A 56,491-nucleotide genomic window follows, 5' to 3' on the forward strand; every position below is an offset into this window, starting at 1 on the left:
CATGGCGCGGGTGGAAAAGGCCAGCAGCCGCACAAAGGGCTTTGCAGCCGACGCCACCCAGGTCATGGGCCGGGAAACCACCGTGGCCACGGTTTCGGGATAAAGCTGGCCTATGCGCTTTGGCACCAGCTCGCCGAAGACGATGGTGACGAAGGTGATCACGGTCACGACGAGCGCCGTGGCAGAAATGCTGGCCGCGCGTTCCGGAATTCCCAGGCCCAGCAGCCATGCGGCCAGCCCGTCACTGAAGGCCGCCTCGCCCAAAATGCCGTTGAGCAGGCCGATGGAGGTGATGCCCACCTGCACCGAAGAAAGAAATTGCGTGGGGTTTTCGAGCAAGGCCAGTGCTGCCACCGCACCCTTGTCGCCTGTTTCAGCCAGTGCCACCAACCGAGCCTTGCGGCTGGAGGCCAGTGCCAATTCGGACATTGCAAACACCCCATTGAGCAGCGTAAGCAACGCGATCAGCAGAAAATCCATGGTTCGTATATCAGAAAGAAGACCATGGCACTTTACTGTATCGGCGATATCCAGGGATGCCACGACGCCTTTGAGCGCCTGCTGCACCGCGTGGACTTCTCCGCCAGCCGCGATACCTTGTACATCCTGGGTGACCTTGTGAACCGCGGTCCGGAATCGGACAAGGTGCTGCGCACCTGCATGGCCGCCGGCGATTCCATGCGCGCCCTGCTGGGCAACCATGACCTGCACCTGCTGGCCGCCGCCCAGGGCGTGCGCCGCAGCAGCCGGCGCGACACGCTGGCCCGGGTGCTGGATGCGCCCGATCGCAATCAGTTGCTGGACTGGCTGCGCCACCAGCCGCTGGCGCGCAGCCACCGCATGGCGCATGGCGAGGAACTGCTGATGGTCCATGCCGGCGTGCTGCCGCAGTGGAGCAGCCAGGACGTGATGGCGCTGGCGGGCGAGGTGCATGCGGTACTGCGCAGCAAGCAGTTGCCCGATTTTCTGCAGGCCATGTACGGCAACCAGCCCGATCGCTGGTCACCCGACCTGCAGGGTTGGGAGCGCCTGCGGGTCATCGTCAACGCCTTGACCCGGCTGCGCTTTTGCACCGCACAGGGTGTCATGGATTTCGACAGCACCGAGTCGGCCGAGCAGGCGGCACCCGGCCTCATGCCCTGGTTCGATGTGCCGGGCCGCGCCACGGCGAGCGCAACGATTGCGTTTGGCCACTGGTCCACGCTGGGCCACATCAACCGGCCCGACCTGGTGGCGCTGGACACCGGCTGCGTCTGGGGCGGCTGCCTGAGCATGATGCGTTTCGGCGATCACCTGGCGGACCGGGAACTGATCCAGGTGGACTGCCCGCAGGCTCAGGCCCCGGGCTGACCTGGACGACTCCGATGGGCGAGCGCCCATGAAAAAACGCCTGCAAGGCAGGCGTTTTTCGTGAGGCAGGCGGCTTGCGCGGCGCTCAGACCTCGGAAGTGGCGACGGGTGCCACAGGCGGGACCGGCGCGACAGGTGCAACAGGCGCCTTGAACAGCGCGGCCAGCTTGCGCTTGGGCTTGATGCCGCTGCCCGCCTTGGGCGCGGCAGCACCCTGGCTGTCCCAGCTCGCATCGACGCTGGCGGATGCCTCGTAGGGCTTGTCGAAGAACGGGTCCGAGTGCGCCGGGCGCTGGGCCATGCGCGAGCCGCGATGGCCAAAACCGGAACTGCCCCGCGACGCATCACCGCCGCGATCGCCACGCTCGGCGCCGCGATCCCGTTCACGGCCGTAGCCGCCGCTGCTTTGGCGCGGCAGCTCGTCAAAACGGTGACCACGCGGTGCGCTGCCACGGAAATCTTCCATGGGGCAGGCCTCGACGTTGATCTTCTTCTTGATGAGCTTCTCGATCTCGCCCACCAGGCGCGCATCGTGGTTGGTCACCAGGGTCACGGCAATGCCGGAGGCGCCTGCGCGGCCCGTGCGGCCGATGCGGTGCACATAGTCTTCGGCGTTGAAGGGCACGTCGTAGTTGAAGACGGCCGGCACGTCCTTGATGTCCAGGCCACGGGCCGCGACATCGGTACACACCAGCAGATCCACCTCGCCGCGCTTGAAGGCTTCAAGCGCCTTCAGGCGCTCGTCCTGGCTCTTGTCGCCGTGCAGCGCCGTTGCGCGCAGGCCATCACGCTCCAGGGCACGCGTCAGGCGCGCACAGCCCAGCTTGCTGTTGGAGAAGACGAAGGCCTGGCGGATGTCGCGCTGCTTGAGCAGGGAGCGCAGCGCATAGCGCTTGTCGTCGTCGCTGACGCTGTAGAAGCGCTGCTCCACGGTGGACGCCGTCTCGTTGGGGCGGGCCACTTCGATGGTGACGGGGTCCTGCAGGTAGCTGCTGGCCAGGCGCTTGATCTCGGGCGAGAAGGTGGCGCTGAACAGCAAGGTCGTGCGTGTCTTGGGCAGGTGGGACAGGATGCGCTGCAGATCGGGCAAAAAGCCGATGTCCAGCATGCGGTCTGCCTCGTCAAGCACCACGTACTCGACCTGGTTGAGCACGGCGTTCTTGGCTTCGATGTGGTCAAGCAGACGGCCCGGCGTGGCCACCAGCACCTCGACGCCCTTCTTGAGCTCCAGCGTCTGCGGCTTCATGTCCATGCCGCCGAACACCACGGTGCTGCGCAGCTTGGTGTACTTCGCATACTGGGCGATCTGCTGGGCCACCTGGTCCGCCAGTTCGCGTGTGGGCAAAAGCACCAACGCCCGCACGGGGTGGCGTGCAGGCGAAGCGGAGGTATTTTCGTGGCGCATCAGCCGCTGCAGCAACGGCAGCGAGAACGCCGCCGTCTTGCCTGTGCCGGTCTGGGCGGCGCCCATGACATCCTTGCCGGTCAGAACGACCGGAATGGCCTGTGCCTGGATGGGCGTCATGGACTCGTAGCCCATGTCGGCCACGGCGCGCGCCAGGGACTCAGCCAGCTGGAGATTGGAGAAAGAGCTTGTCATTGAGAGCGCTATTGTCGCACCTAGCGCGATTTGTGCGTTGCAATAACGCCAATTGGCACCTGGACAAGCATGGCGTTGTGTGAGCGCAACCCGCAAAAACCCGGTATGAGGGCCCGCAATGCGGGCATTTTTTCATCGCCGGGCAGCCTCCAGATGAAAAAGCGGCCCCTCGCAGGGGCCGGCGAAGCTTGCGCAGCAACACGAGCGTGGGGGTACTTCTCAGAGGGAAGCAGCCGAAAAAGTGTCGCAGGACTTGACGCTGCCGGTACGCAGGCCGGTGCTGAACCAGCGCTGGCGCTGGGCGCTGGTGCCATGCGTGAAGCTGTCCGGCACCACGGCGCCGCCGCCTGCGCGCTGCAGGGCGTCGTCGCCGATCTTGGATGCCGCATTCATGGCCGACTCCACATCGCCCTGCTCCAGGATCTGGCGGGCGCTTTGCGCGCGGTTCGCCCAGACGCCGGCCAGGCAATCGGCCTGCAGCTCCAGCTTGACCGACAGATGGTTGTATTCGACCTTGCTGACGCGGCCACGGGCGCGGTCCACCTGGGCGCTGATGCCCAGCAGGTTCTGCACGTGATGGCCCACCTCGTGGGCAATCACATAGGCCTGGGCGAAATCGCCGGGCGCGCCCAGCTGGTTCTTGAGCGTTTCGTAGAAGCCCAGGTCGATATACACCTTCTGGTCGGCAGGGCAGTAGAAGGGCCCCATGGCCGACTGCCCCGTGCCGCAGGCCGTAGGCGTTGCGCCACGGAACAGCACGAGCTTGGGATCGGTATATTGGGCGCCGCCCTGGCGGAACACATCGCGCCAGACATCTTCGGTATCGGCCAGCACGGTGGAGACAAAGCGGGCGAGCTTGTCATCGGCCGGCGGCTTGTGGGCCGGGCCCTGAGGCTGCTGCACCTGCACCGGCGAGCCGCCGCTGAGCGCACCCAGGATGGTCAGCGGGTTGATGCCCAGCACCCAGCCGCCGACCAGGGCGATGACGATGGTGCCAATGCCTATGCTGCGTCCGCCGAAGACGGGGCCGCCGCCACCGCCACCCTCGTCACGGCGGTCTTCCACATTGTCCGACTCGCGGTTGCCATCCCATCTCATGGTGTTCACTCCTGGATCTGTGCTGCAGCCTGCAGCATCGGGCGGCGATATTACGTCGGAACCTGCGGGACTGCAGCGACCGCAGCTGTGGCAATGATACGGCGTGTATCAGCGCACGGGCTGCACCGCCATGGGGGCGGCGGCCGGTGGCGCCTGGCTGCGCAGGACCTGCTCGCGGGCCACCAGCACCATGGCGGCCAGCAGCGCGGCGACGATGCCCAGGCCGATGACGACCGCCAGGCCCAGCCCCCATCCGCCGCGCCTGCGCCGCTCGCGTGCAGGCTCGCCGGGCCGGCGGGGCGCGGGAGCCTGCTCGCTGGGCGGCTGCTCGCGCTGCCACGGCTCGGGCGCGGGTCCGCGCCGCTGCTGCTCATAGCGCGGGGCCGATTCCTTGCGCGGAGCTTCGGGCCGCGCCGAACCGTCCCAGCGGGGCTCTTCGCGCGGATAAGAAGGCTTTTGTGACATAAGCGACATCGTAGTGCCTGCGCAGGCCCTCACGGGCCTGTGCGCAGCACTGGACACATCGTGAATTGGTCGATCCAAGCCTACTGTGTACAGTCGCGGCCATGAGCCATTCCAGCATGCCCTCCTCCACCGCCCTTGACGCCCAGGCCACGGCCGGGCTGTTGCCCTGGAACGAACTGGCCGAAGAGATCGCCGCCCTGCTGCTGCAGCCCCAGGCAGCGCAGGTGCCGGCGCGCATCGTGATGCCCCTGCCGGCCGGTGGCAGCCTGTTTTGCATGCCCGCCACCGACGGCCAGGTGGCCATGACCAAGCTGATCAGCTTCACGCCCGGCAACGCCGGCACGCCGCGCGCCACCATCCAGGGGGATGTGGTGGTCTTCGACGTGGCCACGGGCGAGCGCCGCCTGATCCTGGACGGCCCGACGGTCACGGCGCGGCGCACGGCCGCCGTATCGCTGCTGGCCGCGCAAAGGCTGGCGCCGAATCCGCAGGGTCCGTTGCTGATCGTGGGCGCCGGCGTGCAGGGCCTGGCCCATTTGCAGGCCTTTGCCGCAGGCCTGGGCGTGCGCGAGGTTCAGGTGGCATCGCGCAGCGCGCAGAGCGCCCAGGCGCTGGTCGACCAGGCCCGGGCCATGGGACTGCAGGCCACCGCCGTGCAGGATGTGGAGGCGGCGGCGCGCCACTGCCCGCTGATCGTGACCTGCACGCCCGCCCGGGGCGTGGTGCTGCGCGAGGCGCCGCGCAGCGATGCCTTCATCTCGGCCGTGGGCGCCTTCACGCCGCAGATGGTGGAGCTGGCACCCGGCCTGTGCCAGGGCTTGCTGCAGTCGGGCCGCGTGGTGGTCGATACCGGGGATGCGCTGCATGAGGCCGGTGACCTGCTGCAGGCCGGCATCGATGTCGCCGCCCTGCCCACGCTGGAGCAGGTGGTGCGCGAGCAATGGCCGCGCTCGGATTCGCCCGTGCTGTTCAAATGCTGCGGCTGGGGTGGCTGGGATCTTGCAGCCACCCGCCTGGCAATGCGCCGGGCCGCACTCCAGAACAGTTGAAAGCGGATTTCTGCGTTGAACGAGCTTTTCCCCCCGGATTCCCCCGCCCCGGCTTCCAGCACCGCGCCCAGTCGCTGGCAGCGCCTGGGCCTGCGCACGCAACTGGCCCTGGTCTTCGGCTCGCTGCTGGTGGGCGTGACGGTGCTGATGTCGCTGGCATTCGGCGAGCTGCTGCGCTGGCGCATGGAGCGCGAGGTCAGCGCCTCGCTGCATGCCATGGCCTCCAACGCCGCCCGGCAGCTGTCCGATGGCCTGTTCAGCCGCGCCCATACCGTGGAAGTGCTGGCCGCCTCGCCGGAGCTCTGGATCCAGGGGCTGGAGGCCCCGGGCGTGGGCGCACTGCTCAACCGCGCCCGTTCGCTGACGCCCACCAGCCTCTGGATCGGCGTGGCCGACGCCGAGGGCACGGTGCGCAGCGCGACCGACCAGGTGCTGGTGGGCCTCGATGTCAGCGACCGGCCCTGGTTCGAGCCGGGCCTGCAGCGCGTCCATGTGGGCGATGTGCGCGCCTCCTCGCCTGTGATGTCCGCCTTGCTGCCGCCTGCGGCCGACGGCGCGCCGCGCCGGTTCATGGACTTCGCGGCGCCCATTCGCGTGGGCGATCTCACCCAGGGCGTGCTGTGCATGCACAGCAGCTGGGAATGGGTGCGCGAAACCATGCAGACCCTGCAGCAGGCCGACAGCGCCGACCGGCAGATCGGCCTGTTCATCTTCGACCGGCGTGGACGGCTCATCCACGCGCCGGGCGACAGCCTGGAGCCGCTGCTGGCCCTGGACCAGCGCCTGCCGGTGGCCCATACCGTGTCTGCCGATACGGCCGATGCCACGCTGCAGCCCGTACAGGTGGCGCGCTGGCAGGACAGCCCGCAGAGCTTTCTGACGGCCACCGTGCCGCTGCAGGCCCACAACCGGGCAACGGCCATGGGCTGGCACATCGTGGCCCGGCAGCCGCATGACAGCGCCTACGCGCCCGCGCGCCAGGCCATGCACCAGGTGCTGGCCGGCGGCCTGGCAGCCGCGCTGGTGGCCGCCGTCATCGCCTGGCTGGTGGCGCGCAGGCTGAGCCAGGATCTCAAGCGCCTGGCCCGTGCCGCCAATGGCATCGACGGAAGCGGTGCGGCCTCCGACATCCCGCAGTTGCACAGCAGCCGCGAAGTGCATCGCCTTTCGCAGGCGCTGCGCGGCAGCATTGCCCAGTTGCGCTCGGCCAACGAGGCCATGGAGCGCCAGGTGCGCGAGCGCACGCTGCAGCTGCAGCAGGCCAATGCCGAACTGGAGCACCAGGCGCGCAGCGACCCGCTCACGGGCCTGCTCAACCGCCGGGGCTTCGACTTCCAGCTGGACTTCGCCATGGCGCTGGCGCGCCGCAGCGGCCGCCCCTTGAGCGTGCTCGTCATCGACGTGGACTACTTCAAGCGCATCAACGACCAGCACGGCCACGACATGGGCGACGCCGTGCTGCGCACCCTGGCGCGCGCCTTCCGCATGCGGCTGCGCGAGTCCGACGTGCTGGCCCGCATGGGGGGCGAGGAATTCCTGGCGCTGCTGCCCGACACCACGGCCGATGCCGCCGTGGTCATTGCCGAGCAACTGCGCGAACTGCTGGCCGCCACGCCCATGGCGCATGGCGAGCCCGTCACCGCCAGCGTGGGCGTGGCCACGCTGCGCGGCACCACGGACACGGCCACCGCCATGCTGCGCCGTGGCGACGAAGCGCTGTACGAGGCCAAGGGCGCGGGCCGCAACAACGTGCAGCTGCAGCGCTGAGGCGGCCCCGCGCCGCTTTTCCCGCCCTCGATTTCCTGACTGCCGCAAAACACCTGTGCGGCAAAAAACACCACACTAATACTCAAATTGAGCATATTATTCGCAGCCATCACCAGCCCTTTCCACAGTCCCGGACGGCCACCATGCAGCTCAAATCCGTGCAGTACGACAAGCCCCATTTCTCCCTCGCCGGCCAGTGCGGCGTCGGCGAGGCCTGGGCCCGCATTCCTCCCGAACTTGACCGCGCCCAGCGCCTTCGGACCGCCGAGCGCATACGCGCCCTGCTGCACGAGCGCGATGCCGTGCTCGTGGCCCATTACTACGTGGACGGCGAACTGCAGGACCTGGCGCGCGAGACCGGCGGCTGCGTGGGCGATTCGCTGGAGATGGCGCGCTTCGGCGCCCAGCACCAGGCCAGCACCCTGGTCGTGGCCGGCGTGCGCTTCATGGGAGAGACCGCCAAGATCCTCAGCCCGGAAAAGCGGGTGCTCATGCCCGACGACGACGCCAGCTGCTCGCTGGACCTGGGCTGCCCGGCAGACGAGTTCAGCGCCTTTTGCGACGCCCACCCGGACCGCACGGTCGTGGTCTACGCCAACACCAGCGCGGCGGTGAAGGCGCGCGCCGAATGGGTGGTCACATCGTCGGTGGGACAGGACATCGTGGCCCACCTGCACGCCTGCGGCGAGAAAATCCTCTGGGCTCCCGACCGCCACCTGGGCGCCCACATCCAGCGCCAGACCGGCGCGGACATGCTGCTGTGGCATGGCTCCTGCCTGGTCCATGACGAGTTCAAGGCCGACGAACTGGCCGCCATGGCGCTGGAGCACCCGCAGGCCGCCATCCTCGTACACCCCGAGTCGCCGGCCGCCGTGGCCGCCCAGGCCGATGTGGTGGGCTCCACCACCCAGCTCATCAACGCGGCTGGCCGGCTGCCCACCGACACCTTCATCGTCGCCACCGACCAGGGCATCCTGCACGACATGCGCATGCGCTACCCGGGCAAGACCTTCCTGCCCGCGCCCACGGCCGGCCAGGGCGCCACCTGCAAGAGCTGCGCCATGTGCCCCTGGATGGCGATGAACAGCCTGCACGGCGTGGAACTGGCCCTGGAGCAGGGCCTGTGCGCCATCGAGGTGGACCCCGCCATCGCCCAGGCCGCGCGCCGCCCCATCGAACGCATGCTGGCCTTTGCCGCCGGCCACCGCCAGCCCGTGCGCGCCAGCGGCGACCTTGCGCGCGATGCAGCGCTCTTCCAGCATTTCGGTCCCGCCTGAGGACAGCGCCATGACACAGCCTTGCACAGACGTACTCATCATCGGCGCCGGCCTGGCCGGCATGGCCGCCGCCCTGTCGCTGCCGCCGCATCTGCGCGTGGCACTGCTCAGCAAGGGCGCGGCCGAGGAATGCGCCAGCGCCTGGGCCCAGGGCGGCATTGCCGCCGTGCTGGATGCACAAGACAGCATCGACGAACACCTGGCAGACACCCTGGTCGCGGGCGCAGGCCAGTGCGATGCACAGGCCGTGCGCGCCATCCTTGAGCAGGCGCCTGCCGCCATCGATTGGCTGGTGGCCCACGGCGTGCCTTTCACGCGCGACGACAGCGGTGGCCTGCACCTCACGCGCGAGGGCGGCCACGGCCGCCGCCGCATCGTGCATGCCGCCGACTGCACCGGCCAGGCCGTGCACGCCGCCCTGCTGCGTGCCTGCCGGGAGCGCGCGAACATCGATCTGCATGAGCACACCAGCGCGCTGGACCTGCTGACGGAAGGACAGCCTGCGCACTGCACAGGCGCGCTGGTGCGCCTGCCCGATGGCCGCCAGCAGCGCTGGCATGCCGCGCATACCGTGCTGGCCACCGGCGGGCTGGGGCAGGTCTATCCCGCCACCACCAACCCGGCCACCGCCACGGGCGACGGCGTGGCCATGGCCTGGCGCGCAGGCTGCCGCGTGGGTGATCTGGAGTTCATGCAGTTCCATCCCACGGCCCTGCAGGTGGGCGGCCGTGCGGCCGGCCTGGTCTCCGAGGCATTGCGCGGAGAAGGCGCCCTGCTGCGCCTGCCGGACGGCACGCGCTTCATGCCTGCCCATGATCCGCGCGCCGAACTGGCGCCGCGCGACATCGTGGCCCGGGCCATCCGGCACGAGATGGACCGCCATGGCCTGGCCTTCGTCCACCTGGACATCACCCACCGGCCACGTGCCTGGCTGCAGTCGCATTTCCCGGGCGTGATGGCCCTGTGCGCCAGCCATGGCATCGACATTGCCACGCAGCCGATTCCCGTGGCCCCCTGCGCCCACTACGCCTGCGGCGGCGTGCTGGCCGATATCGACGGGCGCACGGATGTCGATGGCCTGCGCGCCATCGGCGAGGTGGCGCGCACCGGCCTGCACGGCGCCAACCGGCTGGCCAGCAATTCGCTGCTCGAATGCGTGGTGATGGGGCGCGCGGCCGCCCAGGCCATCGCGCAGCAGCCGGCTGCCGCCCCTGCGCCGGCCCGGCCGACCGAAACCCTGCAGGCCGGCGCACAGGAGCAGGACACGGCAGCCGTCGCGCAGGAGTTGCGCCAGCTCATGCAGGACTGCGTGGGCATACAGCGCAGCGACCAGGGCCTGGCGCAGGCCGTGCAGCGCATTGCGGCATGGCGTGAAAGGCTGGCACCTGCCGCAGGCCATGCGCTGCGCAACCAGCTCGATGTCTGCTGGCTCATGGCCACGGCCGCCGCCGCACGGCGCGAGAGCTGCGGTGCGCATTCGCGCATCGACGCCGCCCTGGCGCTGGTGGAATGAAAAATGGCCCCCACGCTCCCCTTGCTGCGCAAGGTCCGCTGCCCCCCGAGGGGGCCGCTTTTCATCTTGGGGCGGCCCGGCGATGAAAAATGACCCCCACGCTCCCCCTGCTGCGCAAGGTCCGCTGCCCCCCGAGGGGGCTGCTTTTCATCTTGGGGCGGCCCGGCGATGAAAAATGGCCCCCACGCTCCCCTTGCTGCGCAAGGTCCGCTGCCCCCCGAGGGGGCTGCTTTTCATCTTGGGGCGGCCCGGCGATGAAAAAGGCCCGCAGCTTTCGCTGCGGGCCTTGTCTGCCGGGCCAAAGCCGTCAGGCCTTGGGAAGCGTCACGCCCACCTGCCCCTGGTACTTGCCGCCACGGTCGCGGTAGCTGACCTCGCAGACATCGTCGGGATCGCTCTCGAAGAACAGCACCTGGGCGCAGCCTTCGCCGGCGTAGATGCGGGCGGGCAGCGGCGTGGTGTTGGAGAACTCCAGCGTCACATAGCCTTCCCATTCGGGCTCGAAGGGCGTGACGTTGACGATGATGCCGCAGCGCGCGTAGGTGCTCTTGCCCAGGCAGATGGTCAGCACATTGCGCGGGATGCGGAAGTACTCGACCGTGCGCGCCAGCGCGAAGCTGTTGGGCGGGATGATGCAGCTGTCGCCCTCGAAATCGACGAAGCTTTTCTCATCGAAGTTCTTGGGGTCCACCACGGTGCTGTGGATGTTGGTGAACACCTTGAATTCGGGTGCGCAGCGGATGTCGTAGCCATAGCTGCTGGTGCCGTAGCTGATGATCTTGCGGCCATCGACGTTGCGAACCTGGGCCGGCTCGAAAGGCTCGATCATGCCGTGATCCTCGGCCATGCGACGGATCCACTTGTCGCTCTTGATGCTCATGGCAATTCCTCGTTCCCTAGCTGCACTTGTCAGGCGCCAGCACCCGGCCGGGCACTGGCGCAAAGGCGCTATTTTGCTTGAGAAACGACGGTGCGCTCGATCAGGCGGTCATCGCCCAGGATGATCATGGCGAACAGCAGCTCGTCCAGGCTCTCGGCCTGGCGGGTCTTGCGCTCGAGCAGCGGCGTGCAGGCCGGGTTGATGACCACGAAGTCGGCCTCGCAGCCTGGCTGCAGATTGCCCACCTGCCCCGCCAGGCCCAGAGCGCGCGCCGCGCCCGCCGTGTGCTGCCACCACAGGTTGCCGGGCGACAGGCTCAGGCCCTGCTTGGTCTGGCCCTCGCGGCCCGCCACATAGGCGGCCTGCATGGTGCGGAAAGGGCTGAAGCTCATGCCGCCGCCCACGTCGCTGGCCAGGCCGTAGAGGAACTGCGCGGCATCGGCCCGCGCAAAGTCGAAGAAGCCGCTGCCCAGGAACAGGTTGCTGGTGGGGCTGACGGCAGCGGCGGTGCTGCGTTCACGCATCAGGGCGCGGTCCTCGTCGTCCAGGTGGATGCAGTGCGCGTAGACGGCGCGCTCGCGCATCAGGCCGAAGTCGTCGTAGACCGACAGGTAGCTGCGGGCCTTCGGAAAGAGTTCGGCCACCCAGCGCACTTCGTCCAGGTTCTCGGCCACGTGGGACTGGATCCAGACATCGGCGTAGCGTGCGGCCAGCTCGCCCGCGCCGCGCAGCTGCTCGTGCGTGCTGGTGGGCGCAAAGCGCGGCGTGATGGCGTAGCCCAGGCGGTCCACGCCATGCCAGCGCTGGATCAGGGTCTCGGTGTCGATCAGGCTTTGCTCGGTCTGGTCGCGCACGCCGTCGGGGCTGTGGCGGTCCTGCAGCACCTTGCCCGTGATCATCCGCATGCCGCGGGCCTGCGACGCGCCCATGAGCGCATCGACCGAACCCGGGTGCGAGGTGGCAAAGGCCAGCGCCGTGGTCACGCCGTTGCGCTGCAGCTCGTCCAGGAAGAACTCGGCCACGCTGTCGGCATGGGCGCGTTCGCAAAAGGCCGACTCGTGCGGAAAGGTGTATTTCTCCAACCAGGGCAGCAGGCCGGCGGCGGGCGCGCCGATCACATCGGTCTGCGGATAGTGGATGTGCAGGTCGATGAAGCCTGGCGCCAGGATGCGGCCCGGCAGATGGGTGACTTCGGCGCCCGGCTGTCCGGTGAACTGCGCCTGCAGCGCCTGCCAGCTGCCGGCGGCGACGACGCGCTGCTGCCCCCTGTCATCCGGGGCGACGGCCAGCAGGCCGTCTTCGTCGTAGAACGCCTGGCCATCGTCGGCAAAACGCAGCAATGAGGAACGGTAGATTTGCATGCCGCCAAGCTTAGCGGGCGGACAGGCAGATGCCATATCCGCAGCGCTATAGGCGCCATCGGCAGGCGCCATCCTAGGGTTTACGCCAGGATCGGAGGCCCCGCAGGCCGCATCACTTGGGCAGGGTGGCCTGCACGCCTTCCACCAGCCAGTTCATCTGCAGGATCTGCGCATCATCCAGCTGCTTGCCGGCAGGAATGCGCACCTGGCCCTGGTTGTCGCGCACCGGCTGGTCGCCGGCCTTGAAAGGCTGCAGGCGGCCCTGGGCCATGTCCTTTTGGCGCTTCAGCACTTCCTCGCGCACGGCGGGCGGCAGCTTGGGGCCGAAGCCCTCCACGCGGATCATGCCCTCGCGCACGCCGCCCCAGGTGTCCTGGCTCTTCCAGCTGCCGTCCAGCACGGCGCGGGCGCGCGCCGTGTAGTAGTCGCCCCACTGGTGGGTGACGGCCAGCAACTGGGCGTCGGGCCCGTCCTTGCGCATGTCGGAGTGGTAGGCAATCGCCATGCGGCCGCGCTCCTGGGCGGCCTGCATCACGGCGGTGGATGCGACCTGGAAGGACACCACGTCCACGCCGCCGTTGAACAGCGCCATGGCCGCATCGCGCTCGCGCGGCGGGTCGAACCAGGTATCCAGCCAGACCACCTTGACCGTGGCCTTGGGATTGACCGAACGCATGCCCAGCGTGAAGGCGTTGATGCCCTGCAGCACCTCGGGAATCGGAAAGCCGACCACGAAGCCGGCCACGCCCGTCTTGCTGGCACGGCCTGCGGCAATGCCCGACAGATAGCGGCCCTCGTAGTAGCGCGCATTCGAGGTGGCCACGTTGTCGGCGCGCTTGAAGCCCGTGACCGACTCGAACTTCACCTGCGGGAAGTCGCGCGCCACGCGCATCACGGACTCGGTGTAGCCGAAGCTGGTGGTGAAGATCAGCTGGTTGCCCGAGGCGGCCAGGTCGCGCAGCACGCGCTCGGCGTCGGGGCCCTCGGGCACGCTGTCCACCGCACGGGTCTGCACGCGCGGGCCCAGGGCCGCCTGCAAGGCGCGCCGGCCCTCGTCGTGCTGGCGCGTCCAGCCGGCGTCGAGCACGGGCGTCAGATAGACGAAGGCGGCCTTGAGGGGCGCGGAACCTGCGGGGGATGAAGGGGCGGGATGGCCTTGGGACAAGGCCGTGGATACAAGACTTGCGGCCGCGACTGCGGCTGCGAGGTTTTTGTACATGGTGTTCCTCTACATGGCCCGGAAATGAAAACGCACCTGCCGTGGGCAGCGGCCGGTGCGGGGCGCGATTATAGGCAGCGGCCCTGAGGGCTGCCCGGGCCTGCGCTTATGGCCTCCATAAGGGACGGCAGATACCGTCCACCAGCGCGCAGAACCAGCGCGGGTACTTAAAAGTGCATAACACGCTCTAAGATCGTCGGCAAATTCCAACCCCAAGCAACCACCAAGGAGTACAGGACCATGCCGATGTTCGTCGATACCTCGCCCCCGGGGCAGTGCCTTTTTTGCCGCCTCGTGGCGGGCGAGATCCCGTCCGCCAAGGTGTTCGAGGACGAGCAGACCATCGCCTTCATGGACATCGGCCAGGTCAATCCCGGCCATGTGCTGGTGGCCAGCAAGCGCCATGCCGTGACCCTGCTGGACCTCACGCCCGACGAGGCCGGCGCCGTGATGCGCACGGCCCAGCGCGTGGCGCAGGCCGTGCAGGCGGCGTTCGACCCAGATGGCATCAGCCTGTTCCAGGCCAACGGCGCGGCGGGCGGGCAGACCGTCTTCCACTTCCACCTGCATGTGCTGCCGCGCCACGAGGGCGACGGCGTGGGCCTGGGCTGGCCGCGCAAGGAGCCCGGCATGCAGGCGCTGCAGGACTACGCCGAGCGCCTCAGGCAGGCGCTGGCCTGAACGGACTCAGGCCAGGGCGGCGTAGCGGGCGAACACGGCCTCCAGCTGGCGCATCCAGTGGGCGCGCTGCTGGGGCGTGACGAAGCTGGCGTCAAAGCTGTTGACCGCCAGCTGCCAGGCCTGCTGCGAGTTCATGCCGGTGGCGGCGAACAGCTGCAGGTAGTTCTCGTTCACATAGCCGCCGAAGTAGGCCGGATCATCGGAGTTGACCGTGACCTTGAGCCCTGCCTCCAAGAGCTGGGGCAGGTTGTGCTGGGCCAGGTCGGACACTACGCACAGCTTGAGGTTGGACAGCGGGCACACGGTCAGCGGCACGCCGTCGCGGACCAGGCGCTGCATCAGGGCCTCATCGCGCGCGGCCTGCACGCCGTGGTCTATGCGCTCGGAATGCAGCACGTCCAGCGCGCCCCAGATATAGGCGGGAGGCCCCTCCTCGCCCGCATGCGCGACCAGGTGCAGGCCCAGCTCGCGGCAGCGCGCGAACACGCGGGCGAACTTCTCGGGCGGGTTGCCGACCTCGCTGCTGTCCAGCCCCACGCCGATGAAGCGGTCGCGCAGCGGCAGCGCGGCCTCCAGCGTGGCGAAGGCGTCCTCTTCGCTGAGGTGGCGCAGAAAGCTCAGGATCAGCGCCGACGAGATGCCCTGCTCTATCTCCGCATCGCGGCAGGCGCGGTACAGGCCGTTGATCACGGTCTCCATGCCCACGCCGCGCTGGGTGTGGGTCTGGGGGTCGAAGAAGATCTCGGCATGGACCACGTTGTCCTGCGCGGCGCGCGTCAGGTAGGCGCGGCCCATGTCGTAGAAATCCTGCTCGTACAGCAGCACGCTGGCGCCGGCGTAGTAGATGTCCAGAAAGCTTTGCAGGTCGGTGAAGGCATAGGCGCGGCGCAGGTCTTCCACGCTGGCGTAGGGCAGCTTCACGCCGTTGCGCTGGGCCAGGGCGAAGATCAGCTCGGGCTCCAGCGAGCCTTCGATGTGCATGTGCAGCTCGGCCTTGGGCATGGCCTTGAGCAATTGGGGCAGATGCGCGGCATCCACGGCGGGTACGGTGTGCATCAGCAGACTCCGAAGGTGATGCCGCTGGCCCGGAGGTAGCGGCGGTAGGCGGACGACATGCGGTCGGCCGCAGAGTGCATTTCGGCGCGCGGGTCCAGCGGCAGGCACTTGGGCTGCTGCGACTCCAGCACGGGCTGGTCCTGGCAGAAGATGGTGTGCTGGAATTCCTGCAGCTGTGCGTCGGGCGAATCGAAGTCTGCCACGGCAAGGCGGAACCAGACGCGGCTGGTCTCGGGCGTGACGGGGCAGATGAACAGGGCGATGGACTCGCGCCAGCCTGTCTTGGTGGTGCCGGACTCGGGCAGCTTGGTCAGCACGGCGGCATAGGGCGCCGTGACTTCGTAGGTGTACTCGACTTCGGCCGCGCTGGTGGAGTGCAGGTTGGACTGCGGCTGCACGGCCTTGCAGCCCGTGGCCAGCACGCCCGTGGCCGTGGTCTCCACGGCATAGGCTTCGATGGCCGTGGCATCGCGGCTGCCCAGCCAGCCTTCGTGGACAAAGCCGAAGTGCGACATATCCAGGAAGTTCTCGATGATGCGCGGCGCGCTGGCGGCCACGTCGTAGGGGCCGCAGTTGAGCTTGCGCAGGTGCGCGTCCGCCTCGGCTTCAAAGGCTGGAAGGGCCGCCAGGGCCGCCAGGGCCGGAACAGCCGAGAGCTCCTCGCCCGTGGCCAGCCGCACCCAGACCAGGCCGTAGGCTTCCTGTGCCTCGAAGGCCTTCACGCACTGCGAGGGCGGCGGCGTGAAGCTGGGCAGGGCCGGCACCTTGACGCACTGGCCGCTGTCGGCGAACTGCCAGCCGTGGTAGGGGCATTCAAGGTGGCCGTTCTCGACACGGCCCATGGACAGGCGTGCGCCACGGTGCGGGCAGCGGTCCACGAAGACGCGGACCAGGCCTTGCGGATCGCGCCACAGCACCAGGGGCTGGTCCAGCAGTTGCACGCCCAGCGGCGCATCGACAACTTCGTGGGCCTGGGCCACGGGATGCCAGAGGGAGTTTTCGATCATGGGGGGAATCTCTTGCTGTCTGTCTGTGCCGCGGCGGCGGGCAGGCCGCGGCTGGGAGCGAGCATAAACCCACTCGATGCGCAGCACAGGTACGGCACCTGTGCTGCGCATGAACGCCAAGGCCGCCCGAAGGCGGCCCTGGCGGCAGCGGGCAGCCCGACCTGCGCCGGGCGGCCTGGCGTCTGTCTTACTTGCTGTCCTGGCCCGGCACCTTGCCTTCCACGCCCTTGACGTAGAAGTTGATGCCCGTGAGGAACTTGTCCTCGGCCACGGCGTCGGCGGCCAGCAGTTCCTTGCCGTCCTGGCCTGCGATCGGGCCCTTCCAGATGTGGAAGGTGCCGTCCTTCAGGCCCTTCTTGACCTCTTCGATCTTCGCCTTGGCTTCGGCGGGCACGTCATCGGCCAGCGAGACGATGTCGATCGCGCCTTCCTTCACGCCCCACCAGGTCTGCTGGCTGCTCCACTTGCCGTCCAGCATCTCGCGCACGGTCTTGGTGTAGTAGGGCGTCCAGTTGATGATGGCCGAGCCCAGGTGGGCCTTGGGGCCGTAGGCCGTCATGTCGGAGTCCCAGCCGAAGGCGCGCTTGCCCTTTTCCTCGGCCGTCTTGAGCACGGCGGCGGAGTCGGTGTTCTGGAACAGGATGTCGGCGCCGCCGTTGATCAGCGAAGTCGCAGCCTCGGTTTCCTTCGGGGGTGCGAACCACTCGTTGACCCAGACCACCTTGGTCTTGATCTTGGGGTTCATGGACTGCGCGCCCAGCGTGAAACTGTTGATGTTGCGCAGCACTTCGGGAATCGGCACGGAGCCGACCACGCCCAGCACATTGGACTTGGTCATGGAGCCCGCGATGATGCCGGCCAGGTAGGCACCTTCGTAGGTGCGGCTGTCGTAGGTGCTGACGTTGGCGGCGGTCTTGTAGCCGGTGGCGTGCTCGAACTTCACATCGGGGAAGTCGGGAGCGATCTTCTGGATGGGCTCCATGTAGCCGAAGGTGGTGCCGAAGACCAGCTTGTTGCCGTTGGCGGCCATGTCGCGCAGCACGCGCTCGGCGTCGGCGCCCTCGGGCACGCTCTCCACATAGGAGGTCTTGATCTTGTCGCCGAATTCCTTCTCCAGCGCGAGGCGGCCCTGGTCGTGGGCAAAGGTGTAGCCGCCGTCACCGACGGGGCCCACGTAGGCGAAGGCGATCTTCAAAGGCTCGGTTGCAGCGGCAGCAGGGGCCTCGGCAACGGGAGCGGGCGCAGGCGCGGCCTCCTCCTTCTTGCCACAGCCGGCCAGCGCGGCGGCGGCCACGGCCGACAGCGCTGCCACCTTGATCAGGGAGCGTTTGTGAAGATCAGTCATCGAAGTTTCCTCAAGTGGTCCTGCGGCAGGCAGGAAGAAGGCAGGTCTGCAGGGCGCAGGCCCGCCGCGATGGGTCCAGAGAATAAAGCAAGAATGACGCCAGCCGGCCTGTTCATGGGCTGCGTGCTCCTGGAAAACGACATTTTCCGGGGTGCGCACGGAATCGGTGCATGAACAGGCCGGCGCCGGCCCTCAGGAACTGCCCAGCATCGCCACCAGGCGCTCCACCGCACGGCGGTGCCCGGTCTCCAGCGCGGCAGGATCGGCGGGATCGAACACCGCGAGGCCGATTCGCGGGGGAATGCCGGTGACCTCGAAGGCCACGCCGGCACCATCGCGGTAGATCTCGTTGGACAGGGACACGAAGAAGTTGCCCGGCAAGGGCTTGACCAGGGAGTTGGACAGTGATCCTGCCGTTGGCTGGCCCACCTGGGTCACCTGGGGCAGCGCCCGCATCATCAGCGTGAAGGTCTCGGCAGCGCTGACGGTCAGATCGCTGGTCAGCACATGCACAGGCCTGGTATAGGTCTGGCTGCCCCTGGGCTCGACATACCAGCTTTGTTCGCTGCGGCCCTGCGGGCGATGCGCCTGCTTGGTGAAGCCCAGCACGCGCTGCCGCGTGAAACTGCCCGCCATCTCGGCGCTGACCTGGTCGAGTCCGCCCAGGGTGTTGAGCGACACATCGACGATCAACGCGCGCGTGTCCGCCAGCGCGGCCAGCGCGCGGTCCATCTCTGCCCGCGCCGCGGCCATGTCCTTGTGCGCATCGAAGGGGCTGGAAAACTCGCCCATGCTGCCGATCTCGATGTAGCCCACATTGCCCGGCAACCGGCCCCAGACCATGGTTCCTCCCAGCACGGGGCCGCTGCCACCCTGCAGGCGGGATGCCAGGTCCTCACGGACCCGCGCCTTCCACAGCTCCTGGAAAACCAGGAAGTCCTTGACCTCGGTCTGCGCCTCGAAGGCCTGGCGCAGGCGCTTGGTGGTGGGCTTGTTGCCCCCCAGGAAGGCATAGCTCAGCGCGCCGTCGCGCGAGCGGATCAGGGCGGTATGCACGTCGTTGAAGTCCTTCAGCGCCTCGCTCATCACGGCCTGCAGGGCATCGTCGTTGGCAGCGGCCGCCGCCCGGGGCGCCAGGCGGCTGGTGATCTGCGGCCAGTCGATGTTGCGTTCCTTGAGAAAGGCGTAGTCCAGGGCAATCACGTCGCTCAGGGCCTTGAAGGTGGTGCCAGGGTCGGTCGCCGGCGCATTGCGGCAGGCCGAAGGCACGCTGCCCAGGCGCGCCAGGGAGTAGGTGGCAGGAAAGCCCGGCAGCTCGAACAGCTCGGCGCGGATGCCATGCAGATTGGCCGTGGTGCGGTAGCTGTATCCCTTGAACTGCTCCACCGTGCCGCCTGCAGCGCCGGCCTGGGGGTAGCACAGGGCTCCGGCCTCCTGGTAGCGCGCCACGGAATTCGACTTGAACTCCATCAGCGTGCCTTCTCCCAGGATGCGCCATACGCCCTCCAGGTCGCCGGACGTGCGGCCATCCACCACGACCTGGCCGCTGCGCTCCGACAGAATCGTGGAGTCGTCGCCGCCGCAGGCCGCCAGCAGCAGGGATGACAGGGCCGCGGCAAGCAGCCAGCGGGGTTGGGTGGGAGCGGGAACTCGAACGTGCATGAAACGCCTCCGTGCAATGAATGAAGAGGTCCGCACTGTCGGCGGCGGGCCTGAAGAAAGCCGGACGGCCGCCTGAAGGAATCCTGAAGACCCTGTCTGGGAAAATCCGGCATTGCCCCCACCGGCCCCGCGCCCTGCCCCATGAAGCTATTGCTGGTTGAAGATGATCTGGACCTTGGCAACGGGGTGCGCCTGGCGCTGCAGGACCAGCGCTTCGATGTCACCTGGGTTCGCCGCATCGCCGAGGCCCGCCCCCTGCTGGACCGGGGCGCCTGCGACCTGCTGGTGCTGGATCTGGGCCTTCCCGATGGCGACGGACTGTCGCTGCTGGCACGCGTGCGGCGTGAACGCAAGGACCTGCCCATCCTGATCCTCACGGCGCGGGACGGGCTGGACGACCGCCTGCGCGGGCTCGACGGCGGAGCCGATGACTACGTGGTCAAGCCCTTTGCGCTGGCCGAACTGCTGTCGCGCATCCGCGCGCTCAGGCGCCGCAGCCTGGGCACGGAAGAGCAGGTCTTCGACGTGCGCGGACTGGTGCTGAACGAACGAAGCCGGCGTGTCAGCGTCTTCGGCCGCGAGATCGATCTGTCGCCCAGCGAATTCGCCCTGCTGGCCGCCCTGATCCGCCGCCCCGACCAGGTGTTCAGCCGCCACATGCTCGAAGAGGAGGTGCTGCCCGGCAGCGGGCGCTATGCGAGCAACAGCCTGGAGGTGCACATCTCCAGCCTGCGGCGGCAGATCGGCGAAGGCTATGTGCGCACGGTGCGCGGCGTCGGCTATGTGCTGGACCGCCAGCCCTATGAAGGCAGGCGGCGATGAAGGCCGCAGCCTGCCTGCGCCGCGCCTGGCGCGCCGGGGCCGAACCCAGCCTGATCCGGCGCCTGGTGCTTGCCCAGGCCGTGGTGCTGGTCGTGGTGTGGATCGCCCTCGGCGCGCTGCTGATGGTGGAGTTCCAGAGCGATGCCTCGGAGCTGGACCCGTTGCGCCACGACGCGGTACTGGCGGTTGCCGGCCCCCTGCTGGACCGCCCTGCCGCGCTGCAGGAAGCCCTCGCCCGCATCGACCTGGCCCGCAGAACCGAAGGGCAGTTGCCCGACCAGCCGCGCTGGCGCGTGAACATGATGGTGTGGCATGGACCGCAGCTGCTGTTTGCCTCGCCCGGCCTTTCCGCCCCCATCGTGCAAACCGCCACGGATCGCATCGAGACAGTCACGGCGGCCGGGGAACGCTGGCGCGCCATGACGCGCTCCGATGCCTCGGGCCAGTTGCGCGTGACGCTGGCCATCTCCAATGAGCCCGGGCGCGGCATGCTCACGCTGGCCTCCAGCAGCCTGCTGGTGCTGCCCCTGCTGATCAGCGCGCCGCTGCTGGTTTTTCCGGCGTGGGCCGCCGTGTGGCTTGCGCTCAGGCCCTGGCGGCGCCTCAGTGCCGAAATCGCGCGCCGTGGCATGGGCGACCTTGCGCCGCTGGGTTTTCAGCCGCGCCACCGCGAGCTCAAGCCCCTGGCCCACTCTGTCAACCGCCTGCTGCGGAGCGTCAGGGACGGGCTGGCCAGGGAGCGCAGCTTCATCGCCGATGCTGCCCATGAACTGCGCACACCCGTGGCCGCCATCCGCGTGCATGCGGAAGCCCTGAACAACCTGCCTTTGCCGGCAGGGCTGGCAGACCGCCTGGGCGCACGCCTGGATGCGCTGGTCGGCTGCAGCGCACGCGCGTCCCGCCTGGTGGACCAGATGCTGGCACTGATGCGGGCCGACGCCGGCCCCTCCGCGCCGGGCATGCAATCGCTGGAGATCGACAGGCTGCTGCAGCAGCGCCTGGGTTGTCTGGCGGGCCTGGCCCGTGAGCGCGGCGTGGAACTTGATCTGGACGCCGAAGGTCCGCTGCCGCTGTGGGCCGAACGCCAGGCAATGGAATCGCTGATCGACAACCTGGTGGACAACGCCATCAAGTACAGCCCGCCAGGCGGCCTGGTGCGCGTGCGCGCGCGCCGGGATGCGGCCACGCAGGCAACGGTGCTCGAAGTCATGGATGAGGGACCGGGCATTGCGCCGGCCTGGCGCAGCCGTGTCTTCGACCGCTTTTTCCGCGCGCCCGACCAGGCGGTGGCAGGCAGCGGGCTGGGCCTGGCCATCGTGGCGGCCGTGGTGCGCCAGCATGGGGGAAGCATCGTCTGCGATGACGCGGACGATGGCCCCGGACTGTGCATGCGCGTCAGCTTCCCCGGCGGGACTGCCCCGCACTAGACAAGCCGCCGCGCATGCGGCGCCTGCGCTTACTTGGCGCCCGGCACCTTGCCTTCGACGCCGTTGACGAAGAAGTTGATGCTGGTCATGAAGCCCAGATCGCCGACCTGGCCTGCCGTCAGCACTTCCTTGCCGGTGTTGTCCTTGATGGGGCCGGTCCAGACGGCGAAGCTGCCGTCCTTCAAGCCGTCGCGTGCCTTGGCGACCTTGTCCTTGATGTCCTGGGGCACGTCGTCGGCGATCTTCACGAGGTCGATGGCGCCTTCCTTCACGCCCCACCAGAACGAGCCGCCCTGCCACTTGCCGTCCAGCGTGTCCTGGGTGACCTTGCTGTAGTAGGGCGTCCAGTCGATCACGGCCGAGCCCAGGTGGGCCTTGGGCGCGAAGGCGCTCATGTCGCCGTCCTTGCCGAAGGCGCGCGCACCGCGTTCCTCGGCCGTCTTGAGCACGGCCGGGGAGTTGGTGTTCTGGTAGAGCACGTCCACGCCGCCGTTGATCAGCGAGGTGGCGGCCTCGGACTCCTTGGGCGGGGCGAACCATTCGTTCACCCAGACCACCTTGGCCTTGATCGAGGGATCGACGCTTTGCGCGCCCAGCACGAAGCTGTTGATGTTGCGCACCACTTCAGGAATCGGCACCGAGGCCACGACGCCGACGGTCTTGGTCTTGGTCATGCCACCGGCCACGATGCCGGCAAGGTACGCGCCCTCGAAGGTCTTGGTGTCGTAGGTGGCCACGTTGTCGGCGTTCTTGTAGCCGGTGGCGTGCTCGAACTTCACGTCCTTGAGGTCGGTCGCGACCTTCTGCACGAACTCCTGGTAGCCGAAGCTGGTCGCGAAGATCAGCTTGTTGCCCTGGCCGGCCATGTCGCGCATCACGCGCTCGGCATCGGCGCTCTCGGGCACGCTTTCGACAAAGGAGGTTTCCACCTTGTCGCCGAACTTCTCCTGGATGGCCTTGCGGCCCAGCTCGTGCTGGAAGGTCCAGCCACCGTCGCCGATGGGGCTGACGTACATGAAGCCGATCTTGAGCTTCTCGGCCGGCGCCTGGGCGGCAGGCGCGGCAGCGGGAGCAGGCGCTGCGGCCTCTTCCTTCTTGCCGCAGGCGGTCAGGGCCGCCACCGAGATGGCCGACAGGCCGATCATCTTCACAAGCGTGCTTTTCAGGCCAGGTTTCAGGGTGCGTTCGCGCAAAGCGGGCATGCGTTTGTCCTTTTGTGGTTCTGGAGGGAGAGAGAAAAAATGAAAGCGTCAGGAGCCCGGGTAGAAGGGCTTGCCCAGCGAGGCCGGCATGTTGGCACGGATCCAGGCCGGATTGCGCGAGATCAGCACCAGCACGACGATGGTCGCCAGGTAGGGCAGCATGGACAGCAGCTGGCTGGCCACCTGCACGCCCGTGGCCTGCAGGTGGAACTGCAGCATGGTCACGCCGCCGAACAGGTAGGCGCCCAGCAGCACGCGCGCAGGGCGCCAAGTGGCAAAGGTGGTCAGCGCCAGCGCGATCCAGCCCCGGCCCGACACCATGCCCTCCACCCACAGCGGCGTGTAGACGGTGGAGATGTAGGCGCCGGCCAGCCCGCACATGGCGCCGCCGAACACTACGGCCGCCAGGCGGATGCGGCGCACCGGATAGCCCAGCGCGTGGGCCGACTGGGGCGACTCACCCACGGCGCGCAGCACCAGGCCGGCCCGCGTGCGGTAGAGGAACCAGACCAGGGCCGCCGCAATGACCACCGCGCCATAGACCAGCGGATGCAGGCGGAACAGCGCCGTGCCGACCACGGGCAGGTCGGACAGCCAGGGCACGGCGAACTTGGGCAGCTCGGGCAGGCGCGCCTGCACATAGCCCAGGCCCAGGAAGGCCGAGAAGCCCGTGCCGAACAGCGACAGCGCCAGCCCCGTCGCGTACTGGTTGGTGTTCAGCCAGATCACCAGCACGCCGAAGATGGCAGCCAGCAGCGCGCCCGCGCCCATGCCGGCCAGAAAGCCCACGGTGGTGCTGCCCGTGTGGACCACGGCGGCAAAGCCCGCAATGGCGGCGCACAGCATCATGCCCTCGGCACCCAGGTTGACGATGCCGGCCTTTTCATTGATCAGCAGGCCCAGCGCGGCCAGCGCCAGCACGGTGCCGGCGCTGAGCGTGGAGCCCAGCAGCAGTGCATAGGATTCCATCAGCGGGCCTCCTTGACGGCAGGCGCCGCTGCGGGCGGAACCACGGGCGTGCGGGACACCCAGCGCACGCGGTAGGCCACCAGCGTGTCGCAGGCCAGCAGCGTGAACAGCAGCAGGCCCTGGAACACGCCGGTCAGCGCCTTGGGCAGGCCCAGGCGCGACTGGGCGAGTTCGCCCCCGATATAGAACATGCTCATGAGAATCGCGGAAAAGATCATGCCCACGGGATGCAGGCGGCCGACGAAGGCCACGATGATGGCGGCAAAGCCGTAGCCAGCCGGGACATAGGGCGTGAGCTGGCCCAGCGGGCCGGCCACTTCCAGCGCACCGGCCAGGCCGGCGGCGGCGCCCGAGATCAGCAGCGCCGTCCACAGCGCGCGGCGCGAGGAAAAGCCCGCGTAGCGCGCAGCAGCCGGGGCCAGCCCACCGACCTGCAGCGCAAAGCCGGCACGGGTGCGGAACAGGAAGACCCACAGCATGGCCGCCGCAGCCAGCGCCAGCAGCAGGCCGATATTGGTGCGCATGCCCTGCATGAGCTTGGGGATCTGCGTGACGCGCTCGAAGGTCTTGGTCTGCGGGAAGTTGTAGCCCATGGGGTCCTTCCACGGCCCGTAGACCAGAAAGCCCAGCACCAGGGTGGCCACGTAGACCAGCATCAGGCTGACCAGGATTTCATTGGCGTTGAAGCGGTCGCGCAGCAGGGCCACGATGCCGGCCCAGACCATGCCGCCGAGCATGCCGGCCACCAGGATGGCGGGCACGATCCACGGGCCCGTGGTCTTGTCCGCCAGCAGCGCCACGCCGCCTGCGGCCACGGCGCCGATCACGAACTGGCCTTCGGCACCGATGTTCCACACATTGGAGCGAAAGCACACGGCCAGTCCCAGCGCGATCAGCAGCAGCGGCGTGGCCTTGACGGCCAGCTCGCCCAGCGCATAGGTGGACTTGACGGGGTCCCAGAAGAAGGCCTGCAGGCCTCGCACCGGGTCCTTGCCCAGCATCACGAACAGGCACACGCCGATCAGCACGGTGATGGCCAGCGCCAGCACGGGCGAACCGTAGGTCCACAGCTTCGAGGCCTGGGGGCGTTGCTCAAGCTTGAACATGGGCGCCTCCCCTGGCGGCATTCTGGGCGGCGTTCGGGGCGGCAGCACCGTCCCACAGGCCGCTCATCCACTCGCCGATCTGCTGCACGGTGGCATCGGCCCGCGCCACCGAGGGCGACAGCCGGCCCTTGGCCACCACATGCAGGCGGTCACATATTTCGAACAATTCGTCCAACTCCTCGCTGAGCATCAGCACGGCGCAGCCTTCGTCACGCAATTGCAGGATGGCGCCGCGGATCTGCGCGGCCGCCCCCACGTCCACCCCCCAGGTAGGCTGGGAGATGATGAGCAGCTTGGGCCTGGCATCGATCTCGCGGCCCACGATGAATTTCTGCAGGTTGCCGCCCGACAGCGACTGCGCCGCCGCGTTGGGGCCACCGGCCTTGACGTTGAAGCGCGCGATGATGGCGCGCGCCTGCTCCTGCAACTGGCCCATGCGGATCCAGCCGCCCGCGCCCAGCGCGGTCTTGCGCGTCAGCAGCAGGTTGTGCGCCAGGCCCATGCTGGGCACGGCGCCGCGGCCAAGACGCTCCTCCGGCACGAAGTGCAGGCCCAGCGCACGGCGCCGGCCGGGGCCCAGGCGCCCCGCCTCCCGGCCGGCAATCTGCACCATTTCGGGCGCTGCGCGCGTGTCCTCGCCGGACAGCGCATACAGCAATTCCTTCTGGCCATTGCCCGAGACACCGGCGATGCCCACGACTTCGCCCGCGCGCACATCGAGCTGGATGCCATGCAGGTCCACGCCGAAGGGCTCCGAGCGCGCCAGCGCCAGGCCCTGCACGCGCAGCACGCTGGCGCCGACCTGGGATTCGCGGTGCGTGAGCTCGGGCGGCTCCGAGCCGATCATCAGCCGCGACAGCGAGGCATTGCTCTCCACGGCCGGGTTGCACACGCCGGTCACCTGCCCGCCGCGCAGCACGGTACAGGCCGTGCACAGCGAACGGATCTCGTGCAGCTTGTGGCTGATGTAGAGGATGGAGCAGCCCTCGGACGCCAGGCGGCGCAGCACCACGAAGAGCTTTTCCACCGCCTGCGGCGTGAGCACCGAGGTGGGCTCGTCAAGAATGAGCACGCGCGGGTGCGTGAGCAGGGCGCGGATGATTTCCACGCGCTGCATCTCGCCCACGCTCAGCGTGTGCACGGGGCGGTGGGGATCGACCTCCAGCCCGTAGTCATGCGCCGTGGACTCGATGCGCTTCACCACCTCGGCCAGCGGCAGGCTCTTGTCCAGGCCCAGCCAGACGTTCTCGGCCACGGACAGCGTGTCGAACAGGCTGAAATGCTGGAACACCATGGCGATGCCCAGCTGGCGCGCCTCCTGCGGGTTGCGGATGTGGACCGGCTTGCCATCGACCTCGATGCGGCCTTCGTCGGGCTTGACGGCGCCGTAGATGATCTTCATCAGCGTGGACTTGCCGGCACCGTTCTCACCCAGGATGGCGTGCACTTCGCCGGCGCCCACGGTCAGCGAAATACCGTTGTTGGCCACCACCGCCGGATAGCGCTTGGTGATGCCTGTCAGCTGCAGCCGGGGCGGCGCTGCGGCTGGCAGGGGGACTGTATCGGGGGGATTCATGGCTGGGATTGTCTTTCAATTTCTGCAACAAACTGGAACACAAGTCCTTGAAACCGCCTCGGCGGCCCTCATATCGACCACCACTTTGTTCACCAAAAAGGCGGTTCCTGCCGCCATCGCCTAGCGGGCACGGGACATCAGGGCCACATGCCGCACGGCGTCGCGCAGCCAGCGCGTGGAGGCGCCCATGTGCGTGCGGGCATGCCACAGCTGGTAGTACACCAGCGGCGCAAACTCCACCGGGCAGGGCAGGATCACCAGGGGCAGGCGCTGGCTGAAGCGCTCGCAGAACAGCCGCCCCGTGGTCAGCACCAGCAAGCTGGTGGCCACGATGTCGGGGATCAGGCTGAAATGCGCGCAGCGCGCCGCCACCTGGCGCTGCAGGCCCATGCGGGACAGCTGGTCGTCGATCACGCCGCGCGCGCCCGGGTAGGTGGGCGTGGGCGCGATGTGCTCGGCCTCCAGCCACTGGGCCACGTCCCAGCCGCGGCGCACGGCCGGGTGCTGGGGGCTGACCAGGCAGACCACCTCGTCCTCGAACAGGCTGGCCATGTGCAGGCCCTGCGGCGGCTCGGGCCAGTTGCCGATCACCACGTCCACATCGCCCTGGGCCAGCTGCACCTCGTAGTGCGCGTCGCCGTTGAGGGCCAGGATGTCCACGGGGCAGCCGGGCGCCTCGGTCTTGAGATGGGCCACCAGGCGCGGCAGGAACAGCGGGTCCAGGTAGTCGCTGGCGGCGATGCGGAAGGTGCGCGTGGAGGTGCGGGGATCGAAATGGCGCGCATCGCTGAACAGGCCCTCGGCCGCGCGCAGGATGTCGGCGGCCGGCTGCACCATGCGCAGCCCGGCCTCGGTGGGCTGCATGTGCGCGCCCGAGCGCACCAGCAGCGAATCGCCGGCCAGGTCGCGCAGGCGCTTGAGCGCGGCGGACACCGCCGGCTGGTGCATGCCCAGGCGCAATGCGGCACGCGAGACGCTGCGCTCGGTCAGCACCGTGTGCAGCACCCGTATCAGATGCAGATCAATCTTGTCGAACAGGGCCTGGTCGCGCATGTAGCGAAGCAATCAGCGAAAAAAAGAGCGGTCGCGCCGGGGACGCGCCGCAGGTCATGGGGAGCCCGCAGCGTAACCCAGCCATGACCCCCGCCAGCTAGATACAAGCACCAAGAATGCCCTGGGCAGGGGCGGTTAAACACTTGTGCACGCAGCACATGCAATATGCGAGCCAGTCGCCAGCAAACCATTGTCCAAACCTATACAGACTTGCAGACTGTTAGCGTGATTCAATGAAATCGCTTCAAAAGGAAGTGGATTGCAGGAGACAAGACGATGAAACAGCCAACCCCTTTTTCGGGCATGGTGGCCGCAGCCACGCTCGCCAGTGTGCTGACCGCCTGCGGCGGCAGCGGTGACTCAGGCCTGGGTGTCATCGAGATACGCAGCCTGTCCAACCGGGCCGACATGATCAGCGACGGCAATGCCTATATTGAAATTGTGCTGCCCAAGGGCAGCCCGCCCGGTGCGCTGAAGGTGGCGCTCAATGGCACGGATGTCACCGCCCGGTTCGCCCTGCGCGCCAATGGCCGGATTCTGGGCCGGGTCGAGGGATTGAAGGTGGGCGCCAACACCCTCACCGCCACGGCGGCCGGCAGCGCGAGGGCACGGCTGGACATCACCAACCATGGCCGGGGCGATCCCATCTTCGCCGGGCCGCAGACCGCGCCGTGGATCTGCGCCACGCGCAATGGCGCGCAAGCCACCGTTTCCGTGCCGGGCACGGCACTGTCGGCGACCGTGACCACGCGCGTCAGCGGTCTCGATACCGATCCGGTGGATGTCCAGTGCAATACCAGGACCCTGTACACCTACTACTACATGCCCAAGGCCAGGCAAGGCAGCGCCTGCACGATGGGTCCGGCAGGCGCCACGCCCTGCCATGTGGCCTACGACCCATCGCAGCGCCCGGCCGACAGCGAGATCGCCGACTTCACCAACGACCGCGGAGATACGGTCAAGCACCTGCTGCGCATGGAAACTGGCGTCATGGGCCGCGGCACCTACCAGATTCTGGCCTACCATGACCCCGCGCAGGCCTGGACGCCCTGGGAGCCGCAAAAGGGATGGAACGGCAAGGTGCTGTGGCGATTCGGCGCAGCCGCTTCCGGCAATCGCTTCCAGGAGCCGGCGGTCAACCTCCTCGACCAGTTCAGCGGCAGCCTGCCTTTCGACCCCAACGCGCTCGCGGCAGGCCACATGGTCGTGAAAGCCATGCTGACCAACCACCTGCACAACAACAACGAGTTGCTGGCCGCCGAGAACATGATGCGCATCAAGGAGCATCTGATCGAGAACTACGGCGAAGTGCGCTACACCATGGGCGACGGCGACTCGGGTGGCTCCATGATGCAGACAGTGATCGCCTCCGCCATGCCGGGTCTGCTGCAGGGTATACAGACGGGGCTGAGCTATCCCGATGCAGTGTCCACCTGGATGGAAACACGCGACTGCGGCCTGCTGTCCAGCTACTACAGGACGGCCGCAGGACAGGCACTGAGCGACACCGCGAAGGCCGCCATCAATGGTCATCCGGCCAGCTACTGCGACAAATGGGTAGGGAGCTTCATCGCCCCCCAGAACCCCCGGCTGCCCGACAACTGCGGCGTGGGCTTTCCCGCCTCCATCGTCTACGACCCGCGCACACGCGGCCAGGGCGTGCGCTGCTCGATCCACGACATGCTGGTACCAGTGTTCGGGACGTTCAAGGACACCGACGGCCACACCAAGCCGCAGCTGCCGTATGACAACACGGGCCTGCAGTACGGACTTAAGGCACTGCAGTCGGGCGCCATCGACGCGGAGGCTTTCGTGCAGCTCAACGAAGGCATCGGCAGCTACACCAACGACATGGACTGGACCGGCGGCACTGCGTCCCGGCCGGCAGCCCGCGAGCGGGCCGTGGCCAGCCTGCTGCCCAGGCTCTACAGCAGTGGCCTCACCAGCAACGGCAGGAACCTGTCCCAGGTGGCCATCATTGACCTGCGGCCCGAGGGCGGCAGCGACATCCACATGACCTGGCGCAGTCTGCAGCAACGCGCACGGCTGGATGCCGCCAACGGCCACCATGACAACCATGTGATCCGCGCCAGCAAGGGTATGGTCCCGCTGCTGATCGCCCCGGCCATGCGACGCGAGGCCTTTGTCATGATGGACCGCTGGCTGACCGCCGTGGAGCGCGACACCACCGGCGCGGCGCTGGCACAGAAAGTGGTGCGCAACAGGCCTTCGGATGTCAGGGATGGATGCATCGCCGCAACGGGAGCCGCCCCTTCGGATCTGGACAAAGTCCTGGCCCTGGACGACCCTGCCTGTCCCCTCAAGCCGACCCTGTCGCCACGCCAGGTGGCCGGAGGTCCGCTCGCGGAGGACATCTACCAGTGCCAGCTCAAGCCCCTTTCGTTCACCAGCCCGGAGTACGCCGGCATCACCTTCAGCCCGGCCCAGCAAAAGCGCCTTGCCGCAGTGTTTGCGGCGGGAGTGTGCGACTGGAGCCAGGCCGGAACGGGCCAGAGCCAGGAGGCGGCCTTCCTGACCGATTTCAGTGCCGGCCCGGCGGGCACCAAGGCCGGGCCTGCGCCGGTCTCGCGCAACGATTGAGTTGCACCCTGCGCGAAGTCCCGCAGGGGTCCGGGGGCCGGTGATCAGGGTTTGCAGCGTGCCAATTCATGCAATGAAGCAGCAGACTTTCATTGAAGATTTGCATCAAGCACCATGCAGCCGCCCACGATCAACGCCGTCCTCAAGTCCGCGCCCTTTGCGCCCCACCTGAGCAGGGCCCACCTGCTCAGGTTGCGGCGGGAGGTGCTGTTGCGGCACATACCGGCCGGCACCCCGCTTTGCCACAAGACGCACCGGGCCGGCCACTGGGCCGGTGTCGTCCAGGGAGCGGTCAAGATCCATGCGCTGTCGCCTACCGGGCGCAGCACCACGCTGGCCACCTTTACCCCGGGTTGCTGGTTCGGCGAGGGCACACTGCTCAAGAACGAATGCTGGCCGTTCGACGCGACGGCGATCGAGGATACGCTGGTGGCACTGATGCCGGCCAGCACCTTTCACTGGCTGCTGGAGCGCAGCCTCGGCTTCAACCGCTTCCTGCTGGACCAGCTCAATGCGCGCCTGGGCCAGTTCATCGGCCGCTGCGAGCATGCACGGCTGCACCATTCCAGCCGCCATGTGGCGCACTGCATCTCGGAGCTGACCGATTCGAGGCTGTATCCGGACACCGGCAACCGGCACCTGGGCATGTCGCAGGAGGAGTTGGCCAGCCTGGCCGGCGTGTCGCGCCAGATCGTCAATCGCACCCTGGGGGAGCTGGAGGACATCGGAGCAGTCCGCATCTCCTATGGCGCATTGACACTGATCGATCCCGAAGGACTGCGGCGCTTCAGCGAATCCTTCGAGTGAGGCACGGCCCCGGCGCTCAGGCGGCCTCCAGCACCTCGACGCGGTTGCGGCCCTTGCGCTTGGCCGCATAGCAGGCCATGTCGGCCGAGCGCAGCGCGCTGCTGACCGTGTGCTGGCGGGCATCGAGCACCACCATGCCGACGCTGGCGCCCATCAGGTAGCGCTGGCCCTCATGGGCACCCTCCCAGTCCTGCACTGCCATGCACAGGCTTTGCGCCAGCAGCATGCCCTGCTCCGCCGAGGTGCCCGCCAGCAGCACGGCGAATTCATCACCGCCCAGGCGCGCCACCCAGCCCAGCGGCCGGACCACGCTGTCGATCAGCCGGGCCATGTGGCACAGCACCTCGTCGCCGGCCGCATGGCCGCCCTGCTGGTTGACGTGGGCGAAGTGGTCCAGGTCCAGGAACAGGATCACGCCATGCTGCTGCAGGCCGACGGTCTCCTCCTCTGCCTCTTGCGCCTCTTGCGCCTCCTCGATCGTGGCGACGGCGGTGTTGTCGCTCTGCTGCAGGGCGGATTCACCCTGCTGCAGCGCCTCGGCCGGCAGGCGCTGGGCGGCACTGCATTCCTGCAGCCATTCATGCAGGCGCATGGCAAAGGCCTCGCGGTTGGGCAGCAGGGTCAGCGGATCGTGCATGGCCTTCCAGCCCGGCTGCTCGCGCACCAGTCGCTGCATGGTCACGTCCTCGACCACCCAGACCAGGGTGGGGTCTGCCGGCACCACGGCGCGCGGCTCCAGGCCGCGCTGCAGGCGCTGCAGGCTCTGGCCGTGCAGGCGCACCCAGATGGGGCGGCCGTCCTTGCGGACAAAGCACTGCTCGCTGTCGAACTGGCCGTACATGTCCAGGTCCTTGCGCACGCGCTCCAGCAATTGGATGTGCGCCGCGTCGGAGGCGCACAGCTGGCGTATCGCCTGCCCCTGCAGCTCGCGCGGCGGATAGCCGAGCATGCGCGCGGCCTGCAGGCCCACCAGCTCCAGATGCGCCGACCGCGTGACCACCAGGCCCACGGGCGCGTAGTCCATCAGCGTTTGCAGCTGCAGTTGCAGCCGGCCGACCTCGTGCGCCTGCTCCTGCCCCATCTGCCCCAGGCGGTGCAGGGCCTGCCACAGCGTGGAGGCTTCGCCCCAGGCATGGGTCCAGGGCATGCGCCAGCCGCCTTCCTCGGCATGGCCCGGCTCGGGTTCGGGCGCGGGATCGGGCTCCTCGGCCATCAGCCTTCCCTGGCTCGCCAGCCATTGGCGTGCAGTGCGGTGCAGGGCCGCCATGGGTTCGGTGACCAGGATCAGCAGCAGGACCAGCAGGCCAGCGACACCGGCCACGGCGGCCAGCAGCCACCACAGCACGCGCGGCGCCAGGCTGGGCGCGATGGCTTCCTCGGGGGTGATCCTGACCACCAGCCACTGCGGCAGCGGCATGCCTGCCGTCGTCACCAGGTAGCCCGCGCGCCGCTGGGTGTCGGGGCCCACCTGCACTGCGCCGGCCGCGGGGTCCTGCAGCCAGTCCGCGCCCAGGCCGGGCTCGGCCTCGGCGCGCGCCGACCAGCGCGAGGGGTCGGAGTGGGCCAGGATCTGCCCGTCGCGCTGCATGACCAGCAGGCGCCCGCCGGAGCGCGAGGGATCGATGCTGGGCGGCAGCAGGGCCTGGGCAGACATGCGCACGCCGGCCGACAGCACGCCGCTGACCGTGCCGTTGCCGGTGCGCAGCGGCACGGCGTACAGCAACTCCATCATTCCGGGATCGGCTCCCTTGCGCACCATGGTGGAGACCACGGGCCGGCCATCGGCCAGGCTGCGCCGCATCACGTCGCGCACGCCTTCGTCCAGATCGACCAGGGGCTCGGAACGGCCGCCGCGCAGGCTGAGCTGCAGCTGGCCACGCGCGTCGGCCAGTTGCAGGGTGTCGAACAGCCGCACGGATGCGTCTCCACGCAGCATCTCGCCCATCAGCCGGCTCGGGTCGCTGCCCTGGTCTGCAATGCCCTGGGCCAGCACCCACAGCAGGCGCTGCTGCTGCTCCAGCCGCGCTGCCAGCATGCGCGCCACGGTATCGACCTCGTCGGCCTGCCGGGCCATGGCGCGCTCCAGCGTCTGCTGGCGCATGTTGTGCGAGACCCACCAGGCACTGCCAAGGCCCGCCAGCAGCACGGCTGCAGCGGCCAGCGCCAGCACCGTGCAGCGCATGGCGCCCCAGCCTGTGGCCGCGCGCGGCCGCGAGGGTGAACCCGGCAGCTGCGGAGCATCCTGGGATGCCAGCAGTGCCTGGAAAAAGGGAGATCGGCGGGCGTCCAGTGACATGACGCCATCAATATATGCAGGCCCGAAAGCCGTCCCACTGGGTGGAACCCGCGAACCAGTGGATACCCCGCCCCGCAAGGCCCGGCGCTTGCAGGCCGGCACCCGTCAGCGGCGTGGGAATCAGCCTACTGCGAGCACTTCGAGGGCCGCCGGCTTGGGCAGATCGATGACATTGCCCCGGCCCGCGATGAGCCCGTGCTCACGCAACTGGCGCAGCACGCGCGAGAAGGTCTCGGGCGCAATGCCGAGCTGGGCGGCGATCAGCCGCTTGCGCAGGTGCAGCGTCACGCGCAGGCCGCCAGCCTCGTGCGGCATGGCATGGCGCAGCAGCCACTGGGCGCAGCGCGCCTCGGCGTCCTTGGACAGGCGGCTCACCGCCAGCTCGGTCTGCGCGCAGTAGGCCTGGGCCATGTCCTGCAGCAGTTGCTGGGCGGGCGACGGCAGCTGCGAGACGGCCTTCAGGAAGTCGGCCTGGGGAAGTTGCTGCACGCGGACATCGCTGTCGGCCAGCATGTCCAGGCTGCTGCCGCGCCGCTGCAGCACAAAGGCCGCATCCAGCCAGGCAGGCCCCTCCACGACACCGAGCTGGTGGCGCATCTGCCCACCCTGGCCTATGCCCAGGAGCACGCGACCGCGCTCCAGATACATCACCGTATCCGGCGACTGCCGACGCAGCCTGAGCCAGGTACCCGCGGCCAACACCTGGGCGGAACCCGGCGCGAAGGCGAAAGCTTGCAAGGAAGACAGGGCGAACATGCATGCAACTTTGCCGGCTTTGCTCCCGCCGCGTTTTGAGCCATGTCAATCCGCCGCCAGCACACCGGTCCGCAGGCGGCATACTTGTCACAAGAATGTCACCAGTGAAACGTAATGTATCCAACTGAAAAGTTGAGCCCATGATCGATCCCCAGATGCTCGCCAGCCTGCCCGCTGCCGCGGCCGTGCTCTCCGCCGCCGTGCGGTCCGGCGCAGGCCCCGTGGCGCAGCTCATGCGCGCGGGCGGCCTGTACTGCGTCTTCCAGCCGCTGGCCGACTTGCGCAGCGCCAGCATCTATGCGCACGAGGCGCTGATCCGCGGCCCCCAGGGAACGCCGCTGCACACGCCCGATGCCCTGCTCAAGGGGGCGGCGGCCGAGGGCATTCTTCGGGAATTCGAGCTGCTGGCGGTCTGCGTGGCGCTGCAGGACTGGGGCCGGCAGAGTGCGCCGGGCCGGCTGTTCGTCAACCTCAGCGCCCAGGCACTGGTGCAGGCCGTGGGGGTCTGCGGCCCCGGCATGGTCGGGGACACGGTGCGCAGCTTCGGCGTGCAGGCCCGCTCCCTGGTGGTGGAGATCACCGAACACGACCATGTGACCGACATGCCCGCCGTCTGCGCCGCCGTGAAGGCCGTGCATGCCACGGGCGCGCGCCTGGCGCTGGATGACTTTGGCGACGGCCGCTCCAGCCTGCGCCTGTGGTCCGAGGCCAAGCCCGACTTCGTCAAGATCGACAAATACTTCATCCACCAGATCGAGCAGCGCCCGGCCACGCTGCAGCTGCTGCAGGCCATCAAGGGCATTGCCGAGGTCTTCGGCACCACGCTGATCGCCGAAGGCATAGAGACCGAGGACGAGCTGCGCACCCTGCGCGACCTGGGCATTCCGTATGGCCAGGGCTGGCTGCTGGGCCGCCCTGCCGAAACCGCCCGGCCCCAGATCAGCACGCAGGCGCGCAGCGTGGCGCAGGACCCGCGCGTGGCCGTGCTGCCCCACCAGGGACACAGCGCCCGCCCGGGGGTGCTGCGCAATCTGATGGTGATGCAGGCGCCCTGCGTGGTGCCCGCGGCCAGCAACGACGAGGTGGCCGAGCTGTTCCAGGCCGGCCAGCAGCTGCATGCCATTGCCGTCGTGGAGGCCGGCCGGCCGCTGGCGCTCATCAACCGCCAGCAGTTCATGAACCACTACGCCACGCTGTACTTCCGCGAAGTGCACGGGCGCAAGCCCTGCCTGGCCTTTGCCAACGTGCAGCCGCGCATCGTGGAGCTCGATTGCGATGTGGACCAGCTCGTGGGCATCCTGACCTCGCAGGACCAGCGCTACCTGAGCGACGGCTTCATCGTCACCGACAACGGCCGCTATGTGGGCCTGGGCACGGGCGAGCAGCTGGTGCGCCGCGTGACCGAGGCCCGCATCGAGGCCGCGCGCCACGCCAACCCGCTGACCTTCCTGCCCGGCAACATCCCCATCAGCCTGCACATGCAGCGACTGCTGGACAGCGGAGCCGGCTTCGTGGCCTGCTACGCCGACCTCAACCACTTCAAGCCCTTCAACGACCACTACGGCTACTGGCGCGGCGACCAGATGATCCGCCTGGTGGCGCGGCTGGCCGTGGCGCACTGCGATGCGCGGCGCGACTTCGTGGGCCATGTGGGCGGGGACGACTTCATGCTGCTGCTGCAAAGCGAGGACTGGCAGCGGCGCTGCGAAGGCATTGTGGGCGCCTTCGCCAGCGAGGCGCGCCAGCTGTTCGACGACCAGGCGCGCGAGGCCGGAGGCATCTGGGCCGAGGACCGCCACGGCATCCGGCGATTCTTTGCCTGCACCACGCTGTCCATCGGCGTGGTGCGCGTCGCGCCGGGCAGCGTGCTGGCACCCGAGGACATCGCCAACCTCGCGGCCCTGGCCAAGCAGCAGGCCAAGGCGCAAAGCCTGCCGGGGCGCGGCGCCATCGCGCTGCACACGCCGCACGATGAAGCGCGGCGCCCGGCACTGCATGGCACCGCAGCAGCCTGGCCTGCCTGAAACAGAAAGCCCGCAGGCTCTTGCGAGGCTGCGGGCTGGTGGCTGGCCGCCAGACGCTGACAGCGTTTGGGCGCGGCCCAGCGATCAGTTCACCGATGCACCAGACTCGTACCAGCGCTTGACCATGCTGCGCTCGTCATCGTTCAGGGCACCCGGATTGCCAAAGGGCATCTTGCGCAGTTGCACCACCTGCTGGTAGATCTGCTGGGCGTGGGCCTTGACCTGCTCGGGCGAGTCCAGGCGCACATTCTTTTGCTGCAGGGCGGCACCGTGGCAGACCACGCAATGCTGCTGGAAGAAGGGCGCCATCTGGGCGTAGCCCACGGCGCCGTCGGCGGCGGGAGCAGCGGCCGCAACGGGTGCAGCAGCTTCGGCACCGGGCGCCGCCGTCGCAGCGGGCTCGGCACCAGCAGGCGCCTGCACGGCGGCGGGAGCCGCTGCGGGGGCTGCGGCAGGCGCAGACACAGGGGCGGCGGCAGGCGCAGACACAGGGGCGGCGGCAGGCGCCGGTGCAGGCTTGAGCCAGACGGCCGTGCCGATCAGCACCAGCACGCCGACCAAAGCGTAGGGCCAGGGATGGGCATTGCGGCCCAGCTTGAAGCCGTGGCGCATCACGAAGAACTGGCGGATGGCAGCGCCCGCGAACATCATCAGGATCAGCACCAGCCAGTTCAGCTCATGGCTGTACAGCCAGCCGTAGTGGTTGGACAGCATGGCGAACAGCACCGGCAGCGTGAAGTACGTGTTGTGCACGCTGCGCTGCTTGCCGCGCTTGCCGTGGATGGGGTCCACGGGCTGGCCTTCCTTCAGGGCCTTCACCACCGTGCGCTGGCCGGGAATGATCCAGAAGAACACGTTGGCGCTCATCGAGGTCGCCAGCATGGCGCCCATCAGCAGGAAGGCGGCCTGGCCCGGGAAGATGTGGCAGGCCAGGAAGGCCGCAATGCACACCAGCACCAGCACCATGGCGCCCACCGTGGCGTCGCCGTTCTTCTTCTGGCCGAAGACGCGGCAGATGCCGTCGTACAGCAGCCAGAACACGACCAGGAAGGCCAGGGCCGAGGCAATGGCCGCAGCCGAGCCCATGGCGTTGGGATCGGCCGGATTGACGAGGTAGATCTTGGCGTTCCACAGATACGACACCGTCAGCAGCGCAAAGCCGCTGAGCCAGGTGGTGTAGCTTTCCCAGTAGAACCAGTGCAGATGGTCCGGCAGCTTGGGCGGGGAGACATTGAACTTGACGGGGTGGTAGAACCCACCGCCGTGCACGGCCCAGAGTTCGCCGCTGACGCCCTGCTTCTTGAGGTCATCATCGACAGGCGGCGTCAGGCTGCTGTCGAGGAAGACGAAATAGAAGGAGGAACCGACCCAGGCGATGGCCGTAATGACGTGGAGCCACCGCAACAGCAGGTTGGCCCAGTCGAGAATGTAGCTTTCCATAGCTCTCAACCTTGGCAGCGTGGGGGCCGCCGGTGTTCAACCTGCTCACCACTGCGGGCGCTCTGAGCAGAAGAAAAAGGCCGCGCACCCGGTAGATATACCGCCGGTGCACCGCTGCGACCATTTCGTAGACACAAAGTGTATGCAATTTTTCGACAACCGGCCGGCTTGCGCGATATCAATTCACTAGAGATTTCCCTGATTCTGCGCGGGCGCGGCACTGCGCCGCTGCAGCAGCTGCGCCGCCACGGCCACCGCGATCACCTCAGGCTCCTTGCCCTTGATGCCGGGCACGCCGATGGGGCATGTCACATGGTCCAGCTCCGCATCGCTGAAACCACGCTCGCGCAGCCTGCGCCGGAAGGTGGCCCATTTGGTGGCGCTGCCGATCAGGCCCACATAGGGCAGGTCGCCGTGCTGGCGCTGACGGCTCAGGCATTGGGCGACCACCTCCAGGTCCTCGGCATGGCTGAAGCTCATGATCAGCACCTGGGAGCCAGTGGGCAGGTCGGCCACGGCGGACTGCACGGGATCGGAGTATTCACACTGCACGAGCTCGTGCTCCTCCTCGGGGAAGACCGAATCGCGGCTGTCCACCCACATCACGCGGTAGGGAAGATTGCACAGCAGGCGCACCAGCGCATGGCCGACGTGGCCTGCGCCGAACAGGGCCACGCAATCGCGCGGCGGCTGCAGCCGCTCGCGCAGCATGTCCATGCGGCCCTGGGGCACCAGCACGAACCTCAGCATCACCACGCCGCCGCAGCACTGGCCCAGGCTGGGTCCCAGCGGATAGCGGTGCTGGTGCTCGGCGAGGGCGGGACCGGCCTGCCCAGGCTGTCCGGGCCATCCGGCCTGAAGCGCAGCGTCGCGCAGCAGGCTGCGCGCGCGGTCGATGGCGTCGAACTCCAGGTGCCCGCCGCCAATGGTGCCGGCCACGCGGTCGGCAAACACGGCCATCCAGGCGCCGCGCTCGCGCGGCACCGAGCCGCGCGACTCCATCACCTCGACCCAGCACAGCGGCCCCTGCGCAAGGCCCTGCTCGACTTTCTTGAACGTGTCACTCCACATGGGCGCACCTGACAGCCCGTCGTGGCGCCTGCGGGCTTCGTTGGAATTTGTTGCGGGATTTTCCGCTGCGGCACTTGAGTTTTGCGCTCCGACTGCCGGTGCCGCAGCGTTTCAGGATACGCTCGCAATCATGCCCGATTCCCCCGATTCCTCTCAGCACAGTTCCGTGCAAAAGCCACGTTCCGGCCGTCCCTGGCTGTGGGCGGGACTGATGGCCGCCATTGCCTCCCTGGTCACGGCCTGCAAGTCGCCACCCGGCCCCGGCCCGCGCCCCGACGAGGCCACCTCCAGCGCACAGCTGCAGTACCGCAAGGTGGCAGCCAACCATCTGTACGCGCGCAATGCCGAGCGCATCTACAAGGGCCAGCTGCCGCCCATGCTCTACGCCATCGGCGTGCTGCAGGTGCAGATCGACCGCAACGGCCAGGTCCAGCGCCTGCACTGGATGCGCGCGCCCAGCCATGCCCCCGAAGTGGTGAGCGAGATCGAGCGCCTGGTGCGAGCCGCCGCGCCCTTCCCCGCCCCGGCCGGCGCCGCCCGCATCACCTATACCGATACCTGGCTCTGGGACAAGTCCGGCCGCTTCCAGCTCGACACGCTGACCGAAGGCCAGCTCTGAGCCTCAGGCCGCCAAGGGCTGGTTCATGCCGGTTCATGCCGGTTCAGGCAGATTCACGCGGCTGGCCGTCGGCAAAGCTCCTGGCGCTTCTGAGCAGGCAGGTCACGGCATAGAGCACCAGGTCGTCCGGGGCATCGTCGTTCACGCGGTCGATGACCTCGATGGCATAGCCCAGGTCCTGCGACAGCTGCGGCAGCACGCCTGCCGCGCGGTCGCCAGCCTGCAGGCTTGCCACCGCCTGGTCAGCGCTGGCGTGGTAGCCGCGCAGCAAATCACGCGCGGCACACACCATGGCCGAGCCGGCGCGCTCTGCGTGCAGCTCCAGCACGCCCAGGGCCGCGCCCATGTGGCACAGCGCATCGACCGCCAGCACCTCCTGGTGCTGTGGTGAGTATCTTCGGTGGCTGCGGCCCGATGGGTTGACTGTCTTCATGGCTCCCCTTGCGCGGGACCGTGCTGGTCCCGAAGCAACAATACCTTTCAGGTCCCTTGCAGTCAATACCTTTCCGGTCCATGATTGCCGGCGATGAAACAGACCGATCCTCAGTACAAGCTGCGCCTGCCGCAGGAACTCAAGGACCTCGTCGAGGAGGCAGCCAAGCGCACCGGCCGTTCCATGAACGCCGAAGTCGTGGCCCGGCTGCAGACCACGTTCGAGGCCCCTCTGCTCGGCCGCCTGTCGGCCGCGACGGACCCTGCGCTGGAATGCGAGGAGCCCGTGAGCATCTACGACATCAAGATGAGCGCCGAAGCCGTGGAGCGCATCGAAAAGCGCCTCGAACGCATAGAGCAGGCCGTGCTCCCGCCCGCTGCGCCGGGCAGCGCCAATGAAGACGGCGCCGCTGGCGCCGACTGAGACGACCGCACAAAGAAAAACCGGCCCGCAGGCCGGTTTCGTTCAAAGGCCCCTCAGGGCCGGGATCACTCGACCACCTTGGTGATCTTCGAGCCCTGCAGCGACACGCCGGCTTCCAGGCCCGCATTGGTCAGCACATAGCTGGTCACGGGGCCCTGGGCGGTCGTGGTGTCCACGCTGCCATTGGCGCCCACCTTGCCTGCGGCCACCGTGGCATCGGCGCCCACGGACCAGCCCTCGCTGGCCAGGAACTTGTCGAGCGCTTCCTGGGTGTTGAACACATAGATCACAGCCTTGGACTGGCCACCGGCCTGCCAGCCCACCGAGGCGCCGGTCGTGCTGTAGTAGCCCTTGTTCTGGCCGCCGACGCGCAGCACGCCGCGGCCATGCTCGACACCGATGACGAAGCTGCCGCCGATCACCGAGGGGAAGATCAGCACGCCCTTGGAGCGGGCCACCATTTCCTTGGAGCCTGGCGCCGTCTGGTACAGCCGCTCCAACGCGGCGTTGGCGCGCGCATTGACGGTGGTGGCATCAGCGCGCGGCGCGGACTGGGTTTCCGGCTTGGTGGTCGTGCAGCCGACCATGGCAATGCTGCCGGCCGCCAGTGCAGTGGCCATCACGACGGTACGCAAAGAAAACTGACGCATGGGAAAACCTGCCTTTCTTGATTGGACGTTTTGGGGAGACCCCATCGGTTCATTGGATTGATCACCTTGCCTCCCGGTCCCGGGCACCCCTTCCAGTGCTCGCAAACCGTTTCTGAGACAGGCTGGGGACGATGCTAGGCGGCTTTGCGGTACTTGTGATGAGACATGTCACAAGTTGCGCCATAGGACTACAGGCCCGCAGGAAATGTCTGAAAATCCCGTGCCGGGCTGCCACAGCCGACACCGAAAGCGCGCTGATGCCAGAATGCACGCACAGCAACACCCGGCCCACCGGGCCTATCCACACCGAGGGAGTTCATGAAGTTCTGGAGCCACTTTCACCATCCCCAGGCAGCCATGGTGCTGCTGCGCGTCACGCTCGCGGTCCTGTTGCTTTTTCACGGCTGGGCCAAGCTGCGCTACGGCATAGGCAGCATCGAGCGCATGGTGGAGTCCACGGGCGCACCGGGCTGGCTGGCCTATGCGGTCTATCTGGGTGAGGTGGTGGCGCCGCTGCTGCTGCTGGTGGGCCTGTGGGTGGTGCCTGCGGCGCTGGTGATTGCGGTCAACATGATCGTGGCCTTCGCGCTGGTGCACACGGGCCAGGTGATGCAGTTGCACAGCTCGGGAGGCTGGGCGCTGGAGCTGCAGGCCTTCTTCTTCATCACGGCCCTGGTCGTGGCCATGGGGCACGCCAAGGGCAAGTAGCCCGCCTTCTTTCAGCGACAGGAACAGAAACGGCCCGCAATGCGGGCCGTTTTTCGTTTCAAGGCTCACTCCAGGCCATCCCCCGACAGCCTGCCTGCAGCAGGGCTCAGGAGCCCCGGTACGTGGAATAGCTCCAGGGGCTGACCAGCAGGGGCACGTGGTAGTGCTGGTCGGCATGGGCCACGCCGAAGTCCAGGCTCACCTTGTTGAGGAAGTTGGGCTCGGGCAGTTGCACGCCACGGGCCTTGAAGTAGGCCGCCACGTCGAAGGTCAGGCGGTAGGTGCCGGTCCTGAGGCTGTTGTTGTCGAACAGCGGCGCATCGGTACGGCCGTCGTGGTTGAGCACCAGGCTCTTGATCAGCGTGGCCTGGTCGCCATCGGTGGAATACAGCGCGACAGCCATGCCGGCTGCGGGGCAGCCGTTCATGGTGTCGAGGACGTGGGTGCTCAGGCCCATGGAAATCTCCTGTGCGGCGGGAGCTGGCCCGCCCGGTTGTCATTGGTTGGTCAATGCACGGAGCGCGGCGCGCGACAGCACTCGCGGCCCTGCCCTGCATTCGCAAAGTGTATACAGTTTTTGTACGCCCTTGAAGGGCGTTGCACGGCCGACACCTAGGCAGATACCCGCACTTTCGGCGCCCGAGCCGGCGCGCGGGAAGCCTGCCGACGCCATGCTTCTACACTGTGGTCCGCCGCCGCCCTGGCCGCAGGACCCTCCGGCCGGCGCACACAGGGCGGCACAGGACGCGCGCTCTTTTTCCACTGTTCCACTGTTTCATCTGCCAAGGAGATACCGATGCAACTTCGCTCCCCCTTGCTTGCAACCAGCCTGGCGCTGGCCATTGCCAGCCTGGCCGCCTGCAGCAGCACGCAGCCGCCCGCGGCTTCGGCGGCACCAGCACCCGTGGCCGCAGCGCCTGCCCCGGCAGCGGCGCCCATCACGCAGAGCAACGCGGCCCAGGCCGCCAGCGCCGCCTATGACTTCGACATGGATGTGTTCCATCCCGTCGTGGGCAGGAGCGGCATGGTGGCCAGCGAGCAGGAGCTGGCCTCGCGCATCGGCCTGCAGATCCTGAAGTCCGGCGGCAATGCGGTGGACGCCGCCGTGGCCATGGGCTTTGCGCTGGCCGTGGCCCTGCCCAACGCAGGCAACATCGGCGGCGGCGGCTTCATGGTCGTGCATGACGCCAAGAGCGGCAAGAACATTGCGCTGGACTTCCGCGAGGTCGCGCCCTCCAAGGCCACGCGCGACATGTACGTGGGTGCGGATGGCAAGGTCATCGACGGCAAATCGCTCTACACCCACTACGCCGTGGGCGTGCCCGGCACCGTGGCCGGCATGGAGCATGCGCTGAAGAAATGGGGATCGCTGCCCTTGTCCACGGTGATTGCGCCGGCCGCAAAGCTGGCCGACAAGGGCTTTACGGTCAGCGAGACCCTGGCCAAGATCCTGGAGCAGGAAAAGAAGAACATGGGCCAGTGGCCCGCCACCCAGGCCATCTTCTGGCGCAACGGCGAGCCCCTCAAGCGCGGCGACCGCCTGGTGCAAAAGGACCTGGCGCAGTCGCTGCGCCTGATCGGCCAGCAGGGCTCCAAGGTGTTCTACGAAGGCTCCATCGCCCGCAAGATCGCGGCCGAGATGGCGCCGCATGCAGGCGCCCTCTCGCTGCAGGACCTCAAGAGCTACAAGGTCGCCGAGCGCGAGCCGCTGCGCGGCACCTACCGCGGCTACGAGATCGTGACCATGCCGCCACCGTCCTCCGGCGGCGCCCACCTGATCCAGATCCTCAACATGATGGAACGCTGGCCCATGAACCAGTGGGGCGTCAACAGCGCGCAGAGCATCCACTACATGACGGAAAGCATGAAGCTGGCCTATGCCGACCGTGCCGAATATCTGGGTGATCCCGACTTCGTGACCGTGCCGCTCAAGGGCCTGACCTCCAAGCGCTATGCCGAGGCACTGGCCGCCGGCATCGACCCCTACCAGGCGCGCGCCGGCAAGGACATCCGGCCCGGCAAGCCCCAGCCCTATGAGAGCGACCAGACCACGCACTACTCGGTGGTGGACAAGGCGGGCAACGCCGTGGCCGTGACCTATACGCTGAACACCAACTTCGGCAGCGGCATCGTGGCCAAGGGCACGGGCATCCTGCTCAACAACGAGATGGACGATTTCTCGGCCAAGCCCGGCGTGGCCAACGCGTATGGACTGGTCGGCGGCGATGCCAATGCGGTGGCCGCAGGCAAGCGCCCGCTGTCGTCGATGACGCCGACCATGGTGCTCAAGGGCGGCAAGCCCGTTCTGGTCACCGGCAGCCCCGGCGGCGCACGCATCATCACCACCGTGCTGCAGACCGTGGTCAACACCATCGACTTCGGCATGAACCCGGCCGAGGCCGCCGCCACGCCGCGCTTTCACCACCAGTGGACGCCCGATGAGCTGCGCGTGGAAAAGGGCATCAGCCCCGACACCGTGGCCCTGCTCAAGTCGCGCGGCCACAACGTTGCCGTGAAGGCGTCGATGGGCCGCACCCAGACCATCGAGCTGCGCGACGGCATGCTCTACGGCGCCTCCGACCCGCGCAACCCCGACGGGCAGACACTGGGCTATTGAAGAAAGAAAAAGCCGCGCCCGTTGCCGAGCGCGGCTTTTCACAACAGGGCGGCGCAAGGCCGCCCTCCCACCAATCGTTGTCTCAAAGGCCGTCCATCAGCCCTGGACCTTCTGGCCCACTTCGAAGTTGGCCTGGATCTCCAGCGCACGCACCATGCCCGAGTGGTCCCAGTTCGCGCCGCCGTGGGCCACACAGCTGTTGAACAGCTCCTGCGCCTGGGCGGTGTTGGGCAGGGACACGCCGAGCTGGCGCGCGCTGCTCAGGGCCAGGTTCAGGTCCTTCTGGTGCAGCGAGATGCGGAAGCCCGGGTCGAACGTGCGCTTGATCATGCGCTCGGCATGCACTTCCAGGATCTTGGACGAGGCAAAGCCGCCCAGCAGCGCCTCGCGCACGCGGGCCGGGTCGGCACCGGCGCGCGACGCGAACAGCAGGGCCTCGGCCACGGCCTCGATGTTCAGCGCCACGATGATCTGGTTGGCCACCTTGGCGGTCTGGCCGTCGCCGTTGCCGCCCACCAGGGTGATGTTCTTGCCCATGCGCTCGAACAGCGGCTTGACGCGCGCGAACACGTCCTCCGGGCCGCCGACCATGATGGACAGGGTGGCGTTCTTGGCGCCCACCTCGCCGCCGGAGACCGGCGCATCCAGGTACTGGGCGCCGATGGCCTCGATGCGGCGAGCGAAGTCCTTGGTGGCCACGGGCGAGATGGAGCTCATGTCCACCACCACCTTGCCGCTGCTGCCCTTGAGGCCGGCGGCCACGCCGTCCTCGCCGAACAGCACCTTCTCGACATCGGGCGTGTCGGGCAGCATCAGGAAGATGATGTCGGCCCGCTCGGCCACGCCGCGCGCCGTGGTGCACTGGGTGGCGCTGCTCTCGGCGATCTGCGCGGGGATCTTGCCCAGGGTGTTCACGAACAGCTGGTGGCCTGCCGTCAGAAGGTGGCCCGCCATGGGCGCGCCCATGATGCCCAGGCCCACGAAACCAAGCTTGAGAGAGGATGCATTCATGCTGTGTACTCCTTGTCGTTTTTGAAAAGCTGAAAAAACTTTGGCGGCGCTCAGGCGGCGACTGCCGCGCGCACGCTGGTGTGGGCGTCCAGCCAGCCCAGGCCAGATTCGGTATCGCGCGCGGGCTTGTACTCGCAGCCCACCCAGCCCTGGTAGCCGATGCGGTCCAGGTGCGCGAACAGGAAGGGGTAGTTGATCTCGCCCGTGCCCGGCTCGTTGCGGCCCGGGTTGTCGGCCAGCTGCACGTGGCCGATGCGCGCCAGGTGCTTTTGCAGCGTGGCCGCCAGTTCGCCCTCGGTGCGCTGCGCGTGGTAGATGTCGTACTGCACGAAGGCGTTGGGCGCGCCCACCTCGTCGAGGATGGACAGGGCCTCGTCCGTGCGGTTCAGGTAGAAGCCGGGAATGTCGAAGGGGTTGATGGGCTCGATCAGCAGGCGCAGATTGGCCGCGCTCAGCGCCGATGCGGCAAAGCGCAGGTTGTCCACGAAGGTGCGGCGCAGCAGCGCGGCATCGGCACCGGCAGGCGCCTTGCCGGCCAGGCAGTTGAGCTGGGGCACGCCCAGCGCATGGCCATAGGTCACGGCCTTGGCCACGCCGGCGCGGAACTCGTCCACACGGTCGGGGTGGCAGGCAATGCCGCGCTCGCCCGCATCCCAGTCGCCGGCCGGCAGGTTGTGCAGCACGATCTGCAGGCCGTGGGCGTCCACGCGCTCCTTGATCTCTTCGACCGTGTGGGCGTAGGGAAACAGGAATTCCACGGCCTCGAAGCCGGCGCGCGCCGCGCGCTCGAAACGGTCGAGGAAGGGCACCTCGGTGAACAGCATGCTGAGGTTGGCAGCAAAACGGGGCATGTCAGAAGTCTCCGGTAGTCGTTTGGTGGGTTGGGAGCGGCAGGGCACGCAGGGTGCCCCGCCGATAGAAAAAGCAGTGCAGTGCAATGCCGTGCGATGTGCCGTGGCGGGCCGGTCAATCCAGCAGTGCAAGCGCGCTGGGCACGTCGGCAGGCGCTGCGGCCAGGTCCTCGAACTCGATCACGTTGTCGATCTCGGCGCCCATGGAGATGTTGGTCACGCGCTCCAGGATGACCTCGACGACGACCGGCGTGCGGTGCTCTGCCATCCAGGCCTCGGCCTGCTGCATGGCGGGCGCGAAGTCCTCGGGACGGTGCACGCGGATGGCCTTGCAGCCCAGGCCCTCGACCACCTTGACGTGGTCCACGCCATAGCCCTTGGACTCTTCCTTGTCGTCGACATTGATGTTGTCGAAGGCCAGTTGCACGCAGTAGTCGATGGAGAAGGCGCGCTGCGCCTGGCGGATCAGGCCCAGGTAGCTGTTGTTGACCAGCACATGGATGTAGGGCAGCTTGAACTGCGCACCCACGGCCAGCTCCTCGATCATGAACTGGAAGTCATAGTCGCCCGACAGAGCCACGATCTTGCGGGCCGGGTCGGCCACGCGCACGCCCAGGGCGGCTGGCACGGTCCAGCCCAGCGGGCCGGCCTGGCCGCAGTTGATCCAGTTGCGCGGCTTGTAGACATGCAGGAACTGCGCGCCGGCAATCTGCGACAGACCGATGGTGGAGACGTAGCAGGTGTCCTTGTCCAGGCTGCGGTTCATGCACTGGTAGACGCGCTGCGGCTTCATGGGCACGTTGTCGAAATTGGTCTTGCGCAGGTACTCCACATTGTTCTTGCGGGCCTGGCATTCGGCCACCCAGCCGCTGCGGTCCTTCAGGCGGCCGGCCGCCTTCCACTCGCGCGCCACCTCGACGAAAAGCTTGAGCGCAGCGCCCGCGTCCGAGACGATGCCGTAGTCGGGCGCGAACACGCGGCCGATCTGCGTGGGCTCGATGTCCACGTGCACGAACTTGCGGCCCTTGGTGTAGACCTCGACCGAGCCCGTGTGGCGGTTGGCCCAGCGGTTGCCGATGCCCAGCACGAAGTCGGAGGCCAGCATGGTGGCATTGCCGTAGCGGTGGCTGGTCTGCAGGCCGCACATGCCGGCCATCAGGCGGTGGTCGTCAGGGATGGTGCCCCAGCCCATCAGGGTGGGAATCACGGGCACGTCCAGCAGCTCGGCGAACTCCACCAGCAGCTCGGAGGCATCGGCATTGATCACGCCGCCGCCCGAGACCAGCAGCGGGCGCTCGGACTCGTTGAGCATGGCGATGGCCTTTTCCACCTGCTTGCGCGTGGCAGCCGGCTTGTAGACAGGCAGAGGCTCGTAGGTGTCGATGTCGAACTCGATCTCGGCCAGCTGCACGTCGATGGGCAGGTCGATCAGCACGGGGCCTGGGCGGCCCGAGCGCATCAGGTGGAAGGCCTGCTGGAAGGCGCGCGGCACCTGGGCCGGCTCCAGCACCGTGGTGGCCCACTTGGTCACGGTCTTGGCGATGGAGGCAATGTCCACGGCCTGGAAATCTTCCTTGTGCAGACGCGAGCGCGGCGCCTGGCCCGTGATGCAGAGAATCGGAATCGAATCCGCGCTGGCCGAGTACAGGCCCGTGATCATGTCCGTGCCGGCCGGGCCGCTGGTGCCGATGCACACGCCGATGTTGCCGGCCACGGCGCGGGTGTAGCCCTCGGCCATGTGGCTTGCGCCTTCGACGTGGCGCGCCAGGATGTGGCCGATGCCGCCATGGTCCTTGAGCGCTGCGTACAGCGGGTTGATGGCGGCACCGGGAACGCCGAATGCGACGGTCACGCCTTCTTTTTCCAGCACGCGGACTGCGGCTTCGATTGCTTTCATTTTTGCCATGGGAGGTCTCCTTCAAATTGGAGTCAACTCTAGGCAGACAGGCCGATTGGCGGAACGCCTGCACAGACCATAAAATTTATTCCGTGCAGGAATAACTACCAATGAAAAAGGAGACAACGCCATGGACAGACTCGATGCCATGCACATGTTCGTGCGCGTGGTGGAGACCAGCAGCTTCACCAAGGTCGCGCACGAATTCGCCACCACGCAGCCCACGGTCACCAAGCAGATCGCAGCCATGGAAGCGCGCCTGAAGGTGCGCCTGCTCAACCGCAACACGCGCGGCGTGAGCCTGACCGAAGCGGGCGCGCTGTACTACGAGAAATGCAAGGCCATCGTCAACGACGTGGCCGAGGCCGACAAGGTGGTCCAGGTGCGCCAGACCCAGGTGCAGGGCCAGCTGCGCATTGGCAGCTCGGTGGCCTTTGGCCGACGCGTGCTGATACCGCTGGCGTTGGAATTCATGGCGCACAACCCCCAGGTGCAGGTCGACCTGAGCTTCGAGGACCGCTACACCGACCTGGTGGCCAACGGCATCGACGTGGCCCTGCGCCTGGGCAAGCTGGCCGACTCCAGCCTGGGCGCACGCACGCTGGGCGTGAACCCCTGGGTGCTGGTGGCCTCGCCCACCTACCTGCGCAAGCGCGGCACGCCGCGCCGCCCCTCCGACCTCAAGGAACATGCCACGCTGATCTACAGCAGCGTGCAGGGCAACGACATCTGGCGCCTGCGCAACGCCAGCGGAGAGCCGGTCTCGGTGGCGGTCACGGGCCGGCTGCGCTCCAACAACCTCTCGGCCCTGCTGGCAGCCTCACGCTCGCACATGGGCATCGCCGCCCTGCCCCGCTACGTGGCCCACGACTCCCTGGAAGCCGGCCGCGTGGTCGAAGTCCTCAAGACCTGCCGCCTGCCCGAGCAGGAAATCCACGCCGTCTACCCCTCGCCGCGCCTGGTGCCGCAGAAGGTGCAGTCCTTCATCGCCTTCCTGCAGGGGCGGTTCGATGCCGAATGGTGGGAGACGCTGCCGCGCGGGGCGTGACAAAGAAAGCCAGGCCGAGCACAGCAAAGGCCCGTGCCACCACCCCTTATGGCCGCGCCTGCGTCGTGCCATCTGCGGGGTGGCAAGCCTGCCGAAGGACAGGCTTGTTTCGTGATCTGACTCGCCGTGCTTGTCTGAACGGAGCGCGTAGCGCGCAGTGAGTTGCACGGCGCACCCCGCAGATGGCACGGCGCAGGTTGCCCCAGCGCGCAGCGCTGGGGTCGCGGGCATCAGGGCGCGTTTCTTTGCTTACTTTCTTGCCGCGCGGCAAGAAAGTAAGTCGGCCGCCGGGCCGAAACCCGGCCTCGAAAAACAACCACCCGGCAGGAGCAAAAACCTAGAGAACCAGAATCGCCCGGAAGTCATTCACGTTGGTATGCGTAGGCCCGGTCACCACCAGATCCCCCAGCGCATCAAAGAACCCATACGCATCATTGCGGTCCAGGTACTCGGCAATCCGCATGCCCTGGTCCTGGGCCCGCGCCAACGTATCCGGTGACACGCGCGCCCCCGCGTTGTCCTCCACGCCATCGATGCCATCGGTATCGGCCGCCAGCGCCCAGACCTTGTCCTGCCCCTGCAGGGCCTGGGCCAGGCCCATGCAGAACTCGCCCGCGCGGCCGCCGCGTCCCTTGGGCGTGCCGGCCGGGCGCTGCCGGATCGTGACCGTGGTCTCGCCGCCGGACAGGATCACGCAGGGCTTTGCAAACGGCTGGCCGTGGCGGGCCACGGCGCGCGCCAGGGCGGCGTGGACCTTGGCGACTTCGCGCGATTCGCCCTCGATCTCGTCGGACAGCACATGGGTGCGCAGGCCCGCCGCCTCGGCCACGCGTGCGGCCGCCTCCAGCGAGTGCTGGGGCGTGGCAATCATGTGGACCTCATGGCCGTCGAAGCGCGCGTCGCCGGGCTTGGGTGTTTCAAGCTCGCCCGCCTCCAGCGCGCGGCGCACGGATTCGGGCACGTCGATGCGGTAGCGCGTGAGGATGGCCAGCGCGTCGGCGCAGCTGCTGGCATCGGGCACGGTGGGGCCGCTGGCGATGATGGAGGGGTCGTCGCCCGGCACGTCGCTGATGGTCAGCGTGACCACGCGCGCAGGCGCGCAGGCCGCGCCCAGGCGCCCGCCCTTGATGCGCGACAGGTGCTTGCGCACGCAGTTCATCTCGCCGATGGCGGCGCCGCTTTCCAGCAGGGCGCGGTTGATGCGCTGCTTTTCCTCCAGGTCGATGCCTTCGGCCGGCAGGGTCAGCAGGGCCGAGCCGCCGCCCGAGATCAGGCACAGCACGAGGTCGTCCTCGGTCAGCCCTTCGGTCAGCGCGAGGATGCGTTCGGCGGCGGCCAGGCCTGCCGCGTCGGGCACGGGGTGGGCGGCCTCGACCACCTCGATGCGCTGCGCCAGCCCTTCGGGGCGCGGCGGGATGTGGTGGTAGCGCGTGACCACGAGGCCGGACAGCGGTGCGTCCGCTGGCCACAGCGCCTCCAGCGCCTGGGCCATGGAGCCGCCGGCCTTGCCCGCGCCCAGCACCAAGGTGCGGCCCTTGGGAGGCTTTGGCAGGCATTGGGCCATGCTGTACAGGGGCTGCGCATCCTTGACCGCAGCGCGGTAGAGGTCGAGCAGAAAGGCTTGGGGATCGGTGAGGTGCAGGTCCGTGGTGCTGGTCATGGTGTGTTGTCTCCGCCGGGCATTATGGAATTTCCTGCACCGGCGGTGGCATGCGGTCAAGTCACAACTGATTCGCCCGGCCTCGTTCCTCGTGCCAACTCAACTCAATCCAGGGCCACCTTGGCGTCCTTGACCAGCCTGGCGAAGCGGTCGGTGTCGTCGCGGATCTGGCGCGCCATCTGCTCGGGCGATCCGCCGATGGGCTCGGCGCCTATCTCTTCCATCTTCCTGCGGAACTGCGGGGACTCGATGATGCGGTTCATGTCCGCGCCCAGCCGCGCCAGTACCTCGCGGGGCGTGGCGGCCGGTGCCAGCACGCCGAACCAGGTGCCCATGTCGAAGCCCTTGAGCCCGGCCTCGTCCAGCGTGGGCACATCGGGCAGGGCCACCGAGCGCCTGGCCGTGGTCACGGCCAGCGCGCGCAGCTTGCCAGCCTTGATGTGGGGCAGCACAGGCGTGACGGTATCGAAGGACATGGCGATCTGCCCGCCCAGCAGGTCCGTGGTCAGCGGCCCGCTGCCCTTGTAGGGCACGTGCAGCAGCTCCACGCCGCCCATGGACTCGAACTGCGCGCCGATCAGGTGCTGGCCCGTGCCCGCGCCATTGGAGCCATAGGCCAGCTTGCCGGGCTGGGCCCGGGCCTGGGCCAGCAGCTCCTGCACGGTTTTGGCGGGCACCTGCGGATTGACCACCAGCACATTGGGGACCACGGCCACCACGGTGATGGGCGCCAGGTCCTTCTGGAAGTCATAGCCCAGCCTGCGGTAGACGCTGGTGGCAATGGTGTGGTGCACGGCTCCCATGAGCAGGGTGTAGCCGTCAGGTTTCGCCTTGGCCACATGGTCGGCACCCAGGGTGGCGCCCGCGCCGGGGCGGTTTTCCACGACCACGGGCTGGCCCAGACTCTTGGACAGCTCCTGGCCCAGCGCACGTGCCAGCACATCGGTGGTGCCGCCTGCGGGAAACGGCACGATGAGGTTGACGGGGCGCGATGGCCAGGCCTGGGCCCAGGCCGAAGACATGGCGGCTGGAATGGTGGCGGCGGCCAGCGCGCACGCGGCGGCAACCCTGGTGATGCGGTTCATGGCTTGTCTCCTGTCTGTTCTTTTGTGGGTTATCGGACCATGCAGCGCGCGCTCAGGCAGGCACGGGCTCGGCCTGGGCCTCGGCGGTCTGCGCGCGCAGCCGTGCGCAGATCGCGTCGGTGACCTGGCGCGTGGTGGCCTTGCCGCCCAGGTCGCGCGTGTGCAGCGCAGCATCGGCCGTCACCTGCTCCACGGCCTGCATCAGCCGCTGCGCGGCGCGGTGCTCGCCCAGGTGCTCCAGCAGCATCACGCAGCTCCAGAACGTGCCCACGGGGTTGGCCAGGCCCTGGCCCATGATGTCGAAGGCCGATCCGTGGATGGGCTCGAACATGCTGGGGTAGCGGCGCTCCGGGTCGATGTTGCCTGTGGGCGCAATGCCCAGGCTGCCGGCCAGCGCGGCCGCCAGGTCGCTGAGGATGTCGGCATGCAGGTTGGTGGCGACCAGGGTGTCCAGCGAGGCCGGGCGGTTGACCATGCGCGCCGTGGCCGCGTCCACCAGCTCCTTGTCCCAGCGCACGTCGGGGAACTCGGCGGCCACCTGCACCGCAATCTCGTCCCACATCACCATGGCATGGCGCTGGGCGTTGGACTTGGTGATCACCGTCAGCAGCTTGCGCGGCCGCGACTGCGCCAGGCGGAAGGCAAAGCGCATGATGCGCTCCACGCCCGCACGGGTCATCATGCTCACGTCGGTGGCCACCTCGATGGGATGGCCCTGGTGGGCGCGGCCGCCCACGCCCGCGTATTCGCCTTCGGAGTTCTCGCGCACGATGACCCAGTCCAGATCCTCTCGCGCGCAGCGCTTGAGCGGCGCATCGATGCCGGGCAGGATGCGCGTGGGCCGCACATTGGCGTACTGATCGAACCCCTGGCAGATCTTCAGGCGCAGGCCCCACAGCGTGACATGGTCGGGAATGTGCGGATCGCCGGCCGAGCCGAACAGGATGGCGTCCTGGCCGCGCAGCGCGTCCAGCCCGTCGGCCGGCATCATCTCGCCGTGCGCGCGGTACCAGTCGCCGCCCCAGCCGAAACTGGTGAAGGCAAAGCCCAGGCCGGGCTGGGTTTCGGCCAGCGCCTGCAGCACCTCCTGCCCTGCCGGCACCACTTCCTTGCCGATGCCATCGCCGGGAATGCAGGCGATGCGGTATGTCTTTGTCATGAGGACTCCTTGGATTGCGGTGGATGAAGCGCCATGCGGATGCATGGCCTTGTCCGTGAATCTATCGATGGAACAACGCCGCGCGCGCCTCTAGAGTGATGGCATCGTTCACTTTGATTCAACAATGAGCACACCCGTCTCAGCGCCATCGGAGATGGCCTTCTTCTGCCTGCTGGCCCGCAGCGCCAGCCTGTCGGCCACGGCCCGCGAGCTGGGCATCACCACGCCGGCGGCGAGCAAGCGCCTGTCCCAGATGGAGGCGCGGCTGGGCGTGCAACTGGTCAGCCGCACGACGCGGCGCCTGGGCCTGACCGATGAGGGCCAGACCTACCTGGCCCATGCGCGGCGCATCCTGGACGACATTGCCGCCATGGAGCAGGCCGTGGCCGGCATGCCCGGGCAGCCGCAGGGCCTGCTGCGCATCAATGCCACGCTGGGATTCGGGCGCAGCCATATCGCGCCGCTGATCGCCAGCTTCGTGCGCAAGCACCCGCAGATCCAGGTGCAGCTGCAGCTGTCGGCCTCGCCGCCGCCACTGGTCGATGACAGCTTCGACCTGTGCATACGCTTTGGCGAGCCGCCGGACGCGCGCGTCATCGCGCGGCGCCTGGCGCCCAACCGGCGGCTGCTGTGCGCGTCTGCCGCCTACCTGGCGCGGCGCGGCACGCCGGCCACCCCGCGCGAGCTGATGCAGCACGACTGCATCGACATCCGCCAGGGCGACGACACCCACGGCGTCTGGCGCTTCACCCACAACGGCCCCGGCCGCAAGACCGAGGCCATCCGCCTGCGCGACAGCCTGAGCACCAACGATGGCGAGATCGCCGTGGGCTGGGCCCTGGCCGGCCTGGGCATCGTCATGCGCGCCGAATGGGATATCGCCCGCTACCTGCGCAGCGGCCGCCTGGTGCAGGTGCTGGCCGACCATGCCACGGCGCCGGCCGACATCCATGTGGTCTATCCGCAGCGGCATGCGGCAACCCAGCGCGTGCAGCGCTTTGTCGAGCACCTGGCACGGCACTTCGATACGGCCGCGCCCGGTTTCTGAAAAGGGATGCCGTATGCGGGGAAACGCCAATAAGCAGTAGACAGAAACTGTATACAACTCTTGTGACCAGCCGCTATGATGGCTGAATGGAGACTTCCACCACCAGTTTCATTGTCGAGAGCCTGACCCGGGCCATCGTCGAACACCGTCTTCTGCCCGGAACCAAGCTGGCCGAGCAGAAATTGGCAGACCATTTCGGCGTCTCGCGCACCCTGGTGCGCCAGGCGCTGTTCCAGCTGTCGCAAAACCGCCTGATCCGGCTCGAACCCGCGCGCGGGGCCTTCGTGGCCACGCCCTCGGTGGACGAGGCGCGCCAGGTCTTCGCCGTGCGCCGCATGCTCGAAGCCGAGATGGTGCGCGCCTTCATCGCCCAGAGCACGCCGGCCAAGATCCGCGCGCTGCGGCAGCACGTGGCGGCCGAGAAAAAGGCCATGGACGGCAACGACGTCGGCCAGCGTACCGAGCTGCTGGGCGACTTCCACGTGCGCATGGCCGAGCTCATGGGCAACGAGGTGCTGGCCCAGCTGCTGGGCGAACTGATCTCGCGCTGCGCGCTGATCACGCTGATGTACCAGTCCAGCACGGCTGCCGAGCATTCCCATGACGAGCATGCCGAAATCGTCACGGCCCTGGCCGGCGGCGACGCCGACCACGCCGTGCAGCTCATGCAGCAGCACCTGGACCACGTGGAAGCCGGCCTGACCTTCGACCGCGACATGCCGACCAGCGATCTTTCGATGGCCCTTTCCTCCGTATCCGCATGACCTACGACGCCACTGCCCCCTATCCCCGCGACCTGATCGGCTACGGTCGCACGCCCCCCCACGCCCGCTGGCCAGGCCAGGCCCGCGTGGCCGTGCAGTTCGTCCTCAACTATGAAGAGGGCGGCGAGAACTGCGTGCTGCACGGCGACGCCGCCAGCGAGCAGTTCCTGTCCGAAATGTTCAACCCGGCCGCCTACCCCGAGCGCCACATGAGCATGGAAGGCATCTATGAATACGGCTCGCGCGCAGGTGTCTGGCGCATCCTGCGCGAGTTCGAGAAGCGCGGCCTGCCGCTGACCGTGTTCGGCGTGGCCACGGCCCTGCAAAAGCACCGCGAGCTGGCCCAGGCCTTCGACGAGCTGGGCCATGAAGTGGCCTGCCACGGCCTCAAGTGGATCCACTATCAGAACATTCCCGCCGAGGTCGAGCGCGAGCACATGCGCCAGTGCATGGAGATCTTCGGCGAGCTGTATGGCCACGATGGCGACCACGGCCTGGGCTGGTACACGGGCCGCGACAGCCCCAACACCCACCGCCTGGTGGCCGACGACGGCCGCTTCGCCTACGACAGCGACTACTACGGCGACGACCTGCCCTTCTGGATGAAGGTCGGCAAGAGCGACGGCAGCACCCGCAGCCAGCTCATCGTGCCCTACACGCTGGACTGCAACGACATGCGCTTCGCCCTGCCCCAGGGCTACTCGCACGCCGACCCGTTCTTCCAATACCTGAAGGACACGTTCGACGCCCTCTACGCCGAGGGCGATCCGGCCGGCGATGACTCCCCCAAGATGATGAGCATTGGCATGCACTGCCGCCTGCTGGGCCGCCCCGGCCGCATCACGGCACTGCAGCGCTTTCTGGACCACATTCAGCGGCACGACAAGGTCTGGGTCTGCCGCCGCATCGACCTCGCGCGCCACTGGGCGCACCACCATCCCGACAAGGAATAACGCAGCATGGCTCTGACGCTGGAACAACTCAACGCCGCCGACCTGGCCACCGCCGCCGGTCTGCTCGACGGCCTCTACGAACACTCGCCCTGGATTGCCGAGGCCGCGCTGGCCCAGCGCCCCTTCCGCTCGCTGGCACAGATCAAGTACGCCATGGCCCAGGTGCTGGACAAGGCGCCCGTGCAGGCCAAGCTCGACCTGATCCGAGCCCACCCGGAGCTGGCCGGCAAGGCCATGGAGACCAACACGCTCACGGCCGAATCCACCAACGAGCAGAACAAGGCGGGTCTGACCCGCTGCACGCCCGAGGAGCTGGAGCACATCCGCAAGCTCAACGCCGAGTACGGCAAGCGCTTCGGCTTTCCCTTCATTCTGGCCGTGCGCGGTCCGCGCGGCGCGGGCCTGGCCAAGGCCGAGATCATCGAGACCTTCGAGCGCCGCCTGCACAACCATCCCGACTTCGAGCTGGGCGAGGCGCTGCGCAACATCCACCGCATTGCCGAGATCCGCCTGAACGACAAGTTCGGCTACACGCCCGAGCTGGGCAACGATGTCTGGGACTGGCAGGAAAAGCTGGCCCAGCACAGCGACCCCGGCTATGCCGAAAAGGGCCAGCTCACCGTCACCTACCTGACCGATGCCCACCGCGCCTGCGCCCAGCGCATCAGCCACTGGATGCGCGACTGCGGCTTCGACGAGGTCGAGATCGACGCCGTGGGCAACGTCGTGGGCCGCTACAAGGCGGCCACCGAGGACGCCAAGACCCTGCTGACCGGCAGCCACTACGACACCGTGCGCAACGGCGGCAAGTACGACGGCCGCCTGGGCATCTTCGTGCCCATGGCCTGCGTGCGTGAGCTGCACCGCCAGGGCAAGCGCCTGCCGTTCCACATCGAGGTCGTGGGCTTTTCCGAAGAGGAAGGCCAGCGCTACAAGGCCACCTTCCTGGGCTCGGGCGCACTGATCGGCGACTTCAGGCAGGAATGGCTGGAGCAAAAGGACGCCGACGGCATCACCCTGCGCGAGGCCATGCAGCACGCCGGCCTGTGCATTGACGACATTCCGAAGCTGCAGCGCGATCCGGC

49 protein-coding genes (2 of these 49 running past the window's edge) are annotated in these 56,491 nt (G+C 68.0%); 20 read left to right on the forward strand and 29 right to left on the reverse strand.

Going from position 1 to position 56,491, the window contains the following annotated elements:
- Nucleotides 1-480, reverse strand: the start of a protein-coding gene (locus INR38_RS15645) for a hemolysin family protein (protein ID WP_012204080.1). 834 nt of this gene lie to the left of the window's left edge; only the first 480 of its 1,314 coding nucleotides appear in the window; it begins with the start codon at nt 478-480; the stop codon falls past the left edge of the window.
- Nucleotides 481-504: 24 nt separating this feature from the next.
- Here INR38_RS15645 and INR38_RS15650 point away from each other — a divergent pair, with 24 nt between their 5' ends.
- The gene (locus INR38_RS15650) at nt 505-1,350 is read left to right on the forward strand and encodes a symmetrical bis(5'-nucleosyl)-tetraphosphatase (RefSeq protein WP_207441995.1); all 846 of its coding nucleotides are present in this window, start codon (nt 505-507) and stop codon (nt 1,348-1,350) included.
- A gap of 85 nt (nt 1,351-1,435) precedes the next feature.
- Here the strand turns inward: INR38_RS15650 and INR38_RS15655 are convergent, their stop codons facing one another.
- The 3 genes from INR38_RS15655 to INR38_RS15665 all read right to left on the reverse strand — a co-directional run bounded on the left by INR38_RS15655 (nt 1,436) and on the right by INR38_RS15665 (nt 4,513).
- Entirely contained in the window at nt 1,436-2,950 is a 1,515-nt protein-coding gene (locus INR38_RS15655; protein WP_063326913.1) for a DEAD/DEAH box helicase, read from the reverse strand.
- Nucleotides 2,951-3,169: 219 nt separating this feature from the next.
- Nucleotides 3,170-4,048 carry a neutral zinc metallopeptidase gene (locus INR38_RS15660; protein WP_012204077.1) on the reverse strand — a complete coding sequence of 293 codons (879 nt, stop codon included), beginning with the start codon at nt 4,046-4,048 and terminating at the stop codon, nt 3,170-3,172.
- 108 nt (nt 4,049-4,156) lie between these two features.
- Nucleotides 4,157-4,513 carry a hypothetical protein gene (locus INR38_RS15665; protein ID WP_242699083.1) on the reverse strand — a complete coding sequence of 119 codons (357 nt, stop codon included), beginning with the start codon at nt 4,511-4,513 and terminating at the stop codon, nt 4,157-4,159.
- A gap of 101 nt (nt 4,514-4,614) precedes the next feature.
- On the opposite strand from INR38_RS15665, the gene INR38_RS15670 reads away from it, so the two are divergent.
- From INR38_RS15670 to nadB, 4 genes are all read left to right on the forward strand, one after another.
- A complete protein-coding gene (locus INR38_RS15670; RefSeq protein WP_207441993.1) occupies nt 4,615-5,562 on the forward strand; it encodes a delta(1)-pyrroline-2-carboxylate reductase family protein in 948 nt (315 codons plus the stop codon).
- Between the two features lie 15 nt (nt 5,563-5,577).
- Complete coding sequence (locus INR38_RS15675) at nt 5,578-7,329, forward strand: sensor domain-containing diguanylate cyclase (protein ID WP_063326915.1); 1,752 nt, start codon at nt 5,578-5,580, stop codon at nt 7,327-7,329.
- Between the two features lie 143 nt (nt 7,330-7,472).
- The gene (gene nadA, locus INR38_RS15680) at nt 7,473-8,606 is read left to right on the forward strand and encodes a quinolinate synthase NadA (protein ID WP_207441992.1); all 1,134 of its coding nucleotides are present in this window, start codon (nt 7,473-7,475) and stop codon (nt 8,604-8,606) included.
- A 10-nt stretch (nt 8,607-8,616) separates the two neighbouring features.
- The gene (nadB, locus tag INR38_RS15685; RefSeq protein ID WP_207441991.1) at nt 8,617-10,119 is read left to right on the forward strand and encodes an L-aspartate oxidase; all 1,503 of its coding nucleotides are present in this window, start codon (nt 8,617-8,619) and stop codon (nt 10,117-10,119) included.
- Between the two features lie 307 nt (nt 10,120-10,426).
- Here the strand turns inward: nadB and dcd are convergent, their stop codons facing one another.
- The 3 genes from dcd to INR38_RS15700 form a co-directional block, all read right to left on the reverse strand.
- Nucleotides 10,427-10,999, reverse strand: coding sequence for a dCTP deaminase (gene dcd, locus INR38_RS15690; protein WP_013803686.1), 573 nt, complete (start codon nt 10,997-10,999; stop codon nt 10,427-10,429).
- A gap of 68 nt (nt 11,000-11,067) precedes the next feature.
- Nucleotides 11,068-12,360, reverse strand: coding sequence for a guanine deaminase (gene guaD, locus INR38_RS15695; RefSeq protein ID WP_207441988.1), 1,293 nt, complete (start codon nt 12,358-12,360; stop codon nt 11,068-11,070).
- A 112-nt stretch (nt 12,361-12,472) separates the two neighbouring features.
- A complete protein-coding gene (locus tag INR38_RS15700; protein ID WP_034391143.1) occupies nt 12,473-13,579 on the reverse strand; it encodes a BMP family ABC transporter substrate-binding protein in 1,107 nt (368 codons plus the stop codon).
- 240 nt (nt 13,580-13,819) lie between these two features.
- On the opposite strand from INR38_RS15700, the gene INR38_RS15705 reads away from it, so the two are divergent.
- The gene (locus INR38_RS15705; RefSeq protein WP_012204068.1) at nt 13,820-14,260 is read left to right on the forward strand and encodes an HIT family protein; all 441 of its coding nucleotides are present in this window, start codon (nt 13,820-13,822) and stop codon (nt 14,258-14,260) included.
- Between the two features lie 6 nt (nt 14,261-14,266).
- Here INR38_RS15705 and INR38_RS15710 read toward each other — a convergent pair whose 3' ends face one another.
- From INR38_RS15710 to INR38_RS15725, 4 genes are all read right to left on the reverse strand, one after another.
- Nucleotides 14,267-15,316 carry an adenosine deaminase gene (locus INR38_RS15710; RefSeq protein ID WP_034366623.1) on the reverse strand — a complete coding sequence of 350 codons (1,050 nt, stop codon included), beginning with the start codon at nt 15,314-15,316 and terminating at the stop codon, nt 14,267-14,269.
- Nucleotides 15,316-16,323, reverse strand: coding sequence for an aromatic ring-hydroxylating dioxygenase subunit alpha (locus INR38_RS15715; protein ID WP_207441987.1), 1,008 nt, complete (start codon nt 16,321-16,323; stop codon nt 15,316-15,318). Before INR38_RS15715 ends, INR38_RS15710 begins: the two co-directional genes overlap by 1 nt.
- A 187-nt stretch (nt 16,324-16,510) precedes the next feature.
- Nucleotides 16,511-17,668, reverse strand: a complete 1,158-nt coding sequence (locus tag INR38_RS15720) for a BMP family ABC transporter substrate-binding protein (protein WP_012204065.1) — start codon at nt 17,666-17,668, stop codon at nt 16,511-16,513.
- 192 nt (nt 17,669-17,860) lie between these two features.
- Nucleotides 17,861-19,330, reverse strand: a complete 1,470-nt coding sequence (locus INR38_RS15725) for a S41 family peptidase (protein ID WP_207441986.1) — start codon at nt 19,328-19,330, stop codon at nt 17,861-17,863.
- 141 nt (nt 19,331-19,471) lie between these two features.
- Here INR38_RS15725 and INR38_RS15730 point away from each other — a divergent pair, with 141 nt between their 5' ends.
- Both INR38_RS15730 and INR38_RS15735 read left to right on the forward strand, forming a co-directional pair.
- Nucleotides 19,472-20,152: a response regulator gene (locus tag INR38_RS15730; RefSeq protein ID WP_207441985.1), complete on the forward strand. Its 681-nt coding sequence runs from the start codon at nt 19,472-19,474 to the stop codon at nt 20,150-20,152.
- Complete coding sequence (locus INR38_RS15735) at nt 20,149-21,579, forward strand: ATP-binding protein (protein ID WP_207441983.1); 1,431 nt, start codon at nt 20,149-20,151, stop codon at nt 21,577-21,579. The genes INR38_RS15730 and INR38_RS15735 overlap by 4 nt, the downstream gene beginning before the upstream one ends.
- Before the next feature lie 29 nt (nt 21,580-21,608).
- Here the strand turns inward: INR38_RS15735 and INR38_RS15740 are convergent, their stop codons facing one another.
- From INR38_RS15740 to INR38_RS15760, 5 genes are all read right to left on the reverse strand, one after another.
- Nucleotides 21,609-22,781: a BMP family ABC transporter substrate-binding protein gene (locus INR38_RS15740; RefSeq protein ID WP_207441982.1), complete on the reverse strand. Its 1,173-nt coding sequence runs from the start codon at nt 22,779-22,781 to the stop codon at nt 21,609-21,611.
- A gap of 48 nt (nt 22,782-22,829) precedes the next feature.
- Nucleotides 22,830-23,750, reverse strand: coding sequence for an ABC transporter permease (locus INR38_RS15745; RefSeq protein ID WP_013803692.1), 921 nt, complete (start codon nt 23,748-23,750; stop codon nt 22,830-22,832).
- Entirely contained in the window at nt 23,750-24,856 is a 1,107-nt protein-coding gene (locus tag INR38_RS15750) for an ABC transporter permease (protein WP_012204059.1), read from the reverse strand. Before INR38_RS15750 ends, INR38_RS15745 begins: the two co-directional genes overlap by 1 nt.
- Nucleotides 24,843-26,432, reverse strand: coding sequence for an ABC transporter ATP-binding protein (locus INR38_RS15755; RefSeq protein ID WP_207441981.1), 1,590 nt, complete (start codon nt 26,430-26,432; stop codon nt 24,843-24,845). Before INR38_RS15755 ends, INR38_RS15750 begins: the two co-directional genes overlap by 14 nt.
- Nucleotides 26,433-26,552: 120 nt before the next feature.
- A complete protein-coding gene (locus INR38_RS15760; protein ID WP_012204057.1) occupies nt 26,553-27,485 on the reverse strand; it encodes a LysR family transcriptional regulator in 933 nt (310 codons plus the stop codon).
- 276 nt (nt 27,486-27,761) lie between these two features.
- On the opposite strand from INR38_RS15760, the gene INR38_RS15765 reads away from it, so the two are divergent.
- Both INR38_RS15765 and INR38_RS15770 read left to right on the forward strand, forming a co-directional pair.
- A complete protein-coding gene (locus tag INR38_RS15765; RefSeq protein WP_207441980.1) occupies nt 27,762-30,086 on the forward strand; it encodes a DUF6351 family protein in 2,325 nt (774 codons plus the stop codon).
- 114 nt (nt 30,087-30,200) lie between these two features.
- On the forward strand, nt 30,201-30,893 hold the full coding sequence (locus tag INR38_RS15770) for a Crp/Fnr family transcriptional regulator (protein WP_207441978.1): 693 nt from the start codon (nt 30,201-30,203) through the stop codon (nt 30,891-30,893).
- A 16-nt stretch (nt 30,894-30,909) separates the two neighbouring features.
- Here the strand turns inward: INR38_RS15770 and INR38_RS15775 are convergent, their stop codons facing one another.
- Entirely contained in the window at nt 30,910-33,189 is a 2,280-nt protein-coding gene (locus INR38_RS15775) for a diguanylate cyclase (protein WP_207441976.1), read from the reverse strand.
- A gap of 120 nt (nt 33,190-33,309) precedes the next feature.
- Nucleotides 33,310-33,945, reverse strand: coding sequence for a Crp/Fnr family transcriptional regulator (locus tag INR38_RS15780; protein WP_013803698.1), 636 nt, complete (start codon nt 33,943-33,945; stop codon nt 33,310-33,312).
- Between the two features lie 140 nt (nt 33,946-34,085).
- Between INR38_RS15780 and INR38_RS15785 the strand changes: the two genes are divergently transcribed.
- Nucleotides 34,086-35,969, forward strand: coding sequence for a phosphodiesterase (locus tag INR38_RS15785; RefSeq protein ID WP_207441974.1), 1,884 nt, complete (start codon nt 34,086-34,088; stop codon nt 35,967-35,969).
- A gap of 84 nt (nt 35,970-36,053) precedes the next feature.
- On the opposite strand, the gene INR38_RS15790 is transcribed toward INR38_RS15785, so the two are convergent.
- Together INR38_RS15790 and xdhC are read right to left on the reverse strand one after the other, a co-directional pair.
- Entirely contained in the window at nt 36,054-37,409 is a 1,356-nt protein-coding gene (locus INR38_RS15790) for a urate hydroxylase PuuD (RefSeq protein ID WP_192366984.1), read from the reverse strand.
- 186 nt (nt 37,410-37,595) lie between these two features.
- On the reverse strand, nt 37,596-38,480 hold the full coding sequence (gene xdhC, locus INR38_RS15795; protein WP_207441973.1) for a xanthine dehydrogenase accessory protein XdhC: 885 nt from the start codon (nt 38,478-38,480) through the stop codon (nt 37,596-37,598).
- Nucleotides 38,481-38,610: 130 nt separating this feature from the next.
- Here xdhC and INR38_RS15800 point away from each other — a divergent pair, with 130 nt between their 5' ends.
- Nucleotides 38,611-39,099 carry a hypothetical protein gene (locus tag INR38_RS15800; RefSeq protein WP_065346741.1) on the forward strand — a complete coding sequence of 163 codons (489 nt, stop codon included), beginning with the start codon at nt 38,611-38,613 and terminating at the stop codon, nt 39,097-39,099.
- A gap of 43 nt (nt 39,100-39,142) precedes the next feature.
- Here INR38_RS15800 and INR38_RS15805 read toward each other — a convergent pair whose 3' ends face one another.
- Nucleotides 39,143-39,532 carry a hypothetical protein gene (locus INR38_RS15805; protein ID WP_207441972.1) on the reverse strand — a complete coding sequence of 130 codons (390 nt, stop codon included), beginning with the start codon at nt 39,530-39,532 and terminating at the stop codon, nt 39,143-39,145.
- A gap of 93 nt (nt 39,533-39,625) precedes the next feature.
- Between INR38_RS15805 and INR38_RS15810 the strand changes: the two genes are divergently transcribed.
- A complete protein-coding gene (locus INR38_RS15810; RefSeq protein WP_012204047.1) occupies nt 39,626-39,955 on the forward strand; it encodes an Arc family DNA-binding protein in 330 nt (109 codons plus the stop codon).
- Nucleotides 39,956-40,020: 65 nt separating this feature from the next.
- Here the strand turns inward: INR38_RS15810 and INR38_RS15815 are convergent, their stop codons facing one another.
- Entirely contained in the window at nt 40,021-40,605 is a 585-nt protein-coding gene (locus INR38_RS15815; protein ID WP_013803704.1) for a YSC84-related protein, read from the reverse strand.
- Between the two features lie 318 nt (nt 40,606-40,923).
- On the opposite strand from INR38_RS15815, the gene INR38_RS15820 reads away from it, so the two are divergent.
- Entirely contained in the window at nt 40,924-41,313 is a 390-nt protein-coding gene (locus tag INR38_RS15820; RefSeq protein WP_207441971.1) for a DoxX family protein, read from the forward strand.
- A 106-nt stretch (nt 41,314-41,419) separates the two neighbouring features.
- Here INR38_RS15820 and uraH read toward each other — a convergent pair whose 3' ends face one another.
- Nucleotides 41,420-41,770, reverse strand: a complete 351-nt coding sequence (gene uraH / locus INR38_RS15825) for a hydroxyisourate hydrolase (protein WP_012204044.1) — start codon at nt 41,768-41,770, stop codon at nt 41,420-41,422.
- 339 nt (nt 41,771-42,109) lie between these two features.
- Here uraH and ggt point away from each other — a divergent pair, with 339 nt between their 5' ends.
- Nucleotides 42,110-43,930 carry a gamma-glutamyltransferase gene (gene ggt / locus INR38_RS15830; protein WP_207441970.1) on the forward strand — a complete coding sequence of 607 codons (1,821 nt, stop codon included), beginning with the start codon at nt 42,110-42,112 and terminating at the stop codon, nt 43,928-43,930.
- 96 nt (nt 43,931-44,026) lie between these two features.
- Here the strand turns inward: ggt and glxR are convergent, their stop codons facing one another.
- The 3 genes from glxR to gcl form a co-directional block, all read right to left on the reverse strand.
- A complete protein-coding gene (gene glxR / locus INR38_RS15835) occupies nt 44,027-44,941 on the reverse strand; it encodes a 2-hydroxy-3-oxopropionate reductase (protein WP_123692561.1) in 915 nt (304 codons plus the stop codon).
- Between the two features lie 50 nt (nt 44,942-44,991).
- Complete coding sequence (gene hyi, locus INR38_RS15840) at nt 44,992-45,792, reverse strand: hydroxypyruvate isomerase (RefSeq protein ID WP_012204041.1); 801 nt, start codon at nt 45,790-45,792, stop codon at nt 44,992-44,994.
- 115 nt (nt 45,793-45,907) lie between these two features.
- Nucleotides 45,908-47,698: a glyoxylate carboligase gene (gene gcl / locus INR38_RS15845; RefSeq protein WP_012204040.1), complete on the reverse strand. Its 1,791-nt coding sequence runs from the start codon at nt 47,696-47,698 to the stop codon at nt 45,908-45,910.
- Nucleotides 47,699-47,819: 121 nt separating this feature from the next.
- Here gcl and INR38_RS15850 point away from each other — a divergent pair, with 121 nt between their 5' ends.
- Nucleotides 47,820-48,737 (forward strand): LysR family transcriptional regulator, encoded by a 918-nt coding sequence (locus INR38_RS15850; RefSeq protein WP_013803709.1) that lies wholly within the window; start codon nt 47,820-47,822, stop codon nt 48,735-48,737.
- A 337-nt stretch (nt 48,738-49,074) separates the two neighbouring features.
- Here the strand turns inward: INR38_RS15850 and INR38_RS15855 are convergent, their stop codons facing one another.
- The 3 genes from INR38_RS15855 to INR38_RS15865 form a co-directional block, all read right to left on the reverse strand.
- Nucleotides 49,075-50,397, reverse strand: coding sequence for a glycerate kinase (locus INR38_RS15855; RefSeq protein ID WP_099734404.1), 1,323 nt, complete (start codon nt 50,395-50,397; stop codon nt 49,075-49,077).
- Nucleotides 50,398-50,501: 104 nt separating this feature from the next.
- Nucleotides 50,502-51,482 (reverse strand): tripartite tricarboxylate transporter substrate binding protein, encoded by a 981-nt coding sequence (locus INR38_RS15860; RefSeq protein WP_192366989.1) that lies wholly within the window; start codon nt 51,480-51,482, stop codon nt 50,502-50,504.
- Between the two features lie 52 nt (nt 51,483-51,534).
- Nucleotides 51,535-52,641, reverse strand: a complete 1,107-nt coding sequence (locus INR38_RS15865) for a tartrate dehydrogenase (protein ID WP_180317801.1) — start codon at nt 52,639-52,641, stop codon at nt 51,535-51,537.
- A 124-nt stretch (nt 52,642-52,765) separates the two neighbouring features.
- On the opposite strand from INR38_RS15865, the gene INR38_RS15870 reads away from it, so the two are divergent.
- The 4 genes from INR38_RS15870 to uraD all read left to right on the forward strand — a co-directional run.
- A complete protein-coding gene (locus INR38_RS15870; protein ID WP_123692568.1) occupies nt 52,766-53,689 on the forward strand; it encodes a LysR family transcriptional regulator in 924 nt (307 codons plus the stop codon).
- An 86-nt stretch (nt 53,690-53,775) separates the two neighbouring features.
- Nucleotides 53,776-54,453, forward strand: coding sequence for a GntR family transcriptional regulator (locus INR38_RS15875; protein ID WP_012204034.1), 678 nt, complete (start codon nt 53,776-53,778; stop codon nt 54,451-54,453).
- Nucleotides 54,450-55,406, forward strand: a complete 957-nt coding sequence (gene puuE / locus INR38_RS15880) for an allantoinase PuuE (protein ID WP_047217824.1) — start codon at nt 54,450-54,452, stop codon at nt 55,404-55,406. The genes INR38_RS15875 and puuE overlap by 4 nt, the downstream gene beginning before the upstream one ends.
- A 6-nt stretch (nt 55,407-55,412) precedes the next feature.
- A protein-coding gene (gene uraD / locus INR38_RS15885) for a 2-oxo-4-hydroxy-4-carboxy-5-ureidoimidazoline decarboxylase (protein WP_207441966.1) crosses the window boundary here: on the forward strand, nt 55,413-56,491 show its 5' portion. The gene runs 697 nt beyond the window's last position; 1,079 of the gene's 1,776 nt are visible here — the first part of the coding sequence; it begins with the start codon at nt 55,413-55,415; its stop codon lies off the right edge, out of view.

The organism is Delftia sp. SD018 (assembly GCF_017355445.1).
Taxonomy (GTDB): Bacteria; Pseudomonadota; Gammaproteobacteria; order Burkholderiales; family Burkholderiaceae_C; genus Comamonas; species Comamonas acidovorans.

Excerpts from the sequence above, each read along its gene's own strand:
- INR38_RS15705 (WP_012204068.1), top strand. The coding sequence starts at position 13,820 with ATGCCGATGTTCGTCGATACCTCGCCCCCGGGGCAGTGCCTTTTTTGC.
- INR38_RS15735 (WP_207441983.1), top strand. The coding sequence starts at position 20,149 with ATGAAGGCCGCAGCCTGCCTGCGCCGCGCCTGGCGCGCCGGGGCCGAA.
- INR38_RS15720 (WP_012204065.1), bottom strand. The coding sequence starts at position 17,668 with ATGACTGATCTTCACAAACGCTCCCTGATCAAGGTGGCAGCGCTGTCG.
- INR38_RS15850 (WP_013803709.1), top strand. The coding sequence starts at position 47,820 with ATGGACAGACTCGATGCCATGCACATGTTCGTGCGCGTGGTGGAGACC.
- INR38_RS15750 (WP_012204059.1), bottom strand. The coding sequence starts at position 24,856 with ATGTTCAAGCTTGAGCAACGCCCCCAGGCCTCGAAGCTGTGGACCTAC.
- INR38_RS15700 (WP_034391143.1), bottom strand. The coding sequence starts at position 13,579 with ATGTACAAAAACCTCGCAGCCGCAGTCGCGGCCGCAAGTCTTGTATCC.
- INR38_RS15655 (WP_063326913.1), bottom strand. The coding sequence starts at position 2,950 with ATGACAAGCTCTTTCTCCAATCTCCAGCTGGCTGAGTCCCTGGCGCGC.
- INR38_RS15855 (WP_099734404.1), bottom strand. The coding sequence starts at position 50,397 with ATGACCAGCACCACGGACCTGCACCTCACCGATCCCCAAGCCTTTCTG.
- INR38_RS15875 (WP_012204034.1), top strand. The coding sequence starts at position 53,776 with ATGGAGACTTCCACCACCAGTTTCATTGTCGAGAGCCTGACCCGGGCC.
- dcd (WP_013803686.1), bottom strand. The coding sequence starts at position 10,999 with ATGAGCATCAAGAGCGACAAGTGGATCCGTCGCATGGCCGAGGATCAC.
- INR38_RS15870 (WP_123692568.1), top strand. The coding sequence starts at position 52,766 with ATGAGCACACCCGTCTCAGCGCCATCGGAGATGGCCTTCTTCTGCCTG.
- nadB (WP_207441991.1), top strand. The coding sequence starts at position 8,617 with ATGACACAGCCTTGCACAGACGTACTCATCATCGGCGCCGGCCTGGCC.
- INR38_RS15660 (WP_012204077.1), bottom strand. The coding sequence starts at position 4,048 with ATGAGATGGGATGGCAACCGCGAGTCGGACAATGTGGAAGACCGCCGT.
- glxR (WP_123692561.1), bottom strand. The coding sequence starts at position 44,941 with ATGAATGCATCCTCTCTCAAGCTTGGTTTCGTGGGCCTGGGCATCATG.
- INR38_RS15790 (WP_192366984.1), bottom strand. The coding sequence starts at position 37,409 with ATGGAAAGCTACATTCTCGACTGGGCCAACCTGCTGTTGCGGTGGCTC.
- INR38_RS15740 (WP_207441982.1), bottom strand. The coding sequence starts at position 22,781 with ATGCCCGCTTTGCGCGAACGCACCCTGAAACCTGGCCTGAAAAGCACG.
- puuE (WP_047217824.1), top strand. The coding sequence starts at position 54,450 with ATGACCTACGACGCCACTGCCCCCTATCCCCGCGACCTGATCGGCTAC.
- INR38_RS15650 (WP_207441995.1), top strand. The coding sequence starts at position 505 with ATGGCACTTTACTGTATCGGCGATATCCAGGGATGCCACGACGCCTTT.
- ggt (WP_207441970.1), top strand. The coding sequence starts at position 42,110 with ATGCAACTTCGCTCCCCCTTGCTTGCAACCAGCCTGGCGCTGGCCATT.
- uraH (WP_012204044.1), bottom strand. The coding sequence starts at position 41,770 with ATGGGCCTGAGCACCCACGTCCTCGACACCATGAACGGCTGCCCCGCA.
- INR38_RS15815 (WP_013803704.1), bottom strand. The coding sequence starts at position 40,605 with ATGCGTCAGTTTTCTTTGCGTACCGTCGTGATGGCCACTGCACTGGCG.
- INR38_RS15810 (WP_012204047.1), top strand. The coding sequence starts at position 39,626 with ATGAAACAGACCGATCCTCAGTACAAGCTGCGCCTGCCGCAGGAACTC.
- INR38_RS15670 (WP_207441993.1), top strand. The coding sequence starts at position 4,615 with ATGAGCCATTCCAGCATGCCCTCCTCCACCGCCCTTGACGCCCAGGCC.
- INR38_RS15665 (WP_242699083.1), bottom strand. The coding sequence starts at position 4,513 with ATGTCACAAAAGCCTTCTTATCCGCGCGAAGAGCCCCGCTGGGACGGT.
- INR38_RS15820 (WP_207441971.1), top strand. The coding sequence starts at position 40,924 with ATGAAGTTCTGGAGCCACTTTCACCATCCCCAGGCAGCCATGGTGCTG.
- nadA (WP_207441992.1), top strand. The coding sequence starts at position 7,473 with ATGCAGCTCAAATCCGTGCAGTACGACAAGCCCCATTTCTCCCTCGCC.
- INR38_RS15780 (WP_013803698.1), bottom strand. The coding sequence starts at position 33,945 with ATGTTCGCCCTGTCTTCCTTGCAAGCTTTCGCCTTCGCGCCGGGTTCC.
- INR38_RS15765 (WP_207441980.1), top strand. The coding sequence starts at position 27,762 with ATGAAACAGCCAACCCCTTTTTCGGGCATGGTGGCCGCAGCCACGCTC.
- INR38_RS15785 (WP_207441974.1), top strand. The coding sequence starts at position 34,086 with ATGATCGATCCCCAGATGCTCGCCAGCCTGCCCGCTGCCGCGGCCGTG.
- INR38_RS15760 (WP_012204057.1), bottom strand. The coding sequence starts at position 27,485 with ATGCGCGACCAGGCCCTGTTCGACAAGATTGATCTGCATCTGATACGG.
- INR38_RS15860 (WP_192366989.1), bottom strand. The coding sequence starts at position 51,482 with ATGAACCGCATCACCAGGGTTGCCGCCGCGTGCGCGCTGGCCGCCGCC.
- INR38_RS15770 (WP_207441978.1), top strand. The coding sequence starts at position 30,201 with ATGCAGCCGCCCACGATCAACGCCGTCCTCAAGTCCGCGCCCTTTGCG.
- guaD (WP_207441988.1), bottom strand. The coding sequence starts at position 12,360 with ATGCAAATCTACCGTTCCTCATTGCTGCGTTTTGCCGACGATGGCCAG.
- INR38_RS15775 (WP_207441976.1), bottom strand. The coding sequence starts at position 33,189 with ATGTCACTGGACGCCCGCCGATCTCCCTTTTTCCAGGCACTGCTGGCA.
- INR38_RS15755 (WP_207441981.1), bottom strand. The coding sequence starts at position 26,432 with ATGAATCCCCCCGATACAGTCCCCCTGCCAGCCGCAGCGCCGCCCCGG.
- gcl (WP_012204040.1), bottom strand. The coding sequence starts at position 47,698 with ATGGCAAAAATGAAAGCAATCGAAGCCGCAGTCCGCGTGCTGGAAAAA.
- INR38_RS15715 (WP_207441987.1), bottom strand. The coding sequence starts at position 16,323 with ATGATCGAAAACTCCCTCTGGCATCCCGTGGCCCAGGCCCACGAAGTT.
- INR38_RS15800 (WP_065346741.1), top strand. The coding sequence starts at position 38,611 with ATGCCCGATTCCCCCGATTCCTCTCAGCACAGTTCCGTGCAAAAGCCA.
- INR38_RS15710 (WP_034366623.1), bottom strand. The coding sequence starts at position 15,316 with ATGCACACCGTACCCGCCGTGGATGCCGCGCATCTGCCCCAATTGCTC.
- INR38_RS15725 (WP_207441986.1), bottom strand. The coding sequence starts at position 19,330 with ATGCACGTTCGAGTTCCCGCTCCCACCCAACCCCGCTGGCTGCTTGCC.
- hyi (WP_012204041.1), bottom strand. The coding sequence starts at position 45,792 with ATGCCCCGTTTTGCTGCCAACCTCAGCATGCTGTTCACCGAGGTGCCC.
- xdhC (WP_207441973.1), bottom strand. The coding sequence starts at position 38,480 with ATGTGGAGTGACACGTTCAAGAAAGTCGAGCAGGGCCTTGCGCAGGGG.
- INR38_RS15745 (WP_013803692.1), bottom strand. The coding sequence starts at position 23,750 with ATGGAATCCTATGCACTGCTGCTGGGCTCCACGCTCAGCGCCGGCACC.
- INR38_RS15730 (WP_207441985.1), top strand. The coding sequence starts at position 19,472 with ATGAAGCTATTGCTGGTTGAAGATGATCTGGACCTTGGCAACGGGGTG.
- INR38_RS15805 (WP_207441972.1), bottom strand. The coding sequence starts at position 39,532 with ATGAAGACAGTCAACCCATCGGGCCGCAGCCACCGAAGATACTCACCA.
- INR38_RS15865 (WP_180317801.1), bottom strand. The coding sequence starts at position 52,641 with ATGACAAAGACATACCGCATCGCCTGCATTCCCGGCGATGGCATCGGC.